Raw genomic sequence first — 55,949 nt, 5'->3', positions numbered from 1 at the left:
TTTTTTTGTAATGGGGGTAATGTGGCTTTTGATTGTTCAAGCAAGGTTTGTTGCGTCAATACATTTGCTTGTGAAACACCCCCCAAACGATATTGTTTATTTAAAAGGTTAAGAACTCCTTGTTCTGCCTTGATGAGATCACGAGTTGCGTCAATTTGTTCTTGGTATGAGGCAACTGCCACTGAAGTAGTAACAATATTAGCAGTCAGGGTCAGATAAGCTGCAATCACTTGGAATTGCTGATAATCAACCTGAGCAGCTAATGCTTCAATTTGACGCCGCGCGCCACCAAAAACATCTAAGGTATAGGATAAATTAAATGAGGTATAATAGATGGTAAACGTGACGCTTTCATTTGGGATACCTATTTGTGCGCCTGAATAACGTTGCGTTGTCATCGAGTTAGTCACATCGATTGAAGGCCACATCGAATTGCCAATTTGTTCCTTTAGGTTTTCCTGTGCTTGACGCAAAGCTGCGGATGCTGAAACTAAATTGGGACTATGGGCTAAACCCGCACGAATGAGCTGATTAATTTCAGGAGACTGATAAAGTTCCCACCACAATAAAGGAATGTCCTCATTCGTAATAAAAGCTTGGGCTTGACCTCCTGGGCCGGAGGTACTTACGGTTTTTGCTGGTAATGGTGTTTCAGTAAATCGTTTGACTTTTGGCGGTGGGGGCGAATGAAAATTTGGTCCTACCTTACAAGAGGTTTGCAGAATTGTGCTCAGCAAGACCAAGCTAAATGCTTTTATATGTTGTCTCAGATCAAACACTAACCACAATCCTTTGCGAATCATTCAATGAATAATGATTAATTTATCATGGATTGAGAAGGGTTGACAGTTCTAATGAGAGGAGTTCTTATTTTGTTAGATACATTCCAATAGAACATGTTTGAATGATAAATAATCACACAGTATAATAGCTATCTATTATTTCCCATACATAGAAACCTCGAGTAAGGCCTTTTTACATTTCGCTCTCTTGAGCCATAATGGCTTGATTTTCGAGCACCGGAGCGTAGCATACATGGAGTATGTGAGCATCGGAGCACAAAAAATCAAGCCATTTTGGACAAGATAGTAGAAATGTAAGCTGGCCTAGTAATCTATTGAAGCAATGAAGGAATTGAGTATGCCGGCTGTAAAAATTACAGGAATGGGTCGTTATTTACCCAGAAAAAAAGTTTTGTCTTCAGAACTGGATATTCAACTTAATTTACCTCAAGGAAGTGTACAAAAAAAATCCGGATTGATTTCGCGCCACTTTGCTTCTCCTGACGAAACAACTTCCTATATGGGCGCACAGGCCGCATTAATTGCCGTACAGCAAGCCCATATTCAATTGACAGAAATTGATGCCATCATCAGTGCTTGTGGCGTGGGTGAGCAAGCAATCCCTTGTACCTCTGCATTAATTCAGAAGCAGTTAGGATTGGGCCAATCAGGAATTGCCTGTTTTGATATAAACAGTACGTGCCTCAGTTTCATTAACGCTTTAGATATTGCTTCATACCTCGTTGCAGGGGGCCGATTTAAACGTGTTCTTATTGTGTCCAGTGACATCGCCTCAGCAGGATTAAATTGGCAAGATATGGAAACGTGTACTATTTTTGGTGATGGGGCTGCAGCATGTATTCTTGAACAAAGCGATGGAACAAATCGAATTTTATCGTCACATCATGAAACGCACAGTATTGGTTCAACTTTTTGCCAAATTGAAGCGGGTGGTACACGTTTGGCCGCGAACGATTCACACTTAGAACAAAGTCTATTTTATATGGACGGTAAAAAAGTATTCAAATTAGCCTCTAAATTAGTAGACAGCCTTATGGAGAATCTTTTACACAAAGCCAATCTTACACTGAATGATATTGATTGGTTTGTCCCTCATCAGGCAAGTCTACTTGCGATGCACCATGTGCAAAAAAGATTGAATATTCCAACCGAAAAATTTGTTTCGATTTACCCCAATCATGGAAATCAAATTGCGGCATCTATCCCTACTGCATTATGCACTTTAATTGACAGCAAACAAGTACACCGTGGACAATTAGTACTATTAATGGGTACAGGTGCAGGTTTAGCGGCTGGTGGCCTAATTATGGAGTACTAAATATGGTGTGCGTTGTTACTGGTGCAACAGGTTGTCTAGGACTGAGTTTGACTCATCGATTAATAGTGGACGGTCATGAAGTCATCGCTTTGGGGCGCAACGAACAACTTGGCAAAATGATTACCCAATCCGGGGCAAAATTTATAGCAGTAGATTTACTCGATAAAGAAAAATTAAAAAAAATAGCACAAAATGCCCAAACCATTTTTCATTGTGCAGCTCTTTCCAGTCCTTGGGGACGATATAAAGATTTTTATAACGCCAATGTCCTCGGTACACAGCATGTCATTGAAGCCACTCCCCCAAATACTCGCTTAGTTCATGTTTCATCGCCAAGTATTTATTTTAATTTCACCGAACAACATAATATTAAGGAAGATGCGGTATTACCCTTAAAACCTGCCAATTATTATGTAAAAACCAAATTGCTTGCTGAATCCCTAATTGATAAGGCACATCAGAATCACGATTTGAATGTGATCACTTTACGTCCACGCGCTATTTTTGGTCCGTATGATCGCGCCATTTTACCTCGCATACTGCAGAATGAAAAAAAAGGTATTCTGCCTGTTATTGGTACCGGGCAAAATCTAATCGACATTACTTATGTCGAAAATGTAGTAGAAAGCTTGCTTCTCGCAGCACAAGTGGATCAACAATTTTGTGGCAGGAAGTACAACATAACCAACGCGGAGCCACAAACTTTAATCACTATTCTTTCTGAGCTTTTTAGAGCATTACAAAAGCCCTTTAGACCCAAATTTATCCCCTACTCGATTGCAAAAATATATGCAGCTTCTCTGGAAAAACTTTATAGGCTTTCATTTACTTGCAAAGAACCTCGTTTGACTCGTTACAGTGCAGCCGTTTTATGTGTGGGACAAACTTTAAATATTGAAGCAGCGCAAAAAGATTTGGGCTATCAACCCAAAATCAGCATTAATCAAGGCATAGAACGTTTTGCTATGTGGTATCAAAAAACATGATAGAGTATCAGTTATTCGAAGCCGGTTATTGCAAACACTGTGAGCGAATGACCCTAAAAAAAGGGCGTTGGAAACAACGCGAATACCCAGCAATTTGTGCTTTAATCAAACATCCAACTCAAGGCTATATTCTCTTTGATACGGGTTATAGCAATCGATTCTATACCTTAACCCAAAAATTTCCCTATTCCATCTACAGACGCTTAACCCCTGTGAAGTTAAAAAAACCGCTTAAAGAACAATTAGCAGAAAAGAATATTCAAGCTTCAGAGATCAAGGGTATTGTGATTTCTCATTTCCATGCAGATCATATTGGTGGTTTAAACGATTTTCCTAATGCACAATTATTTTGTCATGCTGACGCACTAAATGACGTACGTCATAAAACAGGAATCAAAGCATTGATGCAAGGATTTTTACCGGGCCTACTCCCCCAAGATTTTTATGAGCGCGTAGTTCTGTTAAAAAATGAAATAGGATTGGAATCTAACCTATCACCTTTTACCACTGGATTTGATCTTTTTAATGACGGAAAGCTTATTGCTATCCCGTTGCCAGGACATGCTAAGGGACAAATTGGCCTATATTTTAAGGCTTCCAAAGAGACCTTCTTAGTGGCAGATAGTTGTTGGCATCAAGAAGCCTTTAAAGAATTAATCTTCCCGAGTGAGTTCACTTATTTAGTTCATGATAATAAAGAGGATTATCAACAAACCATCAGAAAGTTACAGCAACTTTTTAAAAATAATAAAGAGATTGATATTATTCCTTCCCATTGCCAACACATCCGTGCTCGCCTTTTGGAGAGTCATTGATGATACTTAGACTTCTTTATTATTATTTTAAAACCCATGTTCTTAGAAAACGGTTTAAATCACGTGACCAATTGTCTGCCTATCAGGAAAAAAGATTTAAAAAGTTAGTCAAAACGACTTTGTGCAAATCTCCTTTTTATCAACCTTATTTAGATAAGCCCCTGCATGAATGGCCAATTATCAACAAAAAAATAATGATGCAGCATTTTGATGAAATAAATACGGCAAATATCAAAAAAGACCACGCATTGGAACTGGCATTAAAAGCAGAAAGCACACGCGATTTCTCTGCCTTAATCAATGGCATCGCAGTTGGGCTTTCTTCCGGAACATCAGGAAATCGAGGTTTATTTCTAGTCAATGCAAAAGAACGCGATGCCTGGGCTGGTATTTTACTGGCGAAAGCCTTACCTAAAGGTTTGAAAAGAAAAGAGTGTATTGCTTTTTTCCTCAGAGCAAATAGCAGACTCTATGCAACCCTAAGTAAAAGTAAAAAAATTCAATTCCATTTTTTTGACTTACTTGAAAATTTCGAAACCCATTTAACTCGTTTAAATGAAATCCAACCTACTATTTTATCTGCACCAACCTCTGTGCTGCTGGCCTTAGCTAAGGAAAAACATCGTTTATCGATTATCCCTAAAAAAATATTTGCGGTTGCGGAAGTTTTAGAACAACGTGATGAGGCAATTATAAGCAACACATTTAATTGTCAGGTAGCCCAAGTTTATCAATGCACTGAAGGCTTTTTAGCCATCAGTGATAAAGAAAATAACCATTTATTAATGAATGAAGAGTATTTGATTATTGAAAAAGAATGGCTGGATGAAAAACGATTTGTTCCTATTATCACAGATCTGTTGCGCACAACCCAACCCATAATTCGCTATCGTTTAGATGATGTCTTAATTGAAGAAAAATCCAGTGGTGTTTTTACACAACTAGCAAGAATTGAAGGTCGTGTAGGTGATATTTGTTATGCAACCAAAGGCAATAAAGTATTTCCCATTTTTGCAGATTTGATTCGCCAAAAAATGGCATCATTTCCTTTTGAGTTTGATGACTACACCATTCAGCAACATGCTTTAAATCAATTTACCATTCAGATCACGCCTAGCTTAGTAGAAAAAGAAGCCTTAATTTCCCATTTAAATGAATTATTTCACGCACAAAATTTTGACATCCCTTTATGGGAATGGCAACCATTTATAAAAAAAGAAGTGGGAACAAAAAATCGCAGAATCCAAGCATTACTGGAAATCTCGCCCTAAGAAATCACACACTCATCAATCAATAAATTTGCACAAAATGATCAGTATTTAAAAAATATGCTTTAATTAAAGTCATATATGCATTTTTTTTATGAATGGCTTTGAAACGTTATGAAAATCTCAGTAGGACAAGCTTTATTAATTCTCCTTGCAAAATACCGAGGCATTGATAAAGATAAATATAATGAATTAAAACACTTGTACTTAGCAGGTGCAAAAGATGCAGACACCCAAACTGCAATTGACAAATACCTCAAAGATTCAGCGCTGGTAGGCTATCAAGTCTCTAAAGCCCCCGAAGACATTACCCATGATAACTCCCGCCGGTATTTTGAAACGCATTTGGCTTATGAAACTTTAAGCAGCCAATTGGATAAACTTAGCGCTGCAGAAATCAGCCAACATTTAGATGCCGTTAAAGGAACCGCATATAGCTCTTATGCAGAGCTTTATGAAGATATTTTGCAAGGAATCTATACCCCGTCTGATGATACAGAGCGTGAATATGCAGATTATTTAACTAAACTGCGAAACAAAGAAATATTCAGTCAATTTTCTAATGAGCAAAGACAAAAAATTATTGAAATAGTCTCCGCTGCTTTTGTAGCCATGATCATTGCTTCACAAGGTCCACATTTACTGCCTTTGGATATTTATGGTGAAGACATTTACCTAGAACGAGGAAAGGTAACCAAAGAAGGTCAGCGTACCGCGACGAAGAGTGCACATGGTCCTCTAATAAATATGACGACCACGAGTACGCTTGGCCTTCTACAAAATCGCGATCCAGTGCCTTTAGATGATCCAGCACGCATGACCAAAACCCAAGAATTTTTGAAACCTTCCGATCAATCAACCTATGACCCCAGTGCTCGATGGGTGCAAGATAATTTTTCTCGCCTAGTTCATCCATTTTCAAACTCTATTTCAGGAACCATGCTTTGCCAACTGCGTGCTTTGGCGAAAATAAAAGAGCTTAATAAATTAGCAGATCATATGGATGCACTAGAAAAACCATCTGGTGGCTCTACAGACCCAGCCAAAACAATCGATGATGTCACGAAAAAAACTCAAATCGATTTGGTAATCAGTATCATGGACTCTGGCAAAGTGACAGAGGAAGTCCTAGCCAAGGCCACTGAACTCGTAAAAAATGGTCAGATAGCGGATGAAGTAATAAAACACATCAAAAAAACAACTGATGAGGCCCTTTTAGCCTCTAAAGAAAAATTGGGATCTTTTTTTAAACTCTATGTTTCCGCCTTACTGTTTAATGCTGGAGGACATAGTTTACATGAGTTTGTTGCTCCAATTGGTTTAGCTAAGACGCAACAAGAATTCGCTTATATTGATGGTTTTAATACTTTAGATCTTGAAGAATTATTTTTAAACACGAATCAGGATGCCTTTGATAAAGCATTAGATAAAGCAATCGCTTATAACGAGCAAATTCTTAAAAAGAAAGCGATCAAAGAAGAATTAAAAGGTCTAAAACAAGTTGTTGATCAAAAAGTAATACCTGAGCTTATTCTTGCCTCGCAACTGAGTTCTGAAGTAAAAACAAATCTCTTAGAACTAGCTAAAAGAGATGTACATCATGCTGCAGATTGTTTTAGATTAGTGGAAAAACTGCAACAGCTAATGATCAAAAATGATGTCCGAGTTCAATCAGAATATTTTTCATTCTTTAGACAAGGTGCACAAAGACAGGTAGTACTCAATAAAAATCTCAACAATGCAATAATAGAACTAAGTAAAGGAAATGAGCAACAAGCAAAATCCATTATTGAAGCAACCTTAAAAGAACTCAAAACTTTTAAATCAGAGGATAAACCTGAATTCGTATCTCTTCAGAACATTTATAATTTAATAGGCTCTCAAGTCATTAAAGAACAACAAATGCAAATTGGAAAAAGTTAAGTTGTTTTCCATTGACAGGATTGATAAAATATTAATCAATCCATGTCATTATAAGTATTATGCCTACTCTGAATAAAATCGATGATCAAGGAAATTATCTCGAGTTCCCTGGAGTTACCATTGTTGCTGATGCAGGGCAAACAAACAGTAAACTATGGCAAGAGATTTATTTTTTCCTTAAAAACACGCCCATACTCTGCGATTATTTTTCTCCGTTGCCCTCTCAAAGTTATCACATGACAACGTGTAACTTGTATACAAAAGAAGAAACTCCAGAAGATTGGGTTTCTTTTATATCAAAAAAAATGACTTTTTTTCAAAAAATCAATAAAAGGCTGTCTGAATTGAAATTAGCGCCCGTAGTTTCGATTGAAACTATAGATTATTTTTCTGAATTGCAGCTCATTTTATCCGTACCTCCAGAGCAAAAAACGATTATTCAACAAATTGCCAAAGAATTTGGTCTGGAAAATAAAGTACCTGGTGTATTTCATATTACTTTGGCTTATGGATATAGAGAGATTAATGACGAGCAAATCTTTAAAGAAATTAAAAGTAAAATCGTGGAATTGTTAAAAATTTGTCAGCAGTATGATAAAGACATTACCTTATCTCCACCCAAATTATGTTTCTTCCGCAGCATGGAGCAATTTATTCCTTGGGATGGAACAGCTAATCCATTCATTGCAAAATCTACTCCAGATCTCTTTAGTTTATTTGGCTATAGAAATAAAACTCAAAAGAACGAAGTTCCGAGTCCTTCTGTATGCCCCATTATGTAATTTTTTTCAGGACAAGCTGGTATCTTAATTTGACCAACATATTATTATCTAAAATTTATTTTTAATCATGCCTAAAATACGCACACAAATAAATGTTGAAATGGATGCACTTGGATTCACAAATAATCCCCATATCACATTGATTACTGAGGGGGTTTGTACGTGTATTGCTTTTATCGTTAGGGGTAAATATTGGGATGATGAACGTGATGAAAAAATCAATTTTGGTGGGTTATTTCATTGGTCAGGCTTTGGCATTTCTAATCGGAATAAAGACCTGCTAACACAAGAAGCTTTAGCATATTTTTTAAAAAGTATACGCACTGAGCTCAAATTGTCTTCTACTACACCAGTAGAAATAAACACACTTAAATTTATTGGTGGAGAAGCAAAAGAATTTGACCAAAATAATGAAGTAACATTGGAAGGCACTGAAGCTGAAGTCATCTCATTAATAAAAACAGTTCAGCAATTTGACTTTAAGCATCGTAATTTTATTCTTTATCCTGATGCAATTGAACATAGTCATTTTTTAACCAAGGGTGATCAATCCATTACCATTAAAGTAACACCCTACTATGATAATTTTTATATTGACCCCGGCGTAAACGAAGAATTAGACTCTCAAGTAACGACTCACTACTCCCCATAGTTATCTTGGTCACATCCCAGCGGCTTGTCCGCCGCTGGACGTAGGAGAGTAATAGAAAAAATTATCGTGATGCTCTTTGAATGTCTTTACCCACATGAGAAACGTCTTGTCCAAAACCATGAACAGTTCCACAGGAACTTAGCATTCCAAGTGTTGCGAGACAAATGCCAACTATAATTATTTTTTTCAGCATGTCCATTTTTTTCCCCTTTTTTATTTTTTTAAATTATCCTTCATGAAATTATTCTAGACCATATTTTCATAAAGTTAGAAACTAATACATGAATTTTTAACTAAAACGATCCTTAATGTATTTTCTCAAAAATATTGATACAGTACTTAGTTCCATGCATACAGAAGGGATATATATTTTGCACAGACTCTTTATAACTTGTGCTTTGGTCATGTTAACATTAACAGGATGCTCCCTTTTTGGTCAAATCCACACAGAAACAGAACCAGCTAATGCTACTAATTTAGCGGTAAAACACATTTATAAACTTCCTAAAACGAGCAACGCCGCACATCATCTTAAACGGTTTAACGATCCGCAATTAAGTCAACTTATTTCTGTAGCTCTTGTAGATGCACCGGATATGCATAGCGCCAAAGCACGGATTAAGCGCGCTCAACAACTTGCAAAAATTGCCTATTCATCACTTTGGCCCTTTATAGACTCCAGTGGTTATTTGGAAAAAGCATACTTTCCAATACATGGCACAGTCCCTCCCCCATTCAACTCAATCAAAGTCGATCAAGCGAAGATTGCAGATATTGGTTTAAAATTTAATTATGAGCTGGATTTTTGGGGCAAAAATAGAGAAAACTTAGCAAGCAAAGTGAGTGAAACCTTTGCTGCCCAGATGGACCTGGCAGAAACACAACTCGTTTTGAGTACTGCGGTTGCTACAACTTATTTCGATATTCAAAATAATATAATCCAACAACGTTTGGCCAAAGAAAATGCACACTTACTAAAACAACTTGCTGATATCATCGTGGGCCGAGAACAGCAAGGCATCGAATCCAATATTCCGGTAAAAACAGCATTAGCCAATGCCCAAGCAGCTATATTATCCATAGAAGATTACAAGCGAGCTGAAATGCAATCACGGCATCAATTAGCGGTGTTAATGGGAAAAAACCCCTTGAATACACAAATTGATACAGCAACTTTTGTTTATAACAAAAAACAACTTCTGCTACCTGCAGTAATCCCTGCGAATATACTGGCACAAAGACCTGATATAGCATCAGCTCGTGCCTTAACAGAAGCTGCCGCACATCAAGTGAATGTTGCTAAAACAGCATTTTTCCCGAATATTAACCTAAAAGGTTTATTAAGTTTGCAAAGTTTGTACTTCTCTAAGGCTTTTAATATATGGCTCCAAAACGATAACGCCTCAGCGGCGTTTGATTTACCAATTTTTGATGCTGGTGCGCGTAGAGCAAACCTAGGAGTAAATTACGCACAATACGAACTTTCAGTGAACCAATATAATCAAACTATTTTAAACTCATTACAACAAGTAAGTGATCAGCTATCTGCCTTAAAAACGCTTAATACTCAAATTACCGCACAAAACCAAGCATTAAATAGCACCGAATCCAATTACAAATTATTCCAAGCACGTTATACTCAAGGAATTATCGATTACACCCAACTGATTGAAATAAAACAGTTATTAATCCAACAAAAAGCTGCTTTGTACAATTTACAAACCCGTCAAAAACAAGCTTTTGTAGTCTTATTAGCAGCCTTAGGTGGAGAGCTATAAACTATGACAGAAAAAAATGAATCTGAAGTGAAGTCTGAAGAAAAATCTAAAGAAAATGGTGGTGCATCACCTGAAACTTTGCATAAACGTAAAGTCGCAATGTTCATTCTTGGCGGTTTTTTTCTACTTATTGCCCTATTATGGTTTTTCTATTGGCTTATTTGGGGACGATTTAAGCTCTCCACCGAGAATGCCTATGTGAATGGGAATATGGTTCAACTTATGCCACAAATCCCTGGCACAGTTGTTAAAATTAAGACCGATGAAACCCAACTAGTGGCTGAAGGCCATACCATCATTAAATTGGATCCTACTGATTATGCAGTGGCGCTGCAACGAGCCCGAGCGGATTTGGCACAAACTGTACGTCAAGTGCGCCAATATTTTGAAAATGCCGCAGTGGCACAACAAAATGTGATTATAAATAAAGCAAATCTGGTTAAAGCACAACTGGATTTAAAACGTCGAGAAGGGCTGGTTGGGAATCGAGCGGTATCCCGCGAAGAGATGCAACATTACAAAACAGCAGTGGAGGCAGCTCAGGCAACTTACGATCTTTCCTCACATCAACTTGATGCGGCACTAGCGTTAGTTGAAAATTCTCATCTTTATACTCACCCGCTGGTCGAAACGGCCAAAGCAAATTTAAAAACGGCTTATTTGAATTTTCAAAGGACAACAATTGTTGCACCTGTCACAGGCTTTGTAGCGAAACGTACTGTACAACCTGGACAACAAGTCTCTATGAATTCCGCCATGCTGGCGATTATTCCACTTGAAGATACTTGGGTCGAGGCAAATTACAAAGAATCTGAACTAAATGACATACGCATTGGCCAACCCGTTACGCTATACGCTGATGCTTATCCTGGAATGACTTATCATGGTAAAGTTGTAGGTTTAAATGCGGGAACAGGCTCAGCCTTCGCCTTACTTCCTCCACAAAATGCTACAGGAAACTGGATTAAAATCGTACAAAGACTTCCTGTGCGTATTAGTTTGGATCCAGATGATTTGAAAAAAGTTCCATTACAACTCGGCCTATCCATGCGTGTGACCATTGATATTCATAATTTAAAAGGAAATCGTTTGGCTCAAATGACAGAGCCTAAAGTTAAATTCCAAACAACCGTTTATAACAAACAGCTTGCTGAAGTAAAATCGATTATTAATGAAATTTTACATGCAAATTCACCTGATATGTTCCTGCCAAGGAAACAATCATAATGAGCGAGCGCCCTCCACTAACAGGCAGTAGATTAGCTCTAATGACCATTTCCTTATCATTGGCCATTTTTATGAATGTCCTTGATATCTCTATTGCTAATGTGGCAATTCCCACTATTGCAGGCGATTTGGGCGTGAGTCCTGATGATGGAACTTGGGTTATTACCTCTTTTGCTGTAAGTCAAGCCATTATGCTTCCTCTGACAGGATGGCTTGCTAAACGTTTTGGCGAAGTGCGTTTATTTCTTTTTTCTACCACTTTATTTACGATCGCTTCAGTGATGTGTGGATTATCCGCAAATCTGGGAATGCTGGTTTTTTTTCGCGTGATTCAGGGAGCTGTTTCAGGTCCTATGATTCCATTATCACAAAGTATTCTCCTTGCTAATTATCCGCCCGAAAAAAGAGGATTGGCCACGGGAATTTGGGCAATGACTGCTGTTGTAGGCCCAATATTTGGCCCTATTATGGGTGGTGTTATTACTGACAATTATACCTGGCCCTGGATTTTTTATATTAACGTCCCTGTTGGAATTTTTTCTGTAATCTTCACCATGATCACCCTGAGTGGACGAGAAACACCCATTACTAAATTACCTATTGATTTGATTAGTTTGGCTTTATTATCGATTGGGGTTGGTTGTTTGCAGGTTTTATTAGATAAAGGAAATGATCTTGATTGGTTTAACTCAGAATTTATTCTCACTTTGGCGATCATCTCAACAGTCACTCTGAGTTTTTTAATCATATGGCTTTTGACACAAAAACACCCGCTTATTGATTTATATTTATTCACGAATCGTAACTTTCTTGTTGGAACGACTGGCCTGACTTTGGGTTTTATGGTCTATTTCGCAACTGTAGTTATTTTTCCATTATGGTTGCAAACCCAAATGGGATACACCCCGACCTGGGCAGGGCTTGCAGTTGCACCCGTTGGAGTTTTACCCTTTTTTTTAACCCCAATTGTAGGCAACTATATGGGAAAGTTTGATTTACGCCTGATTATTAGTTTGGGGTTTATTATCTTTATCATTACGTGCTTATGGCAATCTACCTTTTACACTGAGGTAGGTTTTATCCAGCTGATTAAACCCCGATTTATCCAGGGAATTGCCCTTGCTTTTTTCTTTACCCCATTAATCGCCCTAATGTTGGCAGATTTACCCCCTGAACGGTTAGCTAGTGCTTTAGGCCTTGGCAACTTTTTTCGAATTTTGGGAAGTAGTTTCGGAACTTCAATCAGTGTTACTTTATGGAATCACAGGGAGGCATTACATCAAAGCCATCTTGTAGAACAAATCACGGTATACAATCCTTTAGTTCAAAAAACAATAAATCAACTGCATTCATTAGGAATTTCGGGGCTAAAGAGTTTTGGTGTTATCTACACAACCATAATTAACCAGTCATTTATGCTCGCTACGAACGATATTTTCAGACTTTCTGCTTGGATATTTATGATTTTACTTGTAATGATTTGGCTTGCCAAACCAACCTATGCCCGCTCCTCTGAAGGTATTGCAGCAGAGTGATTGTTTTATACTCAATAGTTCCCTATAATCGCATCGGATTTTAATAATAATAATAAAAGGTGTTCTGAAAATGAAAAAATGGATGATTCTGGCAACAACCAGCTTGATGATGATGAATGCTCATGCAGATAATAAATCTTGGTGCGGTTATAAAGATTATTTCCGTTTAAGTGATACCTCTCACCCTGGTATCTATGTAGTGAGCGGATTTAACGATGCGGATGTGCTTCTCCACATCATTGGCCCACGTAGTTTTGAAATCTTAGACTCATTCCAATGCCGCAGCGGTTATGCACATGTTACCGTAGCTTATGACTCAGAGAATTGGTGTGTTCTTGATATTAAAGATGGCCCATTAATGAATCATCCAACAGTTAGCGCTTCTTGCAACGGAATTCGTTATATTGATACTGTGTATGATGGCATGGGTAGCTACTCTTATACCATTAATCTTGATTAATACAATCAGTTAAAGGCAAGCGACTCTCAGATAATCCTGGATTGTTACTTGCCTTTTTCCATTTTTCCTCACATCTAAAGTAACCGTTCAATGAATAGAGGGTGACTGCTTACTATCTAAAGACCAGCTCCCGCCTAAAGCCTTAATTAACTGAATGCTGGCAATTTGACGACGAGTGCGGATATTTACTAATGAAAGTTCGGATTGTAATGCAGTATTTTCAACAACCACGACCTGCAGAAAAGTAACGAGGCCTCCTTTATATCGATACAGTTCTTGCTCCCAAGCTCGTTTTGCTGCGCGAGCCGCAGCCTGTTGGCTCTGATACTCCTTATCAAGCTGTCGAATGGCAACCAAATTATCTTCCACTTCCTGAAATGCAGTTAATACGGTTTGTCGATAAGTAGCTACGGTTTCAAAATACTGAGCTTTGGCCTGATTTAACAGGCCTCGCAATCGACCACCATCAAAAATAGTTACTTCTGCTACGGGTTGAGTTAAGGATAATAAACTCAAAGGTCCGAGCGACCAAAAAAGACTGGGTTTGGAAATGAGGTTCGCTAAGCTCCTGCTTTGAAAACCACCACTTCCAGTTAAATCAATCACGGGGAAAAAAGCAGCGCGCGCTACACCAATATTTGCATTTGCAGCCATAACCCGAGATTCGGCAGCAACGATATCAGGTCTTCTATCTAAAAGAGTTGAAGGTAGATTAGGGGCTATTGCCAAAAAAACCTTAGGTGATTTTGCAGGAGCCAAGGAAAAATTACTTGGTATTTCACCAACTAATACGGCAATCGCATGTTCAAGCTGGGCTCGTTGTAATCGCATGTCAGCCGCCATCGTTTTTGCATTCTCAAGCTGAGTTTCGGCTTCGTCTACATCAGATATAGGCGCCGCGCCGCCTTGGTAACGCTGTTTTGTTAAATAAAGGGCTTTTTGATAAGCAATAACGGTTGTGTCTAAGATTCGTTGCGCCTCATCACTTCCCCTTAAGGCAAAATAATTATCTGCAAGTGCAGCTTGCGCACTCAAGCGAATCGAAGCCATATCCGCAGCACTTGCCTTGGCATTACTTTCACTGGTAATGACCGAGTTGCGGATACTGCCCCAAGCATCAAGCTCATAAGTAAGAAAACCACCTAATAAAAATTGGTTATACACCGCAGTCGTGGGAGGATTTGCAACAGTTCGCGAGTTTTGTTGTCTATCTGCATTGAATAATCCTTGAAGTGTGGGGAAAAAATAGGAGCGGGCAACTTGTACCAATGAAATTGCTTCCTGAAAATGAGCATAAGCTAATCTCACATCTTGGTTTGCAACACTAAGCTGTTGTTCCAAATCATTTAGCACGGGATCGTGAAAAGCCAACCACCAGGCATCAGGAACAACAATTCGTGGCGTTGATTTAATTTCCACCCATTTTCCTGGTTCCTTGAAATGCTCAGGGATTGGCATGGCAGGACGATGATACTGTGGCGCCAAAGAACAACCCACCAATGTAAAAACAAGTACTCCGGCACAGATCAACTTTTTCATGAAACAACCCGCACAGTTTCCCCATTCATAATGGCATCAGGAGGATTAATCACGATTCGATCGCCTGGTAATACCCCTGTGGCAATTTCAACTGTTGAGCCAAAATCACGTCGAAGTGTAATCGACTTCAAGACAATCTTATTGTCTTTATCCAAAGCAGCTACCTGTAACCCTTGAGCCCGAAAAAGCAACGTATTAACAGGTAAAATGACCGTTTTAGGTGGAATAGGTAGTGTAAACCAGACTTCAGTGTAACCACCAGGTAACAACTCCTCATTTTTGTTTGGGGTAGTAAACTGAGCCAGCAAAGTACGCGTGTTAGGATCAATGGCATGCGCCGTATCAAATAGCTTGGCAGGGAATACTTGCTTAGGGTGTTCAGCGAAATGGAGTTGTACGGTCATATTAGGTTTAATACGCGAAGAATAAAATTGAGGAATTTTGACATAAATTCGTAAGGGACTGACTTGCGCAATACGGAATAAAGGTTTTGCTGTTGTGCTGCTTCCCTCATTAATTAAATCACCAATATCTGTAGCACGAGCAGTAATTACCCCATCAAAGGGAGCTATAATACGGTTAAACCCTACTAACTCTTGCAAGTGTTGCAGATTAGCCTTAGCCGCAATCATTGCCGCCTCAAGAGCAGCAGCTGTACTTACCTTTTCGTCCGTTTCCTGTTGCGATACAGATTCTGTTTTTACTAAATTCAGCCAGCGTTTTGCAGTAATCTGCGCCAATTGATTATTCGCGATTGCTGTCCTTAAATCTGCTGCTGCTTGACGCTCCTGTGCATCAAGCTCAGGGGTTTCGATAACAGCAAGTAAATCACCTTTTTTAACGTGGCTACCAATATCTACATACCATTTTTTTACATAACCATTAGTACGTGCAAAAATGGGGGACTCATGCCAGGCTTGAACGTTACCAGGTAAAATAATTTTATCGACGCCCTTCTTTTGCTGTGCCTCCATCACTCTCACTATAGGGACAGCATCTGCAAGAGTCTGATTACGTAAGCTTATCGCTGCATAAACACGCATCAAAATCATCACCAGAAGAATGAATAAAAAAACAGCAATCGCAATAAGACGTCGTTTATGTCGGTGGTTCTGTACATACGACCGAATCGTTTTATGCATGTTCCTTCCCTTGCTTTTTCTTCAATTTGCGTTGATGAATTACGTAAAAAACAGCTGGGACAAAAAAGAGTGTAGCTATCGTTGCAAAAGATAACCCACCAATTACTGCCCGCCCTAATGGAGCATTTTGCTCCCCCCCGTCTCCTAAACCCAGCGCCATAGGAAACATACCAATTATCATAGCTAACGCAGTCATCATTACAGGTCGTAAACGTGTCTTCCCTGCTTCAAGAGCTGCGCTCATTGGATCATTTTCAGTTGCGAGATGATCTCGAGCAAAGCTAATAATAAGGATACTATTGGCCGTTGCGACTCCCATGCACATAATAGCTCCTGTTAAAGCAGGTACACTTAATGCGGTATGGGTAATAAATAACATCCAGGCAATACCAGCAAGAGCAGCAGGTAATGCGGTTATAATAATAAAAGGATCTGTCCACGATTGAAAATTAATAACAATCAACAAATAAACCAATAAAATTGAGAAAGCAAGCCCCCAATATAACCCATTGAATGCATGTTCCTTAGTATCAATCTGTCCACGAATTGCTACAGACGACCCTTTAGGCAAATCTTTTTTAGTATCATGGATAATTTGCTTGATGTCTTTGGACACTGATCCTAAATCCCTATCTTGTATCGAAGCAAAAATATCAATTACTGGCTGAACATTATAATGTGATTCAACAACTGAGGTCCAAGTGCGTTTCAATTTTGCATAAGAACCTAAAATTTGCAATTGACTAGGGACTGTTAAACTTCCACTTGGAATATTAAGCAAGTCATTTAAGGAAGTCATCACATATTGTGGCGCCTGTGTAACGATAGGATAAGAAACTCCATTTTTAGGGTCCAACCAAAATGTGGGTGTCGTTTGGAAACTACCAGATAGTGTTACTAATAAATCTGAAGCGACGTTGAGTTGAGTAAATCCAAGTTCACTTGCCAAACTTCGATTCACCTCAACAAAAAACTCAGGATAGTTATTCGCTTGTCTTATGCGTACATCAGTAAGACCAGGAACCCGTTTCAACTGACTCATCAACTTATTAGCATAATGAGCATTTTCTTCTTTTTTTAGGCCAATAACCTGAAGGTTAATAGGCGACGGCAAACCAAAATTGATAATTTGATTTACGATGTCCGCCGGTAAAAATGCAAAAGTAACTTGTGGAAAACGCTCTCTTAAAATAGATCTCAGTTTGTGCACATAACCAGGACTTGGACGATGCCCATCTTTCAAGGAAATTAAAATATCTGCATCTTCTGGACCATTTGTTGCAGAATTACTGTACGATAAATTAATCCCACTAACAGGCAAACCAATATTATCAACGATACTGCCTAAATCCTTAGGAGGTATCACTTGCCGAATCACTGTATCAATATTATCAACAAGTCGTGCCGTTTCTTCTACTCGCGTCCCTGTCGGAGCACTAATATGTAATTTAATTTGCCCTGCATCCACATTAGGAAAAAAATTCGACCCCAGCCATGGCCAGAGTAATAAGATTGAAGCCCCAACAAAACCTAAAAAACATGGAATAAAAACTCGAGCATTCTCTAATACCCATGATAATGATTCAGAATAACGGGAACGTAATAAACTAAATTTTTCTTCGAACAGTTCATGTAAACGAGCCATTCGACCTTTATTTCTCTCTTCATTCATTAGTTCATGTTTGTGCAACCAATATTTTGCTAAAGTCGCTACAAGTGTACGTGATAACACATAAGACATTAACATCGCAAAAATTACCGCCTCAGCTAAAGGAACGAATAAATATTGCGCAACGCCCCCCAAATAAAACATAGGTACGAAAACAATACAAATACAAAGTGTCGATACGAGCGCAGGTATGGCGATTTGCTTGGCACCATCGAGAATAGCCTGCTCCACTTCTTTGCCTTGCTCTAAATTCCAGTTAATGTTTTCAATCGCAACCGTAGCATCGTCAACTAAAATACCCACAGCAAGAGCCAGACCACCTAGGGTCATAATGTTGATTGTCTCTCCTATAGCAGAAAGGATAGTAATTGAAGCAATGATGGATAAGGGAATAGATAGAGTGATAATAAAAGTGCTACGCAGGCTACCTAAAAAGAGTAAAATCATAAGCCCCGTTAATGCCGCAGCGATTACTCCCTCAACAATAACCCCACGAATCGCCGCAGTGACAAAAATCGATTGATCCGCAAAATAAGATAAATTAAGTCCTTCAGGAAGCATATCCTTAACTTTAGGTATTAAGGCCTTAACACGGTGAACAATATCTAATGTTGATGCATTACCGGTTTTTTGTATCGACATCATTACCGCTCGCTTACCATCTACCCGTACTATGTTCGTTTGGGGTGCGAACCCATCACGCACATGAGCAACATCACGAATATACAAAACTCGACCAGGAGTTGATTTTACAGGTACATCATTTAATTCAACTGCTTTAAGCGGGCTGCCATTTAATTTCACAATATACTCATACTCACCTATTTTTTGTGTACCAGCGGGTATAATCAAGTTTTGTGCAAGAATTGCACTATTAATGTCTTGTGCCGAGACACCATAGGTTTGCATCGCTTGTATATCCAAGTCGATCATGACTTGACGTATTTTACCTCCATAAGGATAAGGAAGTGCGGCTCCTTGTACGGTTGCAAGTTGGGTACGTAGAAAGTTATTGCCCAAATCATTTAACTTTTGTTCCGGAATGGTCGCACTCGACAGCACAAGTTGTAATACAGGAACGGTTGATGCTTTATAGCTTAAAATCAGTGGAGGTAAAGTCCCTGGAGGTAAGTTGCGTAACATGGTTTGTGCGATTGCGGTGACTTGGCTTAGAGCGATATCAACATTCACGCCTTGTTGAAAGAATAATTTGATGACACTGACGCCAATCAGTGACTCCGATTCAATATGTTGGATATCATTTACTGTAGTAGTTACAGCGCGTTCAAACACACTCGTAATGCGGTTGCCCATTTCATCAGGAGGCAAGCCAGTGAAAGTCCATACTACACTCACAACAGGGATATTGATGTCAGGGAAAATATCTGTAGGGGTACGCATTATTGCCAAAGGCCCAATAATAAGGAGCATTAGAGCCATTACAATAAACGTGTAAGGTCGCGAAAGCGCAATCCATACAATCCACATAAATATCCATATCCCGATTCGAAAAGTAGATCATTATATCAATGAAATCCATTAAACTTTAAGAATAAAACTCGAGTTTTTCTAACATTTGTTCGCACACAATCTGCTAAGCACTTTAAAAAGAAATTCCCAATAATTAAATCAGAATCTTCATCTTAAAGGATGATTTTTGCGATACTACGATTTTTGAATCAATGACTCGATGAGTTTTCAATTGATTTACAGCCTGACTGAATTATTTTTACCCAAAATCAAACTCTTGCCCACAACGAACAAAACCAGCAAAGCCATGAGATTTTGCATCAGGTAACTCCCCATCATTGTAATGGTACAACCAAAGCTTTGCTTTTATCTTGGAATCCAATGTATCTAACTGATTAAAATGGGTATGCACTCCGCTGGGCACATCTAATGTTTCGCAATCATGAAAAATTAATGCTGCGTCACGATAATATTGTTTAAACCGATCTGGGGTAAATTGTGCATCAGTTGTGATAAAAAATGTTTTTCCTTTCCAGACAATATTCAAACCATAGCTTGGCATTAATTTCCCATTTGAACAAATGTGCACTGTTTGGACTAAACTAAACTTGAAACCTTCCCAATTAAAAATTTCCCCATCATTGACTGGATGAACCACAAAATAATCACTCAACGTTGCCTCTTTTTCATCAAGTGTTTTCAAGCCCCCACTTAAGCTATGCTCCCATAACGGCTTCACTAAGTGCTTATGAGTAATTAATTGAGGGGATCCATTCTGAGAAACAAATTTGCGTTGAAAAGCAAACCATTCAATGCCTCCTATATGATCAGCATGCAAATGGCTAACATAAACCGCATCTATATCTTGAGGAAGGTAGCCGGCTTTAGTCAATGAAAAACGAATATCAGTGCCACAATCTATCAATAGCTTTTTACCACTATCCGTTAGAAGTAACATATTTGATTGGAAATTTCCAAAATCCGTTCCTAAACCGCTCCCCGCCCCTAAAAATAACAATTTCATTAATTAATCCCTGAACTAAGTTAAGGCTCGTCCTAAAATTCCTTAATAAAACAACTATCTTCTTAATTAAAGAATAGCATTTAAAATTAGTTATTAGAAATAGCTCAACTATTATAAATGAGCTATCCTTCAAAGTAAGCGGACAAAGAACATGGGCCAAATGTGCTAAAAAAGTTCCATCTTAAAAATACACGTCTTTTAAACTATTTTTTCATTTTTTTAGCAATCACACTGGTGAGTCTGATTCTGTGTTTATTTGCATTAAAATACATTGCTGTTCAAGAAGTTATTGATGGAAATGAACGTTATCAATTATATAAGTTAGCAAATGAACTTCGCCAGAGCTCCGATGATTTAACTGAGTTATCTCGTCTTTATGTGATCACAGGCGAGAAAAAATACCGTGATTATTATAATGAAACCTTGGCAATACTTAATGGTACCGCTCCTCGTCCCGTAAATTATGACGAATTATATTGGGATTTGGCTATTGGTAATAATCGACCCCAATCTTATGGTCCTGCAAAATCATTAGCTGCACTTATGCTGGAACATCATTTTACACTTAAAGAATTTGCTTTGCTGACTGAAGCAGAAAATCACAATAAAAAAGTATCCGACATTGAAATTAAAGCAATGAATCTGCTTGAAGGAAAATATCCTGATAAATCTGGAAATTACACTATTAGCGAGCACCCTAATCTCGAATTAGCCAAGCAAATGCTTTTTAACAATGATTATATGAAGGCAAAATTACGCGTAATGGAGCCCTTACAGAAATTTTTTACCCTAGTAAATGATCGAACATTTTTTACCAATGAAAAGATTGATGCCAAGATGTCAAAGATTATTTTATTGGCACTCACACTCTCATTTCTATCAACAATACTCATGCTCTTTTTTATTGTTCATGCATTAAAAACATTATCTAAGGTCAATGAGGAAAATGATTTATTACTCTTGAATATCCTGCCTGAATCAATTGCTTCACGCTTGAAAATGGGAGAGGAGGGCATTGCTGATGAATTCCCCCAAGCCAGTGTTATGTTTGCAGATATTATTAATTTTACGCAGATGACAGAACAGTTAGGTGCAAAAAAAACAGTTGATCTTTTAAATCGATTATTTGCCGAACTCGATAAGCTCACTGAACAATATCATGTAGAAAAAGTGAAAACCATTGGCGACAATTATATGGCTGTATCAGGTGTTCCCGAACAAACAACAAAACATGCCATCAACATTGCGAATTATGCTTTAGCTATTCAGGACAAGATGTTGATTTTTAATCAAGAAAATCAGATGAAGCTTGAATTGCGCATTGGTATTACTTATGGACCGGTAATCGCAGGGATAATCGGCCATAAAAAATTTGTTTATGATATATGGGGTAATGTGGTCAACTTAGCCAGTCGATTGGAAGAAAGTTCTCTCCCTAATAAAATCCATATTTCAGAAAAAATGGCTTTTATGCTTCAAGATGAATTCATTGTTGAACCACGAGGCATGATAGAAATGAAAGGGATCGGTGCGATAAATACCTATTTTCTTCTTGGAAGGAAAGAAAAATAACTAAAAATACCGTTAGGATCTGTTTGCAATTCGCCATTTGGCCAAGATAGTAGAATTGTAAACGGCCCCTATCCGCCTTTATGACAACGCGGACATATCCCATAAATATTTAATGCATGATCGGTCATCTGAAAATTGGCGCGCTCGGCTATTGTTTTTTGTCTCTGTTCGATGATTTCATCAACAAATTCTTCGACACAGCCACATTTGATGCACACGAGGTGATCGTGGTGAGCTCCTTGGCTCAATTCAAATACTGAATGTCCCCCTTCAAAATTATGACGATTAACTAATCCTGCCGCTTCAAATTGCGTTAATACACGATAAACGGTAGCAAGGCCAACATCTTCTCCGGTTTCCAATAAGGCTTTATAAACGCCTTCTGCGCTCAAATGATGATTGGGAGATTGTTCCAATATTTGCAATACTTTTAAACGTGGCAACGTAATTTTTAATCCAGCATTTTTAAGTTGCTTGCTTTCTTCCATCAATGCTCCTCTTCACTGTAATGAACTCTTCTCTTCCAGGTGTCTTTCAGTAAATGACGTGTTATTATGGCGAAATTTTTCACGATAGGCAAAAAAATGAGAATAATAATTTTTCTACTTGGAATCGTATTTACTTTAACCCTGACTCAATGTGCATCCTTTGATCTGTCTCGACGAGTAGTCCAACAGGGAAATTTATTACCCAAATCTAGAATTGATCGACTTAAAATAGGAATGAGTAAGAATGATGTAGCCATATTAATGGGCAACAGTCTATTAAGCCCCACGTTTAATAATGATCGCTGGGACTATGCGTACACATGGCGTAGAGGTCATGGAGAGATGACCATGTCCACATTAAGCTTATATTTCCATAACAATACTCTAACACGTATAGAACGAGACAAATTTAAACCGGGGGCTGGACTCAATCATCCAGATATAAATCAAGAATAACCAGGGATCATTAGGGTAGTGTAGCCTGGGTGAAGGCGCAAGCCGTAACCAGGTTTTTCCCTATCAAAGGTCACCCGGGTTACGCTGCACTTCACCCAAGCTACACTATCTTCGAGTACTCGTTGCTTTTTGACGCCGTTTCTCTTTAGGATCCAAAACCAAAGGCCTGTATATTTCTACCCTATCACCTTCCTGCAAAACATGTTCCAAAGAAACTTGCTTTGCATAAATGCCAACAGGCATATCTCGAGTTTCTGGGTGGGTATTGAATATTCCAGATGCCTTGAGTGCATCAAAAACTGTTGCCCCATCTTGAAGATCAAGAATTATATGAACTGTAGTCTTTTCTATGGTTACGTAAACCAGTTCAACTTTAACCATAAATCGTCTTAGCTCGCTCACAAAATGAATCAACCATCTTATCCGTTACTTGTTCAAATACTGGACCAAGCAACATGGAAAACATCCTTCCTGCAAATTCAAACTCCAAATCAAAAGAAACCTTGCATCCCTCGTCAACCTCATCAAAGCGCCAGAACCCCTCTAAATGACTGAAGGGACCATCAACAAGACGAATTTCTATCATTTTATTAATTTGCAGCCTGTTGCGTGTGGTAAATGATTTACTCATACCTGCCGCACCAATAACTAAAGTTGCCTGTACCTCATCTTCATCTCGATGATGTACTAAACTTTCTGCGCAATAAGGTAGAAATTCCGCATAACGCTCGACTTCATTCACCAGCGTAAACATTTGCTCACAGGTATAATTAACAGTTCGTGACTTTTTCACTATGGGCATTATGCTTCTCCGCGAATTGTATTTCTTAACCAAAGACTCAGATCTTTAATTTCTTCAAAACAAATTGAATGTTCCATTGGATACTTAGAATAAGAAATATGTTCGTATCCTTTATTCAATAACCAATCTTTACTTGACTCAGTCCATTGAGATAAAACAAGAGGGTCAAATTGTCCTGCCCCCATAAAAAAGGGAGTGCTCTTATCCAGCGTTGGTCTGGTATGTGCTGCTAAAGGCAAATAAGCAGACAAAGAAATAACTCCTGCCAGGCGAGCCGTTGTATGGAGCGCAGTATGTAATGCCATAGCGCCGCCTTGCGAAAATCCTGCTAAAAAAATCTGCTCGTACGTAAAACCATCATTTAATTGTTCATCCATGACTTTACGAATCAGTAATTCGGATTGCTCAATGCCTTCTTTATCTTCTCTATCGATTAATTTCATGCCCACAATATCATACCAAGCGGGCATGATCATTCCGCCATTCAGGGTCACTGGACGCTGGGGAGCATTAATAAACACATGACGTAACGCCACATCACTCACCGTTAACTGATCGACTAACCCCATCATATCGGAAGCATCAGCGCCTAATCCATGCATCCAAATAACGCATGCCTGGGCTTGAGCCTGTGACTCATTTATAAATACATTCAAAACAAATCCCCTCACAGACAAAAAAGAGAAATTATCGCTAATGCATTAACACAGTGCAAGCGATACCTTCTTGATATTTTATAGAATCTAAATTACCAAAAAAAACAAATAAAATAGCGCAGATTGAATCATTATGAAACAAAAGCACCATCTAAAGTATTTTATTATTAGCCAACATGCATTATAGTGCGCTACTATGGGTCAATAAGTGTCATGAATATGTTTAATAAAGTAGAATCCAAGTCATTTACTCTTACGATGTTGGGGACAGACACAGTCTATACCCCTACGCTAAAAGCCATAAAAAACAAGGACAAAAAACCACCTTTAAAAATAGAGGATTATCCCAAGGGTGAAACTCTGAGTCTTGTTTCTACATTGATTAAAACAGAAAATCCTGTGATTAATCACAAACAGCCCGTTCCTTATCAATCTTCAGATGTCGCTGTTGTTAATGGCCCCAAAACGGACGGAACCAATGTTGGTGACAAAATTGGGATTGGGTTAGGTATCGCTTTAAATGCAATTGTTCGGGGGCAAACTGAACTTAATGATATTGCACACAGTAGAGGAGGAGTTGAATCCATCCTGATTGCTCATGAACTCAATGCGATAAAAGACTCGATTAATTCTTGTGAAAATTTCGAGCAGTTAATACAAGAACTTACAAAACAACAAACAAATAGAAAAAATAGCAAACCCTTTAACAATACACCTGACATTATTAAACCCCTATTAACCCAATTACCTCAATCAACTCCAGAAAAACAACAATGGTTTGGTGCACTAAAAAGCAATTTGGCCAAGGCGTCAATGAATCTTTTTATCATTGACCCAGTCCCCGGGGATTGTTGGCCAGTAACGTGGTACGACCAAAGATTTTTTACTCTTCCACCTATTGTTAAATATGCTGAATTTACCTATTACGAAAATGAACGTTCGGATTGGGGTTTTACACCAATCTACGTTGAGGCTTCAAATCCAGCAGAACAAAGAGTAGTTCGAAATACCCTTCCAGGGCACCATGGCACGGGCTCTGCTGGAAATAATGCATCACAGAAAAGTGTTGTCGTTTCCCCTGAGAAAACTAAAGCGACCCACGTACAAAAATTAATGATTTTTAAATTACTTAAATTTTTATCGTCACATGGAGTTGCATTTAAAGATGCTAAAGAAATTTTTCATGAACCCACTGGCTTGGGTGGAAAATACATCACCTTTCTGGAGGAAATGAGAGGCGATGGCTTTGATGTAGAACAATTTGATTTTCCAGCCATATTCCGCAAGCTCTATGACAAAATTTATGCAAATAGAGCAGCCTATGAAGCATTCAATGCGACTCATTACCCACTGATGGGGGTAGCGCCTCAAAGAAAAGTGCTACGCACTAATCATAAATATGGTTTTTTAACCGAGAACTTCCCTAAAAGCACGGGCTATGTTAATGAAGAGCACAGCGTATTAATGAAGGAGTATTTCTTCAAAATACTTAAAGTTGATTCACATAAAGAGCGAACTTTAGTAGAACTAATCAAATCAGCACAAGCTGTATTATCTAAAAACATAAAAGTAATTACGAATCTTTCATCTTCTGTTGTAGAACATCCAATTGCTCCAGCAGCAATACTTGATAGTGAAAATGCACGTAAAGATGTCTTGAACTCTTTTGGTACATTAATTCAAAGAGTAAGCCAACAATATCTAATGGATGACTGGAGTGCAGAACACAAACAAAAAGAAAAAGAAGAACTTTTTGCTGCCATCATTGGTCTTTTTACAGAGTTTGAAGAACTAAAAAAAATAGACAATCAAACCATAAAAGAATTTGTGGCATCACTCATCGATATGAGTCTAAAAGGAATTATTCAAACCGTTGATCAACAACATGCAAACATAGAAGAAGAATTTAATCGTCTTCGAACACCAACTGATACAAACCTGAAAGTCTATTTTAATAGCTTATTAACTCAGATTAATAAAGATGAAAGTTACTCAGGTTTAGAAATTAATCCTGAAATTGTTAGGATCTTTGAAAGTCCCGCTTTCGCTGAATTAGCAAATTATCCAATAAGAATAAAAATAGAATACATTTGCCAACAATTGCAGGAAAAACTACCTAAAAGTGTAACTGAAAAAAATTTAGTTGACCAACTCACAGAACGATTTGAGGAACTTTATGGTAGTTCTTTTAATGAATTTGAAAAACTGTATCATCAAATTGAAGTCTTTATTAATGATACTGCAGCATTGGGTCGGCAGTTTATAACTGAAGAAGCGGTGTTCAACAAACATGAGCTGTTCCTTAGGAAAAAAGCTGAGGCATTAATCGATGTTGCAGCACAAAAATTTTATCGAGACAGGCCCAATGCTTTGCCTGCCCTCGCCGAAAAAGGAACCTTCAAAGAGGCGGTCGAACGGCATGCCATTAATAAATACGGTGTAATTGATAGGCTTAAACAAGAAAAAGAGCAATTAAATGCACTTTCCCGAAGGATGGAAGAACAATTAAGGACAAAAGACCGGCAAAATGAAGAAGTCAACGCTTCATTAGAAGAAGAAAAAGCTAAAAAAACCGAATATCATGCGGCAATGAATGATGACAAAGAGGCAGAATATTTATTGCTTATTAATAAAAAACTTATTCCATTAACAGAAGAATATTTGACATCACTTCGTTCACAGTTATCCATTAAAGCTAAAGGATTGGAACAAGATGAAAAGACAAAACAAAAGGATGCTAGAATCCAATCCAAAATCGACAAAGCTACCGAATTGTATAATATTTTACGAAATAGTGAACAAATACCACACCCTAAAATGCGTTTGCGCACCTTTTATACCCAGCTGGATAAGTATGAAGAGAACTTCATTGCACATGATGATCCTGATTTGGTGCGGTATCGCAGAAATGCAGTAATTGCCGCAGGAATTCTTTTATCGTTTATCTTTCCTGGATTAATTGTACTTGCAATTTATACTAACGTAGGCCTTTCTTCTGTAAAATCATGTTATTTTTGGCAATCTTCGGGACAAAATGCGGTATCTTCATTGAACCGACACAGGGCAGCTGCTGGTGTGCCATTTGCTGATGCCGTTAAAGATGAAGTTGTAAATGAGGATGAAGAGGCTAATATCAAATCGCCATCACCTGAGGTAATGTGACCAGGACTAGGAACAATAAAAAAGTTATAGCTACTCCTTCATTATAGGCTACCATCAGAAACATGATCTATTACTTGAATTTTTACATAAATAAATGGATAGTTACCGTTCTAAACTTTTAATTACTATGTCTAATGAAACAAATTTACTTTTTATTTATGGTTTGCATTGCCATACTCTTAGTAAGTTGTGGGCAAAAAGGACCTCTTTATTTGCCGGAATCAACAAAAAATGCCCCAAGTAAGTAACGCAAGTTCGATATAAAAGGCAAATTATGAAAATTAAATTTACCAAAATGCATGGCCTAGGTAATGATTTCATGGTGATTGATGGGGTTAATCAGCAGATCAATCTCAGTCCCCAGCAAATAATTACCATGGCGCAACGCCATACTGGTATTGGTTTTGACCAATGCTTGCTTATTGAGCCCAGCGTGCAAGATGGTATTGACTTTAATTATCGGATTTTTAATGCTGATGGTCAGGAAGTAGGTCAGTGTGGCAATGGAGCCCGTTGCCTTGCCTTATTTGCAAAATACTACGGATTAACTGATAAAAATCACTTAACCGTGGCAACTCGTACCACACAAATGAATTTACACATCAATTCAGACTCCAGTGTTAGTGTCGATATGGGAATTCCCCAATTATCCCCATCCGATATTCCGTTCATAGCGGATCAACAATCTGTCGAATATTCTTTGGAACTTGAACAGAACAAAACGGTTCACTTCCATGCCTTAAGTGTTGGCAATCCGCACGCAGTATTGGTGGTAGAAAATACAGATAAAGCCCCGGTCCATACCTTAGGAAGGGAAATCAGCTCACATCCTCGTTTTCCCGCCCAGGTAAATGTTGGATTTATGCAAATTATGAATCCAAACTTTATCAAGTTACGAGTCTATGAACGCGGTTGCGGCGAAACACAAGCATGTGGAAGCGGTGCTGTTGCAGCTGCTGCTATTGGGCGTTTATATCATCAACTGGCTGAACAAATAAAAGTTACATTACCTGGTGGTGATTTATTTATTGACTGGCCAGCATTGAACGAACCTATAGTCCTAACTGGCCCAGCTGTTTTTGTCTATGAAGGAATCTGGTTTTAAGTTGTAATAGCTCAGATTCCCAATGTTACTGCTTATTCGAACGGTTGGATTTGAGCGCAGGTTGTGAGAAAATTTTTCTAAGCACGCGCAGCATACATCAGTATGTGAGCATTGATTAGGAAATTTTCTCGCAAGATGCGCCTAATACGGCCGTTCCCTGATAGGGACTGACGCACTTACTAAATACTTTCCCTATGCAAAATTAACACAAGTATTGAATTTTCTTTACAAAGAGTTATCCTGAAAGAACGCCTCACATCCGCACCGTTCCAAATTTACATAAGACTTCTTTTGAAATTCGCTAGCAAAGTGCGAGGAGAAGTGGAGCACAGAACCAATGTACACACGGGTACATGAAGATTCGAGCACCAAATCGACGCAGCAATTTGTAGCTACTGTAGTGTTTCGAAAGAAGTCTATTGTGGAAATTGGTGACTGGCAAAAAGGAGAGTGCCATGACAGGAAGCAAAATACAAAGTTTTGATTTATTCAAAGCGGCTATGGGAAACCTAGAGTATTTAACGGAAATCAATAAGGATAGAGTAAGCCAGGCGAAATTTTTAACCGCTCTAGAAGAAGGTGAACTGACTATCCCGGATATTCTTGAGTCCATTCAAATCGTCAAAAATCAGCAAGCAAAATCGCTCTTAATCATTTACTTATTAAGTCAAAAAGAATACTTATCCTGTTTAAAGGGTGATTCATTATTAAACAGATTAACACTTCAAGATCATCATATCCCTTCGCGTCTAAATGCTCTGGTGCATCAATTGGATTTAAAAATCCTCTCAACTCAATTAATTAGCAAACTGGAACCTGAAGCAGCAATAAGTATTCTTTGTTCAGTTCCACATTTCCATCAATTAACCAAAATCCAAGTAGAAGCCCTGCTTGAAAGATATCCTCTTTTTGAAAGGCACAAAGTTCTTACCTACTGGATTAATCATTTTGCCTCCATGCCTAATGCTCATTATATCTTGGCTCATTTCATGAGCATTGCAGGCCCTAATGTTATCGAAGAATTAGGCAAAATGGAACCGAATCAAAAGGAAGCTGTTGTCGTTAATATCATTGAGAATTTAGGATTATTTCATAACATTCCGAATAGATTTCTTGAGCATGCGAATAAAGAATCTCATTTGCTGTTGGCAATACGTCTTTATCTTAATGGTCATTATAATAAAGCTTATGCTTCTTATATAAATCAATTAACTAAACGATTATTGGATAAAAACCATTCTTTTTCATTGGACGCAATAGAACTCCTTTTTTTCTTGAATGATAAACTCGCATTTAAGGAATTAGCAACTAGAACCGCATACTTCACTAATCGTTATTTAAGAAATAATGCATTAAAAGGAAATGTGGCATTATTTTATCAAAATAAGCGAATCAATATCCAAAGAATGCTCCAAAATATTCATTTAAACCCACCCATTCCTGAGATTGTTAAAGAGCAAATGCAATCAGTAAGTTCGGATGAAAGTCCTTTTGTAGGAGAGTTAATTAAACGTGACAAGTCAATTAATTGTTTTGAGTACTTTTTAATACACTATAAAGGCAGCTCTGAACCAATTGTTAAACTGCTTGATGACTATATGGAATTTTATGAGCGTTCAGTAAATATCATCATTCGAAACAAAGCGATACACCACATCGGCTTCATGTTAAGACGTCCTGAAATAGATGAAACGGTAAAAGAAGCAATTTTTTCCGCCTTTTTAAATCATCCTATTCTTTTTGATGAACAAGTCAGTTATCAATTGTTCTTATTTGATGCAAAGAGAGTTATTCGCTATTTTGGTCTCCGGGGTGGGAAAGAAAATTATCAACGCGTTATTGATTTGTGTACCTTGGCTTTAAAAAATCTTAATTCTGAAAAAAATCAGGAGATCATTCAAATTGCCCAAAAAGCACTTTCAGAAGCACAATTAGAATTAAATTTTTCTAATGAATATGGCTTTTTTTCTGATTTCATTAAATGGATTAAACGATGTTGGATTTATGGATGGACCGGTTTTTTTAAACCAAACGCACCCAATTACGTTGCCCCAGAATCAGTAGATTTGGAAGAAAACAATGCATCACCATCTTCAAAACGCGCAAAAAGTTCCATATCAGCTCAAGAATTAGAAACCGACCTTTTGGCGTTGTTAAATGTAATTACGCTTCCTTTAACGCAAGATAAATTTGAGGAGATTATAAAAGCATTAGATAGTTACTCTCTACAGACAATGCCTAAAAATGAACTCATCACAAGACAAAAACTTCATAGGTTGTATCATTATGCAATGACGCATAAGGAAGAAAATGAAATAATTTATCATTGGTTAAAAGACAACCAAAATCCATTTATCGTGAATCAATTCCGTCTCTTAGAGTTGATGTTAAGAGAAAAATCACGTGATGAGATTGATTCCTTGCTGACACAGTTCAACGAAGATTCCGATCAACTGCAATATGTTTCTGACGAGCTGGATAGTCTCTTGCCGGAACTGGTAGTCACACCCACTCCAAAACATTCAAAAAGCGCGGAAACAAGCGATTTTGTAGCAAGCGCAACTAAAATTCTTTCCAAGTATACATGTGAGGCAACCGTATATGCACAAAGTGCATTGAATTGGGCTGAAGGTTTTTTTACCAAAATGAAAAAATCTGCACAAGAGGAGGAGGAAGCCTTTGAAGTAGAACATATTGAATCGTTTCAAAAGATAATAAACAGCAAAGGAACGCTTACAACTTGAGCTTCCAACGTTTATGCATCCAATTCCATTGTTCAGGATGAGCCAAAATAATACGTTCTAATGCTTGATTATAAGCCAAGGTATTATAATAAAGAGATTCTTGTGCATTACCATAATCTTTCCATGGAATAGGATCATAAAACTCTAAAACATGTTTTCCATTTGGCAATCGATAACCTGCAGCTGGAATGACAGGAACTCCCGTATAGCGAGATAAAGTTGCAAGACTACGGTAAGTTCCTGCTTTTACTCCAAAAAATTCTACTGCGATACCATCCCGGTTAGCCAATGAGGCATGTTGATCAAGGACAAAAATAACAGCATGATTTTTCTCCAAAGCAGTACAGACCTTATCCAAGGAATTTTTTTTAGGAATTACATTTAAACCAACTTGGTAATACTGCTTAAATAAACTTCGCTCAATAAATTTAATTGACAGGGTCCGACGAATAAAATGAAACTGTCCTTGAAATTCCTTAAAATTTAAAACACCGCCAATTGGAGCAACCTCCCAATTACCAAAATGTCCTGTTAGAACCAAAACCCCTTTTTGTTGCGCTACAACTGCCAACATGTTTTCATGACCACGCACCTCGACCAGATGACGTAAACTCTCTTCCGACATAAAACGCAATTGGACTGCTTCTTTAAAGGATTTCAGTAAATGTGAGTAGTACGACTCAGCAAGTCGTTTTTTTTGAGTATTATTCAATTGCTCGCCAAAAACTCGATCAATATTTGCCATAACTACTTGCCGCTTATATGGCAAAAATTTATATATGAAGCGTCCAAACACGCTTACAGGCAATTCATTAATTTTTCGTTCTAATTCAGTCACAAGCTTTGATCACCAAACACGCATTCATACTGGCAAATCCTCGATTAATCGTCAATGCATAAGGACCTCTTTTTAAAGGTTGATGCTCCGCACTTACGGATAAACCTTTGCAACTGGGTGCAATATTTTGCAAATTCGCTATACCAGGTACACACTTAGATGAGAGTGCATAAGTTGTCATTACCGTGTCAATCAAACCAGAAGCACAAATAGTATGCCCCATAGACCATTTGAATGCTGTTACAGGAATTTCCTGTTCAGCAAAAACATTTTGTATTGCCTCAGATTCACTATAATCCGATTTACTATTACCATTACCATGAGTCACAACAAAACCTAAATCATTAGGGTTTAGTTTTACATGATCCAAAGTACGTTGCATCAATTCAGCAAGTTGTTGTCCGCTTGTGTCCAGAGAAAATAATCCTTCGGCTTCAGTGGTTGATAATCCACCAATAATTTCACCATAACACGTTGCTGAGCGCGCACGCATGCTGGCTTCGCTTTCCAGCACTAAAGCAGCAGCGCCCTCAGCTAAAATTGTGCCATTGTGCGCTTCATCAAAAGGTTTTAAATGTTGATTACTTAATACCCCTAATTGCTCATAGTAAAATAAGGCTTGCGGTTCAGTGGCTATGTCATAGGCAACAACCACAGCTCGTTCTGCCTGGCCACTGCTAATTGCATGATATGCTTCCAATAAAGCTTGTGTTCCACCAACTGCATGGTTCGTTACATTATGATTGGGGCCCTTAAATTCATAGGTGATCCCCGTGTATGCAAGAACATTATTCGGCAATATGCGTAATAACCACATCGGATGAACTGTTTCAAATAGATGTTGTGCAAATTGCTGCATATTACCTTGAGTTTTTGCCAGTAAAGGCAAAAAATCATATTGTTGAAAATATTTATTCCCAGGTGAGCCTACATAAACAGCGGTTTGTTCATTGAATGAATTAGGGTCTTCAAGAGTATCGCGATAAGCAATCATTTGACTGTGTTCGACTGCTTGTACTGCAGCATGAATTCCCATCACGTCCTGTCGTGAAATGACTTTCATCAACTTGCGATCGGGTAGCATTTTTGCTGGATTAAATTCTTTTAACTCCCCACCTAAGCGATGAGACCATTGCGATAAATCCCATTGAGCGATTTCAGCAATTCCACTTTTACCAGAAAGAATTGAATCCCAGGTTGCATCCGCCGTGGCACCTGATGCAGTTAATGCGCTTCGTCCAGTAATAAATACTCTGTTGCCTTGACTCATAAACCTGCTCCTTCAAACTCAGGATGCTTAAATAACAAGCAACTATTGGAGCCACCAAATCCAAAAGAATTGGAGAGAACCACACCCAAAGAACGTTCACGTGGTCCATCAACCACATAATCCAAATCACATTCCGGATCTGGGGAAGTTAAATTGGCAGTCTTGGGTATTTGCGCCTGCTCTATAGATTTAACTGATAATACAGCCTCAAGTGCTCCTGCCGCAGCAATCAAATGTCCGGTTTGGCTTTTAGTCGAACTTACAGGCAAGTTTGCAACAGACGCTCCAAAAACTGCTTTAATTGCATTCGTTTCACTTAAGTCATTCATTTTGGTTGAGGTACCATGTGCATTAATATAATCCACATCTGAAGCTTGGACTCCTGCATCCTGAAGAGCACGTTCTATTGCTTGTATTGCACCATCACCATTTGGATGTGAATCAGTAATTCGATAAGAACTTAATGAATTTCCCTCACCAGCTAATTCGGCATAAATACGAGCGCCTCGAGCTTTTGCCTTATCCCACTCTTCCAAAATTAAAAAAGCAGCGCCTTCTCCTAAGACAAAACCGTTACGTGTTGCATCAAAAGGTCTACTCGCTGTTTCTGGTGTGCTGTTATAAGTAGATAAGGCTCCTAATAAACAAAAGCTGGATAATCCCAAAGGATTAATCATTGAATCAAATCCTCCAGCTAACATAAAATCAGCTTCGCCTCGACGAATTACTTGCATTGCTAGCCCTAAAGCTTGTCCACCTGACGCACAGGCTGTATGTACCGATGAAGCATAACCTCTGATGCCAAATTGTTGAATCAATAAAGACAGACCTGAGTTTGTAGTTGTTTTACCAAAATCAGATAATTTATAAAATTCTTGTGTATTCGCTAGCAAACGTCCCCAATCTACTTCACCATCTTGGGCACAATTTTTTTGAAATCGAGATAGATAGTCAAATTCAGCAGTCATCATACCACTACCGGTAACGACGCCCCACTGTGTAGCAGTTTGCTCTGTAGGTAGGATACCTGCATCATCGAAAGCTTGCTGGGCCGCTTCAAGCGCATATTGGGTAAAAGGTACAGAAAAGCGACTATACTTTTTGGTTAATTTAGGAGCAAGCGAAAAATTTTTCACCTCAGCCGCAATATACGTTGGAAAAGCGCTGGCATCAAATTGCTTTATTTCAGCAATTCCTGAACGTCCCTCCAATAAATTGGACCATGAAGACTGAACATCAAGTCCCAAAGGAGAAACAGCTCCTAAACCTGTAATCGCAACTCGTCTTTTTTTCACTTTTATTTACCCCTGGGAATAAGCACTACATCCACAACACAAACACGTTTACCTGCAACCTCAGTACGATAAGCAAGGATCAGTTCGTCTTCAGTGTGTTTTTTGACTGTTACAAAACACTCAAGCACATCACCTGGATAGACAAACTCATTCATTTTTATTTTGCGAAATTCGCTCACCTTATAGTCTACTGGGTACCCCGCGCGCCGAATAAATTCATGCGCCAAATTTAATTTACATTCCAATAATACGGTCAGAGGTAATACAGGTTTTCTGGGAAAATGATCTGCAAAATAAAGCGCTGAACGTGATATTCTTTTTTCAGCAGTTAAACTAACTCCTGGTTGACTGGAACGAATTCTGTCAAAGGTCATGGGCACTACAGGTAAGTCCAAACTCATAATCAGATCGTCATTCAATATTGGTGTGCTCTCCTTACTAATAGCCAACCAATCACCAGGACGATCAATTTCGGAAAATTGCCGTTTCACTTCATCTAAATCGATAAAATTATCCATAGGTAACAAAGGGCCTAAGGCGCCTTCAAGACTGAAGACAAGCTCATTACCCACTCTAGCCTCACTATGGTATTGCATTACTGAATGATCTATGTGCTCAATAGACGACTCAAGCAATAAAGTTTCACCTACATAAGCAGGCCGATGCATGGAGGCACAGGCTACAATACCGGCTACAGGTCTGTAGGTAAATTCTTGAAGTGCCATCACATTCCATGCAGCCAATTGACCTAGTGTTTCTCCGATTAATGAAGGGATAAAACAGGGCCGTCCCTGTTCATCAACTGTGAGGTATGTATCATTTGGGGTAATATGCTTGATTCCCCGGATCAACTGGCCAGGAGATGACTCCACTATACGATCAACGAATAAGAATCTCATCAGTATTTATTAAGCCCTATTAACCTTTATTTTAGAAATAACACCTGAATTAAGCTTCAGATCCAGCAGTTTGTTGTTCTTTGACCGCAGCAACAACTAACTTACAAAATGTTTCAATGGTAAATAGCATAGGTATTTCATTGACTTTCATATTCGGTTTGAATTGCTCTGCAGGAACTTCGCTTAAATAATTTTGCAATACCTTCAAACCTTTTTCAGTAATAATACCACCTTTCTCGAATTCATCTTCTGCCAAATCACCACGCGCATTTTTCTCTAATTGACCACGAGGAATTTTAATTTTGAATTCTTTCTCTAATTGGAATACCAAATCAAGAAAGTCAATAGATTCTGCGCCCAGATCTGCTATCAATCGACTGTTCAGAGATATTTCTTCTACATCAATCACTAGCACATCAGCAACAATTTCCCTAACTTTAGGATAAACGTCTGCTACATTCATATTTTTTCCTCAGAGATAGCTAATTTACAAAGCCCGAAATTATACCATACATTTTTTTAAAGGCATAAAATTAAGAACAACAAGGTATCAACCAACCTGACTATACCCTGCATCAACAAATAAAGTATGCGCATTAATCATGGATGCTTCCGGCAAACACAAGAGATAAATGGCATTCGCCACATCTTGCGTTGTCAATGGTCTATCAGTCAGAGAATGAGCCTGATATTCATCAAGTAACTGTTCTCTATTGGGAAAATGTTTCAATGCGTCGGTATCAACTACTCCAGCAGAAACAGTATTCACTGTAATACCATCAACAGCCAACTCAAGACTCAAAGAACGAACCAATGCTTCAAGAGCAGCTTTAGATGCACCAATAAATGCATAATTAGGAATAGCTCGAGACGCACCAAGACTCGATAAGGCAATAATTCGGCTCCCTCTAGGCATCAATGAGCGCGCTTCGGTAGTCAAATGATTTAGGGCCAAAGCATTAGTTTCCAAGCACCAGCGCCAATGTTTTGTTGACATCTTAAGTGCTGATTTTAAAACACCACTCGCCGCATTACTAATTAAAAAATCAAGTCGATTAAAATGTTCACGGAATTGAGCAAACATTTCCTTTACAGACTGATGATCTGCTACATTTGCTTGTAAAGCAATTGCTTTGCGTCCCATCGCTTGGATTTCTTCAACCAAAGACTGGGCTTCATCAGAACTGTTGTAATAAACTATAGCAACATCACTTCCTGCCTGAGCTAACTTTAATGCAGTCGCCTTACCGATGCCTCGTGCACCGCCAGTAATTAATCCAACTTTACCTGCAAAAACCAAACTCATGGGATATTCCTCATTAACTTCAATTTATAAAATAAAAAATGTACTGTTGATGCAATACGGTAGTAATAACTCATAGTCACGTAATGTAGCGTGCAGCTTCGCTTCCCAAGGCTACTATTTCTCAGGGTAGCTTGACACTTATTGACCAACAATTACAAAAAACTACATTTTCATTTTTATTGGGCAATAAAGCAATGTTTAGAACATTAAATTTTTAAATATCTTGTTTCTAGAAGGCTAACTTTGTACTATCGGCACACGATAACAATAAACATATATTAATGAATGAAGCATTCTTGGTTTAAAACTGTCTTTCCTATAGCAGCGATTTTTTCTTTCCGCATGTTGGGTTTGTTCTTACTCATCCCTGTATTTAGCATTTATGCAGAAAATTTACGAAGCGCAACTCCTGCGTTAGTTGGTCTTGCTCTAGGAGTTTACGGTCTTGCTCAAGGTATTCTTCAAATGCCTTTTGGTATGCTTTCCGATAAGGTTGGAAGAAAACCCATGATTGCTGTGGGTTTGTGCCTTTTTGCCTTAGGTAGCTTACTTGGCGCATTAACCGATTCTATCTATGGGATGATCATTGCTAGAGCCTTACAAGGCACAGGGGCAATTGGCAGTGTTTTAATCGCTTTACTTGCAGATTTAACGCCTGATGAACAACGTACTAAAGCCATGGCAGTCATTGGCATGACTATAGGAACATCATTTAGCTTGGCCATGGTCATAAGCCCCGCCATTAGCCATCATTTTGGATTAGCGGGTATTTTTTACCTGACTACTCTATTAGCAATAGCAGGGATCATACTACTTTATTTGGTAATCCCAAAACCGGTAAATCAACATTTTCATGTTGATAGTGAAACAAATCCTGTTTTATTGAAGCAAGTTGTTTCTAACCCACAGCTACAACGCCTTAACGTCGGCATTTTTTGCCAGCATTTTATTCTCACCGCAACATTTTTTGCTATCCCCTTCATCTTAAAAAAACAGGCTGAACAAGGTCATTTATCACAACAATGGCATTTTTATCTGCCACTTATGATTATTTCATTTATACTCATGATCCCGTTTATTATTCTTGCGGAAAAGAAAAAACGCATGAAAAGCGTCTTTCTTTCATCCGTATTTGTAATGGCCATGGCACAATTTTTATTGGCCTATGCTTTTCAAAATTGGATTGCTCTGTGCTTCCTCATGTTAATTTATTTTGTTGTCTTTAATATCCTTGAAGCCGCATTACCATCCCTGGTATCCAAACAGGCAAATCCCAATTCTAAAGGGACGGCTATGGGCGTTTATTCAACCAGTCAATTTTTAGGGCTTTTTATCGGCGGAGCACTGTCAGGTGTTTTGTATCAATGGAGTAGTAGCCAGGGAATCTTTATTACGAATGCTGTCTTAGGGATTATATGGTTGCTTATTTCCCTTTCGATGAAACCGAACATCTCTTTTTCAACACTTATTTTACCTTCCCCCTGGCCCGAAAAAAATGAACAGATCATCACACAATTATTGAAAATCAAAGGAGTGATTGAGGTGGCATTCGCAGAGGATGAGCAGGTTATTTATCTACGTGTTGATAGAGAGCGCTATCTTTGGGGAAGCGCTGAAAAAGTCATTGATCATGGATAATCGTTAATTAATAGAGGATATTAAATGAAAATTTCTTTGAAGCATCAGACCACTGAACACAGTAATGCTACATCCTGCAAAGTGACCGAGCATCATCTTAATGATCCAATGCTTGATTGTGCCATAGCAAAAATATCAGGCCGATATCCTGAAGCACGACGAGTAGTCAATTTAGGCTGTAATGAATTAGTTTATGTGTTCCAAGGTGAAGGTAAAGTCGTTGTCAATCATACGGAATATAAATTAGCGGCCGGTGATGCAGTAGTAATCGAAGCTGGTGAAAAATACTACTGGGAAGGAAATATGCAGCTGTTTATTTCTTGTCGTCCGGCATGGAATAAAGAACAACATCAATTAGTTGATTAAAGACTCCTCGTCGCCTGGGTGAAACGAAGTGGAACCCGGGTTTCGGACCAACGGCCCTTCACCCAGGCTACTCAAGTAAAGTTACTGACGCACCAAACGTAAATTTTTATCTGTAAATGAGGTTTTCTCTGTAGAACGGTATGGATTAATATCCAAACCTCCTCGTCTTGTATACCGACCATATACAGTCAGTTTTTCTGGTTTGCAGTAGTTCATAATATCGACAAAAATTCGTTCGATGCATTGCTCATGAAACTCATTATGATTTCGATATGAAACGAGATATCTCAATAAACCCTCTCGATTAATTCTTTTTCCTTTATAAGTAATTTGTACGCTTCCCCAATCAGGCTGGTTAGTAACCAAACAATTAGATTTCAGCAAATTGGAGTATAACGTTTCTTCTACCATCTCATCGCCAACAGAAAGAAATGAAGGTTCAACAAGATAAACAGAGCATTCTATATCAAGAAGATCAAGTGAATCGCCTGCAAATGACTGTTGTAGCTCAAACTGATTGGACGAGTTTAAAGGATGAATGTTGATCCACACTTCTGCTCCAACACGTTCTTGCAAATCATTTTTAATTATGCGTTCCAATTCATTAACACTTTGAATTCGTGTGTTGTTAAATGAATTAAAATAGAGTTTTAAAGATTTTGATTCAATCAAGTTAGGAGAGTTGCACTCATAAAACAATTCAGCTATCGCCACCATGGGTTTACCTTTAGCATTAAGCCAGGAAACTTCGTAGTGATTCCAGCAATCAAAGCCATGAAAAGGCAATTGAGTCGGATCCACTCCGATTTCCTGTCGCTTTCCAGCCCTTGGAATTGGATATAACCGATTTGGATTATACGTTTCATCATAAGAAGATTTTTTACCTAATTCCGATTTTTCAGCTTCAGATTGATATTGTTGCAACACTTGATCATTCATTGTATTTAACTCCAAGATTTCAATTATTTTTGCGGTACTTTTCCAATTCACAGGTTGATTCATCTCCATTTGACTGGAAATATAATTAAGAAGAGATGCTGCCTCATTAATTCGAGCGGCTTTTTCAGTCAGTTCACGTGCCTGTATGCCTATAGAAGTCATCACATCAAAACTCGGATTTTCCATAATCTTTTTTATGGTCGACAAAGAAAATCCCAAAAATTTCAGCGTGGTAATCTGCTGCAATCGGATTAAATCCATTTCAGAATAAAGACGATATCCGCCCTCTGAACGTTTTGCGGGTTTCAACAAGTCAATTTCATCATAATATTGTAATGACCTAATTGTTAATGAGGTCATTTGGCTAATCTCTTTAATTTGGTAATATTTCATCTACCTTCTCCTTAATGTTGATTTTAAACTATCACGTAACGTGAGAGTCAAGAGAAAAAGCAATAAAATGCACCCAGGGATAATAAATCATGTCTAAAAAAGATATTAGTTGGCTAAAATATATTACTGAAATTCAAGCAATCGCTCAAAATGGACTGACCTATTCAAATAATGAATTTGATAAAGAGCGTTATTTAAGACTTCGCGAAATTGCTTCTGAATTTATTGCGAATTATTCAGACACTTCGCTCGCTGAGATAAAACAGATATTTGCATTAGAAAAAGGGTATGCAACTCCTAAAGTTGATGTCCGTGCTTTTATTCTACAACATAACAAACTCTTATTAGTTAAAGAGCGTTCCGATGAATTGTGGACTTTGCCTGGTGGTTGGGCAGAAACAAATGAATCAGCAGCAGAATCCGTGATTAGAGAAGCTAAGGAAGAAACTGGATTTGATGTTTCAGTAATTAGACTACTCGCCCTATGGGATAAACAAAAACATGATCATCCATTACAATGGCCTCATACTTATAAATGCTTCTTTCACTGTGAAATTAGGTCTGGTACAGCAAAGGAAAATTTAGAAATTTCTGAAATTGATTTTTTTGATTTAGCTCATTTACCTCCGCTCTCTACACCCAGAGTGACACAAAAACAAATTACACGTCTGTATGAACTTGTTTCCAGTTCCAATAAAACTCTATTTGATTGAGCATACATTTGCTCCTGCTCTTACGTCATACCTAGCCTTGCCAACAAAGAGGAAAATCGGTGGAACATCAGTGCAAGGGCAATATAAATTAGGTATACTCTTTTCCTAACTTTCGCATACAGGAGATCAAAAAAATGGCACGTGGTATAAATAAAGTCATACTAATTGGCAATGTCGGTGTTGACCCTGACGTACGCTATTTACCAAATGGCAACGCTGTAACAACCCTCTCAATTGCTACCAGTGAATCGTGGAAAGATAAAGTAACCGGTGAAAAGCAAGATCGTACCGAATGGCATCGCGTAGTGTGCTTTAACCGTTTAGGTGAAATTGCTGGTGAATATGTGCGCAAAGGCTCTAAACTTTATGTAGAAGGCAGTTTAAGAACAAGAAAATGGCAAGATCAGCAAGGTCAAGATAGATATACTACTGAGATTGTAGCGAATGACATTCAAATGTTAGATAGCAAAGGTAACAGCACGGGTGGCTATGAAGACATACCACAAGCACAATATGCACCTTCTAATCCAGCTAGCGCTAACAAGGCACAAGCAAATCCAGTACCCCATGATGCTTTTGATCAATTAGATGATGACGTACCGTTCTAATATCGCCTTCAAAATTAGCCACTAGATATAGCCTGGGTGAAGCGCGGCGGAGCCCGGGAACCTAGTGCCGCTCATTTTGGATAATCCACACAAAAAATTCGTTTATGATCTTAAATAGTTTTTAACAAAATCAAATAAGTGTCAAGAAAATGAACGATATCTTATGACCTGATCTTACTTGACTAAGTTTCAGAGTACTATTCCATATTTTTATCAGCTAGGAATTGTGAACTTTTATTTTTTATATTATATACAAAATTATTTACCAATATCTTCACTCATTAATTCAATCGGGGTACCTATGGATAAAATTAATTTAGTTGAGAAATTCAAACTTTTTAGCGAATATTGGTCACCACGTATTGTTGGAGAACTTAATGGCCAATACGTCAAACTTGCAAAATTCAAAGGTCAGTTTATATGGCATAGCCATGCTACAGAAGATGAATTATTTTTTGTTGTAAAAGGAGTTCTAGACATTGAGTTCAGAGATAAAAAAATTACTTTAAATGAAGGTGAATTTTATATTGTCCCCAAAGGGGTAGAACATAAACCGGTAGCAAATGAAGAGGTACATGTCCTCTTGTTAGAACCAAAATCAACAGAACAGACAGGAGGTATTAAGAGCGATTTACTTGTCGATAAACAACCGTGGATCTAAGCTTTAGAATATTTTTTGCAGCATTAAATAAAATTCTGGACTGGGCGAAGCAAAAAACTAGAATTTCATTCTGTTCAAGACAAGGATTTCGCTGTGCTTCTCTAAAGCGCCAACTAATTTCTTTTATAAATAAAAAAACCCGCATAAATGCGGGTTTCATTAATGAAACTAAATTTACTCTTCAGTGTCATCGCTAGCAACTGGTCTATCTAAGAGCTCTACAATTGCCATAGGTGCATTATCACCATCTCTATAACCGCACTTGATGATACGTAGATAGCCACCAGGACGTTCTACAAAACGTGGTCCTAAATCTTTAAATAATTTACCAACAGCAGACTTAGATCTCAAAATATCAAATGCATGTCGACGTGAAGCTACTGAATCAACTTTTGATACAGTAATTAAAGGTTCAATATAACGTCGTAGATCTTTAGCCTTGGGCAAGGTTGTTTTTATCAACTCATGCTCGATTAAAGAACAACACATGTTTGCAAACATAGCCTTTCTATGGCTGCTTGTACGGCCAAAACTACGGCCAGAATTACGGTGACGCATAACCAAAACTCCTAAACTTTATTCGCCAAGATTAGCTGGCGGCCAATTCTCAAGTTTCATACCTAGCGATAATGAACGTGAAGCTAAAACATCCTTAATTTCAGTTAAAGATTTCTTACCTAGATTAGGAGTTTTTAAGAGTTCATTTTCAGTTCTTTGTACTAAATCGCCTATATAATGAATATTTTCTGCTTTCAAACAATTTGCAGATCGAACAGTTAACTCTAAATCATCGACAGAACGTAATAAGATAGGATCAAAATCGTTGCGTTCTTTATTATCAGACCGAGACTCTTCAAATTTCATGTCAACAAAAGCATGAAGTTGTCTTTGAAGAATACTAGCAGAGATCCGTATTGATTCTTCAGCATCTATCGTTCCATTAGTTTCTAACTCTATAGTTAACTTATCAAGATCGGTTCGATTTTCAACTCGAGCACTATCAACATAATAAGCTACTTTTTTCACTGGAGAGAAACTATTATCAATTTTAAGTTTTCCAACTGATTTTCTTTCTACTTCATCATCAAAATGTCTAACAAATGAATCAGTGCTGTGAAAACCAATTCCTCGTTCAACTTTCAATGTCATGTTTAATTTGCCTTTTTCATTCAAATTAGCAATGACTAGCTCTGGATTAATAATTTCCAATCCATGAGTCAGTTGAATGTCTCCAGCTGTAACTTGACAAGGGCCTTGCTTGCTTAAAGTTACAATAGCTTCTTCACCGACTGATATTTTTGTCGCAACTAACTTCAGGTTCAGCAATATGTCAACAACATCTTCCTGTACTCCTTCAATTGTACTGTATTCATGTAGAACACCATCAATTGAAACTTCAGTAATCGCACTTCCAGGCATTGATGACAATAAGATACGTCTCAAAGCATTGCCGAGAGTATGACCAAAGCCACGCTCCAAAGGCTCTAAAACTATTTTAGCTTTATAGGGCGATTCTGCCTGGACCTTAAGAACATTAGGTGTCAACATTTCATTGATTTCAGTATACATTCAGCTATTTCTCCGAGCTTACTTAGAGTAAAGTTCTACAACTAAGTTTACGTTGTAGTCTGAAGATAAGTCAGTTAACGTTGGTGCTGTAGAAAATGTTCCTTTGAACGAAGAAGTATCTACAGTAATCCAATCGCATGCAGCTCTTTGTTCTGATAAAGCTAAAGCAGCCTGAATACGACCTTGAGCTCTTGCTTTTTGACGAACAGATATAACATCACCTGGTTTTACTAGGAATGATGGAACGTTAACTACTTTATCATTAACAAGTATTGCTTTATGCGTAACTAACTGACGTGCTTCAGCACGTGTACTTGCAAAACCCATACGATAGACAACATTATCTAAACGTCGTTCAAGTAATGACATTAGATTTTCACCTGTTGCACCTTTCATACGAGCTGCCATTTTGTAATAGCCACGGAATTGCTTTTCAAGAACACCATACAACCTTCTAATTTTTTGTTTCTCTCTAAGCTGTATTCCATAACCATTTAGACGTGGTTTTTTATCGCCATGTTGTCCAGGTAATTTTTCAGATTTACATTTGGACTTGTGATCACGGACACCACTTTTAAGTAATAAATCACAACCTTCACGACGTGATAACTTACACTTTGGACCAAGATATCTAGCCATTAATTACTCCTGAGTCTTATACACGACGTTTTTTAGGTGGCTTACACCCGTTATGCGGGATACCAGTAACATCGGTTATTTCAACAATTTTAAAATCCTGTGATATTAATTCACGAATGGTGGATTCTCTTCCAGGACCAGGACCATGAACAAATACAGCCACAGATTTCATACCGTATTCTTTTGCAACAGCAGCAGCACGCTCAGTAGCAACCTGCGCAGCATAAGGTGTACTTTTTCTTGATCCTCTAAAACCAGAACCACCAGATGTCGCCCAACACAACGCATTACCTTGTCTATCAGTAAAGGTTACTATAGTGTTATTAAAAGATGCATGAACGTGTACGATACCATCAGATACTACACGTTTCGCCTTCTTGCGTACTTTTTGTTGTTTTGACTTAGTTATTGCCATCTTACTTTCCTACATGAAAAATCAAACGGTAGTGCCTTTTCTGCGACCTTTTCTTGTACGAGCATTAGTTTTCGTACGTTGTCCTCGCAATGGCAACCCTCTTCTGTGTCTTAGACCACGATAACATCCTAGATCCATAAGGCGCTTAATGTTCATTGTCACAACACGACGCAAATCACCTTCCACTGTTATTTTTGCAATTTCTGTTCTCAAAGACTCAAGTTGAGCATCAGTCAGTTCAGATACCTTTTTTGAAGGATCAATTCCAACTGTTGAACATAATTTCAAGGATGTAGTTTTACCAATACCATATATAGCTGTTAAAGCGATCACTACATGCTTGTGATCAGGTATATTAACTCCTGCAATACGAGCCATTAACTTCTCCGAACGTTATTTGTTCTGTCGAAAGGGACAGAAGAATACTATTTTTAAAAAATTAAATCAAGCAGATATTAACCTTGCTTTTGCTTATGTCTGGCATCTTTACAAATAACTCGTATAATGCCACTTCTTTTAATAATCTTGCAATTGCGACAAATTCGCTTTACAGATGCTCTTACTTTCATTCTTAACTCCAATAAAAATCATAAAAGACCAGGTAATTTGGTACCTTTAAAATTAGCTTTTTTCATTAAAGAATCATATTGCTGAGTCATTAAATGAGCTTGTACCTGAGCTACAAAATCCATAATAACAACAACGATAATCAGCAATGACGTTCCTCCGAAATAAAAAGGGACATGCCATGTATACATCAAAATCTGAGGCAAAAGACAGACTAGAACAAGATATATTGCACCAACTAATGTCAAGCGAGTCATTACACCATCAATATATTTAGTTGTTTGCTCACCTGGTCTAATTCCGGGTATATATGCACCAGATTTTTTTAAATTATCAGCAGTATCTTTAGGATTAAACACCAAAGCTGCATAAAAGAACGCAAAAAATATAATAGCTACTGCATAAACTATTAGATATAAAGGTTGTCCAGGAGATAAAGCCATTCCTACATCAGCAAGCCAACCTAAACCTTTAGTATGCGAGAAAAACTGAGCTAAAGTCGCAGGCAGCAATATAATACTGGATGCAAAAATAGGAGGAATTACACCAGACATATTGATCTTTAAAGGCAAATGGCTAGTTTGAGCTGCATAAACCTTTCGACCTTGTGTTCTTTGCGCATAATTAACCCTTATACGTCGTTGCGCACGCTCCATAAAAACAACAAATCCTGTTACTACTACCACCACCACTGCAATAATAATCAACGTTAACGCTTGCATTTGTCCTTCTTTAACTTGTTGAAGAACCGAGGCAATTGCGTTAGGCATACTTGAAACAATTCCTGAGAAGATAATTAGGGATATTCCATTACCAACACCTTTTTCAGTAATTTGTTCACCTAACCACATTAAAAACATAGTTCCAGTAACCAACGTTACGACTGCAGTAAAGTAAAATGAAAAGTCAGCTTGAAGTGCAATTTGTTGTCCAGCTAACCAGCGTGCCATTCCTAGAGATTGAAACACAGAAAGCACAAGTGTTAAGTATCGTGTGTACTGATTTATTTTTCTACGACCAGACTCTCCTTCTTTTTTTAGTTGTTCCAGTTTAGGTGAAACAACTGTAAATAATTGGAGAATAATAGACGCTGAAATGTATGGCATAATCCCTATTGCAAATACCGTAACACGCGATAATGCGCCACCAGAAAACATATTGAATAAGCCAAAAATTGTATTCTGCTGCTCATTGAAAAAATTAGCCAATCGTGCAGGGTCAAGTCCTGGAACAGGTATATGAGCTCCTAAGCGATAAACTAAAATACCGAGAACAACAAACAATAATCTTGATTTCAGTTCAGCCAATCCACCACGTGATTGGCTTGCATTATGTTTTTGGTTTTTCATAGTCACTCTTCTATGCTGCCGCCTAAACCTTCAATGGCTAAACGAGCTCCTTTAGTGACCCTTAAACCTTTAAGTTTGATGGCAATAGTTAATTCACCTGATAAAATAACTTTTACATCTTTAATGGAGCTATTGATTAGGCCTGCTTCACGCAAAACATTTAAATCAATTACATCAGCAGATAGCTTTGCAAGCTCACTAAGACATATTTGATCTACTGTTTTACCAACTCGTGACTTAAAGCCCATTTTAGGTAATCTTCTTTGAATAGGCATTTGACCGCCTTCAAAGTTAATTTTATGGAAACCACCAGCTCTTGCTTTTTGACCTTTATGTCCCTTACCACTTGTTTTACCTAGTCCGGATCCTATACCACGTCCTAAGCGTCTTTTAGGACGTCTTGAACCAGGATCTGGTGATAGTGAATTTAAATTCATTATACACTCTCCTCAACCAGCAATAAGTAATCAATTTTATTAATAAGACCACGGATTGCTGGAGTATCATTATGTGATACGCTTGAATTAGTTTTACCTAGACCTAATTGTTTTACTATAGAAATATGCTTTGGTTTTCTACCGATAGTACTTTTTACCAAAGTAATTTTGATTTTCTTTTCCATAATTAGCCCGCCATAACTTCTTCAACAGTTTTACCACGCTTGGCTGCAACATAATCTGGGGTACCGATATTAGTTAAAGCACCAATTGTTGCTCTCACAATATTACTTGGATTGGTAGAACCAATACTCTTAGCTAATATATTTTGTACGCCTAAGACTTCTAATACAGCTCTCATCGCGCCACCAGCAATAATTCCAGTACCTTCACTCGCAGGTTTCATAAATACTTTGGAAGCACCATAGTTCCAAGAGATTTCATGAAAAATAGTTGAGCCAGAAAGTGGAATATAAACCATATTTTTCTTAGCTTGCTCCATTGCTTTTTGTATCGCTATTGGAACTTCTCTTGCTTTACCTCTACCAAAGCCTACCTTACCCTTGCCGTCACCTACAACAACAAGTACTGCAAAGCCAAATACACGGCCGCCTTTTACAACTTTAGCTGTACGATTAACCGATACTAGCTTTTCTTGGTAGCCATCTGATTTAGGTGATGATTCATCGAATGCCATAATCGTTCCTTAAAAATCTAATCCAGCTTCGCGTGCACCTTCTGCAAGGGCTTTCACTCTGCCATGATATTTATAACCAGCACGATCAAATGCAACTTGAGTAATGCCTTGCTCGCTTGCACGCTTACCAAGTAGTTTACCAACCAAGCTAGCTTGTTCTACTTTGCATTTACCTGTCAGACTGGATCTTAATTCTTTATCGTTAGTTGAGCATGTTACCAATACTTTGTCACCAAGCTTATCAGCTTGAATGATTTGAGAGTAAATATGTAACCCACTTCTATAAACGACTAATCTTGCTCTACCCGATTTACGAATCAGTGCTTTTGCTTTTAATCCACGTCGAGTACGTGAGTTGTGTTTATTCATGACTTAAACCTTATTTCTTTTTCGCTTCTTTACGAGCAATATACTCGCCAGCAAGTTTAACACCCTTACCTTTATATGGCTCTGGCGGTCTAAACGCCCTTATTTCGGAAGCTACTTGACCCAAAATTTGCTTATCTACACCTTTCAACAATATGACAGTATTGCTAGGGGTTTCGACTAAAACACCTTTAGGTAAATGGTATTCAATAGGATGAGAAAAACCTAGAGATAATGTAATTGATTTATCTTTAGATTGTGCTCTATAACCTACACCGACCAGTTCCAAGGTAACAACAAAACCTTCAGTTACACCCTTAACCATATTATTTACCAATGCTCGTGCTGTTCCAGCTTGAGCCCAAGCTTTAGGATCATTTGCAGCAGGTGCAAACTCAACATGGTTAGAATCTTTATTTTTAGTTACTTTCACTAACCTATTAATTTTTTGGGTTAGCGTTCCTTTAGGCCCTTTTACAGTAACTTCACCATCACCTATTGTTATTTCAACATTAGCTGGTTGAACTACTGGGGCTTTTGCTACTCTAGACATATTATTCCTCGCAAGTATTAAGCCACTTCACAGATGACTTCGCCACCAACGCCTTTCATCTTTGCAGATATATGGGTCATTATACCTTGTGATGTAGACAATATAGCTACACCAAAACCAGGAACAGAAGTCAAATCTTTATAAGACTTATATACTCGCAATCCGGGTCTACTAATTCTCTTAATGAGCTCAATAACAGGTCTGCCATGATAATACTTCAGCTTTATCGTCATTAATTTAAGATTATTATCTAGTGGTTCTATAAAGAAGTTTTCAATATATCCTTCTTCTTTTAAAACACGAGCAATTTCTTCTTTCAACTTAGAAGAAGTCAAACTTATTTGCTGATGTTTTGCTTGTTGACCATTTCTAATTCGGGTCAGCATATCAGCAACTGGATCATGCATACTCACAATCGTTCTCCAATTAAAAAATTACCAGCTGGATTTTCTTCCGCCAGGTATATTACCAACCATTAGTTGTTGTCTTAAGCAAATTCTGCAAAGAGCAAATTTACGATACACACCATGTGGGCGACCACATTGCTGACATCGTGTTTTAAAACGAACAGGATTCGAATTAACAGGCAATTTAGCTAACTTTAACTGACTATCCATAATTACCTGAAAATCATCAGATGATTTAATCAATTGTTTCAATTCGTTTCTGCGTTTACTGTATTTATTTACCAGCTTGCTACGCTTTAACTCTCTTATAAGCATTGATTTTTTAGCCACAATTTCACCCTTATTTTTTATCTCTATCTTTCAATGGAAGGTTAAAAGCTTCTAACAAAGCTTTAGCTTCTTCATTTGTTTTAGCACTTGTAGTAATACAAATGTCTAAACCACGGATACCATCTGTTTTATCGTAATCAATTTCAGGAAATACGATTTGTTCGTGTATTCCCATACTGTAATTACCAGTTCCATCAAAAGATTTAGGATTTAAACCACGAAAATCTCTTACGCGCGGTAAAGTTACGGAAATCAATCTGTCTAAAAACTCATACATACGTTGACGTCTAAGAGTTACTTTACAGCCGATTGGCCAACCTTCCCTAATTTTAAAACCAGCAATAGATTTTCTTGCTTTAGTAACAACAGGTTTTTGTCCAGCAATTAAAGTCATATCTTCAACAGCGTGATTCATCACCTTTTTATCACCAACAGCTTCACCAACACCCATATTTAAGGTGACTTTAAGCAGTTTTGGAACTTCCATAACGCTGGAATAGTTGAACCGTTTCATCATCATAGGGATGATTTCTTTCTTATAAAATTCATTAAGTCTTGCCATTTCAATCACCTAATTAAACACGGTCAATTATTTCATTGTCAGATTTAAAATATCTAACTTTTGTACTTACACCGTTACTCTCTATAAATTTAAATCCTACCTTATCTGCTTTGTTTGTGTTGGGATTAAAATGAGCAACGTTTGAAACATGTACAGGTGCTTCAAGAGTAACAATTCCACCCTTATTTTCTGGCTTCTGAGGGTTAGGCTTAATATGTTTTTTTATTAAGTTTCCACCTTCAACAACAATGCCATTTTCAGTGACACGTAGGACTTTACCTCTATGACCTTTACTTTTACCGGCAGTAATTATTACATCATCGCCTTTTTGAATACGTTTCATATCTAAATCCTTCTCACAAAACTTCTGCAGCCAGAGATATTATTTTCATAAATCTCTCTCGTAGCTCGCGAGTAACCGGGCCAAATATGCGAGTACCTATTGGCTCGTTTTGGTTATTTAAAAGTACTGCTGCGTTACCATCGAAACGAATTAAAGACCCATCATCTCTACGTACGCCTTGAGCTGTACGAACAACTACAGCTTTCATCACAGCACCTTTCTTTACTTTACTTCTTGGTATAGCATCTTTAATACTTACTTTAATTACATCACCTACACGGGCATATCTACGGTGCGACCCGCCAAGCACTTTAATACACATAACCTTACGTGCTCCGCTGTTATCAGCCACTTCGAGCACTGTCTGCATTTGGATCATTTTTTACTCCAGCTCTGATTTCGACCAGAAAAAGGTTGCTGATTATATCAGGCCTTTTAGGGTTTTAAAAGTAAATCAACAGGGTTGATTAAGAAATTACTTCGACTAATACCCAGCTTTTTGTTTTAGAGAGTGGTCTTGACTCACGGATCTTTACAATATTACCAATTTTACATACTTGATTTTCATCATGAGCATGCAATTTAGTTCTACGTTTCATGATTTTTCCATATTTTGGATGCTTAACAGAACGTTCAATCATCACAACTATGGTCTTATCCATTTTGTCACTAACTACTTTTCCAACCATTGTTCTGGCATTTGATTCACTATTAGACATGTTACTTACCTGCCTTTTCAGTCAACATTGTTTTTACTCTTGCCACCGACTTACGCACCATGGTGATGAGATGTGTTTTATCTAGTGAGCCATTTGCTTTCTTCATTCGCAAATTTAATTGTTCTTTACGCAATGAAAGCAATTCATTTTGCAGTTCTTCTACAGATAAACCGCGCAATTCTTCGATTTCAATCTTTTTCATTACATCACCTTCCTTTCTTCAAATATAACTTTGAAAGGAAGTTTCGCTTTAGCCAGATCAAAAGCTTCCATCGCAAGCTCTCTGGATACACCTTCCATTTCAAATAAAACCTTACCTGGTTGTATTTGAGCAACCCAATATTCAACGCTTCCTTTACCTTTACCTTGTCTTACTTCTAAAGGCTTTTGTGTAATAGGCTTATCTGGGAATACTCTAATCCAAATTTTACCACCACGTTTGATATGTCGTGTCATTGCTCTTCGAGCTGCTTCGATTTGTCTTGCTGTTAAACGACCACGCTCAAGAGCTTTTAAACCAAATTCACCAAAACTGATGTTACTACCGCGTAAGGCTAAACCTCTATTGCGGCCCTTCATCTGTTTTCGGTATTTTGTACGTTTAGGTTGTAACATGATTCTTAATCCTCACTCACTGGGCAACGTCAGATGATCTTTTCTTTTGTGGGAGAATTTCGCCCTTGAAGATCCAGACTTTTACACCAATAATACCGTAGGTAGTTTTAGACTCTGCTGTACCATAATCAATATCTGCTCTAAAAGTATGTAATGGTACACGACCTTCTCTATACCACTCACTACGAGCAATTTCAGCACCACCAAGTCTTCCACTAACGCAAATTTTAATTCCTTTAGCGCCTGCTTTAAGAGCAGCAGTTACAGCACGTTTCATAGCACGTCTAAACATAACACGTTGTTCTAACTGTTGCGCAATACCTTCAGCAACTAATGTTGAATCAAGTTCAGGCTTTTTAATTTCTTCAATATTAAGATGAACTGGTACACCTAATTTGTTAGAAATTTCACTACGTAAGGTTTCAATACCACCACCTTTTTTGCCAATAATAACGCCTGGTCTTGCTGTTAGTATTGTTACTACAGCATTATTAGCGGGGCGTTCAATAAGAATTTTACTCACAGCAGCCGCCATAAGTTTCTTTTTTAATTCAGTGCGTAGTTTTATATCTTGAATTAGAAATTCAGCATATTTTTTACCAGCGAACCACTTAGAATTCCAGTCTTTAATAATACCAAGGCGTATGCCTATAGGGTTAACTTTTTGTCCCATTGCTATTCCTCGTCAGACACTTTAATCGTGATATGGCAGGTACGCTTGCAAATTCTATTTGCACGTCCTTTAGCTCTGGGACTAATGCGTTTTAAAGTCATTGCTTCATCAACACAAACCATACCTACTTTTAAATCATCAATATCTGCCCCATTATTATTTTCAGCATTAGCAATAGCTGACTCTAATAATTTAAGCATCAATTGAGCACCTTTTTTTGGTGTAAACTTGAGGACATCAAGTGCACCAGATACATTCATATTTCGTATCATATCTGCTACCAATCTGCCCTTTTGAGCGGATAAGGGAGCACCTTTTAACTTTGCTGTAACTTCCATCATATCCTCTTATTTACCTTTAGCCTTTCTGTCACCAGAGTGGCCTTTGAAAGTTCGAGTCATGGCAAACTCACCTAATTTATGACCGACCATATTATCTGTTATATAAACAGGGATATGATCTTTGCCGTTATGAACAGCAATTGTAAGGTCAATCATTTCAGGAACGATTGTTGATCGTCTTGACCACGTTTTAATTGGTTTTTTAGATTTCGATTCAATTGCAGCTTCTACTTTGGCAATCAAATGATGGTCAACAAAAGGACCTTTTCTTATAGAACGAGCCACTTGATATCCTCTCAATAATTATTTCTTTTTACGTCTTCTGACAATAAAATTATCGGTACGCTTATTACTTCTAGTTTTATAACCTTTAGTAGGTAAGCCCCATGGTGACACTGGATGACGTCCACCAGAAGTACGGCCTTCACCACCACCATGTGGGTGATCAACAGGGTTCATAGCAACCCCACGTACTGTTGGGCGAATACCTCTCCAACGTTTTGCTCCTGCTTTACCTAATGCGCGCAAACTATGCTCACTATTACTTACTTCACCAATTACTGCTCTGCAAAGAACATGAATTTTACGCATTTCGCCTGAACGAAGTCTTAATGTTGCATAAATACCTTCTTTAGCAACTATTTGTCCACTTGCTCCAGCACTTCTTAAAACCTGGGCACCTTTTCCTGGCTTCATTTCAACACAATGAATTGTGGTACCAACAGGAATATTTTTCAGTGGAAGACAATTACCTACACTAATAGGTGAATCAGCACCACTTACTACAGTATCACCAACGTTCAAATTAGAAGGTGCAATAATATATCTTCTTTCACCATCTTTATAAACGATTAGTGCGATAAGCGCAGTACGATTTGGATCGTATTCAATACGCTCAACACGAGCTTCGATCCCATCTTTATTACGTTTAAAATCAATAATGCGATATTGATTACGTTGACCACCACCGATATGTCTTACAGTAATTCTACCCTGGTTGTTACGTCCACCGGTTTTCTTCAGCTTTTCAACCAAAGCAGCATGTGGTCTGCCTTTATGTATATGGTGGTGAACCACGCGTAATTCGCCACGTTTTCCTGGCGATGTAGGTTTAGATTTTAATAGTGCCATCTTAATCTGCCTTATTCGGTAGCTGTAAAGTCAATATCTTGATCAGCATGAAGAGTTACAAATGCTTTTTTCCAATCACTACGCTTTCCGCTCATTTGTTTAAAACGTTTTGTTTTTCCCTTCACATTGATAACAGATACATTTTTAACTTTAACGTTAAATATATTCTCTACCGCCATTTTAATTTCAGTTTTAGTTGCAGTTTTCAATACTTTGAAAGTGAACTGTTTCAGCTTATCAGCTATGACAGTAGCTTTTTCAGAAGTATGTGGTTCACGTAGAACCATCAACAATCTTTCAGCGTTCATTGTAACTGTTCCTCAATTTTTTTAATTGCAGCTTCTGTAACAACAACTTTCTCAAATCTGAGTAAAGAAACAGGATCTATAGTTGTAACGTCGCAGATATCATAATCAATTAAGTTTCTTGAACCAAAATACTCATTCTCACCAACTTCACTCATTACGATTAAAGCGTTGCTTATATTTAGTTGGTTCATTTTATTAACAAAATCTTTGGTTTTTTTGCTTTCGCATTGGAAATCACTAACAACTATAAGGTTACCAGTGCGACAAAGTTCGGAGATTATACTACGTAATGCACGTTTGTACATTTTTTTATTAATTTTTTGTGAATAATCTCTCTTTTTAGAAGCAAATGTAACACCACCGCTTCTCCATAATGGACTTCTAATGGTTCCTGCACGAGCACGGCCGGTACCTTTTTGATTCCATGGTTTTTTACCCCCACCTCTTACTTCAGAGCGAGTTTTTTGTGCACTGTTACCACTACGTGCGTTATTCATATAAGTTACTACAGCTTGATGGATTAAGCCTTCATTATAACCATATGCAAATACTTCTTGGTTCAGTGTTAATTTTGAATTTGTATCTATCGTAGTAATTTCCATCACTCACCTCGTACTTGCTTTTTAACTGCAGGCTTAATCTCAACTCGTGAGCCAGGAGCACCAGGTATAGCACCTTTGATAAGAAGTAAATTTCTTTCAGCATCTACACGCACTAATTCCAGGCTCTGAACAGTACATCGAACATTACCCATGTGACCAGCCATTTTCTTACCTTTAAACACACGTCCTGGGGTTTGGTTTTGTCCAATTGAACCAGGAACACGATGCGATCTTGAGTTACCATGTGTGGCATCTTGTGTTCTGAAATTATATCGCTTTACTGTACCAGCAAAACCTTTACCTTTAGTGATTCCAGCAACATCGACAAATTGCCCAGCAGTAAATACATCAGCTACTGATATTACTTGCCCTGCTTTGAATGCATCTTCAGATTCAACTAAAAACTCAACCAGCATATCACCTGCTTCAATTTCAGCTTTTGCAAAGTGGCCTGTTAAAGCTTTGTTAACTTTGCTTGCCTTTTTAGTACCACCAGTTAATTGTACAGCAGTGTAACCATCCGTTTCTTTAGTTTTAACTTGTGAAACTCTATTAGGGTGAACTTCAACAACAGAAACAGGAATAGAAACTCCATCTGCCATGAAGACCCGCGTCATACCGATTTTACGGCCTAATAAACCGATCATCATTCTAACACCTCTTTAATATCCTTCACCCTAATTTAGTCATCAAGGCTTATCTGAACATCAACCCCAGCAGCCAGATCCAATTTCATCAGTGCATCTACTGTTTTTTCAGTTGGATGAACGATTACGACCAGGCGTTTATGAGTACGTAATTCATATTGATCTCGAGCATCTTTATTAACATGCGGTGAAGTCAATACAGTAAATTTTTCCTTACGAACAGGAAGTGGTATTGGCCCACGAACTTGTGCACCAGTACGTTTTGCTGTCTCTACAATTTCTCGAGTTGACAAGTCAATCAACCGATGATCGAAGGATTTTAATCTTATTTTAATATTTTGATTGCTACTCATTCTAATTACTCGATAATTTTAGCG

General features: G+C 37.9%; 67 protein-coding genes and 1 pseudogene (1 of these 68 cut by a window edge). 22 read left to right on the top strand and 46 right to left on the bottom strand.

What is annotated here, in order from left to right:
* On the bottom strand, positions 1-779 hold the 5' portion of the coding sequence (locus tag Lstg_RS13375; RefSeq protein ID WP_058478170.1) for an efflux transporter outer membrane subunit. Its footprint begins 709 nt before the window's first position; 779 of the gene's 1,488 nt are visible here — the first part of the coding sequence; its start codon is at positions 777-779; the stop codon falls past the left edge of the window.
* Positions 780-1,140: 361 nt separating this feature from the next.
* Between Lstg_RS13375 and Lstg_RS13370 the strand changes: the two genes are divergently transcribed.
* The 7 genes from Lstg_RS13370 (at position 1,141) to Lstg_RS13340 (ending at position 8,547) form a co-directional block, all read left to right on the top strand.
* The gene (locus tag Lstg_RS13370) at positions 1,141-2,121 is read left to right on the top strand and encodes a beta-ketoacyl-ACP synthase III (protein ID WP_058478169.1); all 981 of its coding nucleotides are present in this window, start codon (positions 1,141-1,143) and stop codon (positions 2,119-2,121) included.
* Between the two features lie 2 nt (positions 2,122-2,123).
* Entirely contained in the window at positions 2,124-3,107 is a 984-nt protein-coding gene (locus Lstg_RS13365) for an NAD-dependent epimerase/dehydratase family protein (RefSeq protein ID WP_058478168.1), read from the top strand.
* On the top strand, positions 3,104-3,922 hold the full coding sequence (locus Lstg_RS13360; RefSeq protein ID WP_058478167.1) for an MBL fold metallo-hydrolase: 819 nt from the start codon (positions 3,104-3,106) through the stop codon (positions 3,920-3,922). The genes Lstg_RS13365 and Lstg_RS13360 overlap by 4 nt, the downstream gene beginning before the upstream one ends.
* Complete coding sequence (locus tag Lstg_RS13355) at positions 3,922-5,193, top strand: F390 synthetase-related protein (RefSeq protein ID WP_058478166.1); 1,272 nt, start codon at positions 3,922-3,924, stop codon at positions 5,191-5,193. Before Lstg_RS13360 ends, Lstg_RS13355 begins: the two co-directional genes overlap by 1 nt.
* A gap of 111 nt (positions 5,194-5,304) precedes the next feature.
* On the top strand, positions 5,305-7,113 hold the full coding sequence (locus Lstg_RS13350) for a hypothetical protein (RefSeq protein WP_058478165.1): 1,809 nt from the start codon (positions 5,305-5,307) through the stop codon (positions 7,111-7,113).
* A 59-nt stretch (positions 7,114-7,172) separates the two neighbouring features.
* A complete protein-coding gene (locus Lstg_RS13345) occupies positions 7,173-7,895 on the top strand; it encodes a DUF1868 domain-containing protein (RefSeq protein WP_058478164.1) in 723 nt (240 codons plus the stop codon).
* Positions 7,896-7,962: 67 nt separating this feature from the next.
* The gene (locus Lstg_RS13340; protein WP_058478163.1) at positions 7,963-8,547 is read left to right on the top strand and encodes a hypothetical protein; all 585 of its coding nucleotides are present in this window, start codon (positions 7,963-7,965) and stop codon (positions 8,545-8,547) included.
* A 61-nt stretch (positions 8,548-8,608) separates the two neighbouring features.
* Here Lstg_RS13340 and Lstg_RS13335 read toward each other — a convergent pair whose 3' ends face one another.
* Complete coding sequence (locus Lstg_RS13335; RefSeq protein ID WP_058478162.1) at positions 8,609-8,746, bottom strand: entericidin A/B family lipoprotein; 138 nt, start codon at positions 8,744-8,746, stop codon at positions 8,609-8,611.
* A 109-nt stretch (positions 8,747-8,855) separates the two neighbouring features.
* Here Lstg_RS13335 and Lstg_RS13330 point away from each other — a divergent pair, with 109 nt between their 5' ends.
* The 4 genes from Lstg_RS13330 (at position 8,856) to Lstg_RS13315 (ending at position 13,547) form a co-directional block, all read left to right on the top strand.
* Positions 8,856-10,325, top strand: a complete 1,470-nt coding sequence (locus tag Lstg_RS13330; RefSeq protein WP_238585432.1) for an efflux transporter outer membrane subunit — start codon at positions 8,856-8,858, stop codon at positions 10,323-10,325.
* A gap of 3 nt (positions 10,326-10,328) precedes the next feature.
* Complete coding sequence (locus Lstg_RS13325) at positions 10,329-11,552, top strand: HlyD/EmrA/EmrK family protein (RefSeq protein ID WP_058478161.1); 1,224 nt, start codon at positions 10,329-10,331, stop codon at positions 11,550-11,552.
* Complete coding sequence (locus tag Lstg_RS13320) at positions 11,552-13,087, top strand: DHA2 family efflux MFS transporter permease subunit (protein WP_058478160.1); 1,536 nt, start codon at positions 11,552-11,554, stop codon at positions 13,085-13,087. Before Lstg_RS13325 ends, Lstg_RS13320 begins: the two co-directional genes overlap by 1 nt.
* Positions 13,088-13,157: 70 nt before the next feature.
* A complete protein-coding gene (locus Lstg_RS13315) occupies positions 13,158-13,547 on the top strand; it encodes a hypothetical protein (protein WP_058478159.1) in 390 nt (129 codons plus the stop codon).
* Between the two features lie 87 nt (positions 13,548-13,634).
* Here Lstg_RS13315 and Lstg_RS13310 read toward each other — a convergent pair whose 3' ends face one another.
* The 4 genes from Lstg_RS13310 to Lstg_RS13295 all read right to left on the bottom strand — a co-directional run bounded on the left by Lstg_RS13310 (position 13,635) and on the right by Lstg_RS13295 (position 20,391).
* Positions 13,635-15,086 (bottom strand): efflux transporter outer membrane subunit, encoded by a 1,452-nt coding sequence (locus tag Lstg_RS13310; RefSeq protein WP_058478158.1) that lies wholly within the window; start codon positions 15,084-15,086, stop codon positions 13,635-13,637.
* Positions 15,083-16,228 carry an efflux RND transporter periplasmic adaptor subunit gene (locus Lstg_RS13305; protein WP_058478157.1) on the bottom strand — a complete coding sequence of 382 codons (1,146 nt, stop codon included), beginning with the start codon at positions 16,226-16,228 and terminating at the stop codon, positions 15,083-15,085. Before Lstg_RS13305 ends, Lstg_RS13310 begins: the two co-directional genes overlap by 4 nt.
* Positions 16,221-19,385 carry an efflux RND transporter permease subunit gene (locus tag Lstg_RS13300; RefSeq protein WP_058478156.1) on the bottom strand — a complete coding sequence of 1,055 codons (3,165 nt, stop codon included), beginning with the start codon at positions 19,383-19,385 and terminating at the stop codon, positions 16,221-16,223. The genes Lstg_RS13305 and Lstg_RS13300 overlap by 8 nt, the downstream gene beginning before the upstream one ends.
* Before the next feature lie 241 nt (positions 19,386-19,626).
* Positions 19,627-20,391, bottom strand: a complete 765-nt coding sequence (locus Lstg_RS13295) for an MBL fold metallo-hydrolase (RefSeq protein ID WP_058478155.1) — start codon at positions 20,389-20,391, stop codon at positions 19,627-19,629.
* A gap of 162 nt (positions 20,392-20,553) precedes the next feature.
* On the opposite strand from Lstg_RS13295, the gene Lstg_RS13290 reads away from it, so the two are divergent.
* A complete protein-coding gene (locus Lstg_RS13290) occupies positions 20,554-21,963 on the top strand; it encodes an adenylate/guanylate cyclase domain-containing protein (RefSeq protein WP_058478154.1) in 1,410 nt (469 codons plus the stop codon).
* A gap of 68 nt (positions 21,964-22,031) precedes the next feature.
* Here the strand turns inward: Lstg_RS13290 and fur are convergent, their stop codons facing one another.
* Positions 22,032-22,451: a ferric iron uptake transcriptional regulator gene (gene fur / locus Lstg_RS13285; protein WP_058478153.1), complete on the bottom strand. Its 420-nt coding sequence runs from the start codon at positions 22,449-22,451 to the stop codon at positions 22,032-22,034.
* 66 nt (positions 22,452-22,517) lie between these two features.
* On the opposite strand from fur, the gene Lstg_RS13280 reads away from it, so the two are divergent.
* Entirely contained in the window at positions 22,518-22,907 is a 390-nt protein-coding gene (locus Lstg_RS13280) for an outer membrane protein assembly factor BamE (protein ID WP_058478152.1), read from the top strand.
* A 105-nt stretch (positions 22,908-23,012) separates the two neighbouring features.
* Here Lstg_RS13280 and Lstg_RS13275 read toward each other — a convergent pair whose 3' ends face one another.
* Genes Lstg_RS13275 through Lstg_RS13265 form a run of 3 tightly spaced genes read right to left on the bottom strand, consistent with a single transcriptional unit; the run spans position 23,013 to position 24,365 of the window.
* A complete protein-coding gene (locus tag Lstg_RS13275) occupies positions 23,013-23,288 on the bottom strand; it encodes an RnfH family protein (protein ID WP_058478151.1) in 276 nt (91 codons plus the stop codon).
* Entirely contained in the window at positions 23,281-23,709 is a 429-nt protein-coding gene (locus Lstg_RS13270) for a type II toxin-antitoxin system RatA family toxin (RefSeq protein WP_058478150.1), read from the bottom strand. The genes Lstg_RS13275 and Lstg_RS13270 overlap by 8 nt, the downstream gene beginning before the upstream one ends.
* Positions 23,709-24,365 (bottom strand): alpha/beta hydrolase, encoded by a 657-nt coding sequence (locus Lstg_RS13265; RefSeq protein ID WP_082650856.1) that lies wholly within the window; start codon positions 24,363-24,365, stop codon positions 23,709-23,711. Before Lstg_RS13265 ends, Lstg_RS13270 begins: the two co-directional genes overlap by 1 nt.
* Positions 24,366-24,584: 219 nt before the next feature.
* Between Lstg_RS13265 and Lstg_RS13260 the strand changes: the two genes are divergently transcribed.
* From Lstg_RS13260 to Lstg_RS13250, 4 genes are all read left to right on the top strand, one after another.
* Complete coding sequence (locus Lstg_RS13260) at positions 24,585-27,527, top strand: hypothetical protein (protein WP_058478189.1); 2,943 nt, start codon at positions 24,585-24,587, stop codon at positions 27,525-27,527.
* 134 nt (positions 27,528-27,661) lie between these two features.
* Positions 27,662-27,775, top strand: coding sequence for an LPS translocon maturation chaperone LptM (gene lptM, locus Lstg_RS17555; RefSeq protein ID WP_082650855.1), 114 nt, complete (start codon positions 27,662-27,664; stop codon positions 27,773-27,775).
* A gap of 26 nt (positions 27,776-27,801) precedes the next feature.
* Positions 27,802-28,632, top strand: a complete 831-nt coding sequence (gene dapF, locus Lstg_RS13255) for a diaminopimelate epimerase (RefSeq protein WP_058478149.1) — start codon at positions 27,802-27,804, stop codon at positions 28,630-28,632.
* Positions 28,633-29,087: 455 nt separating this feature from the next.
* On the top strand, positions 29,088-31,376 hold the full coding sequence (locus Lstg_RS13250) for a hypothetical protein (RefSeq protein WP_058478148.1): 2,289 nt from the start codon (positions 29,088-29,090) through the stop codon (positions 31,374-31,376).
* Here the strand turns inward: Lstg_RS13250 and Lstg_RS13245 are convergent.
* The 6 genes from Lstg_RS13245 to fabL form a co-directional block, all read right to left on the bottom strand.
* Positions 31,366-32,214 (bottom strand): lysophospholipid acyltransferase family protein, encoded by an 849-nt coding sequence (locus tag Lstg_RS13245; protein ID WP_058478147.1) that lies wholly within the window; start codon positions 32,212-32,214, stop codon positions 31,366-31,368. The two genes, Lstg_RS13250 and Lstg_RS13245, sit on opposite strands and share 11 nt — an antisense overlap.
* On the bottom strand, positions 32,207-33,484 hold the full coding sequence (locus Lstg_RS13240) for a beta-ketoacyl-[acyl-carrier-protein] synthase family protein (protein WP_058478146.1): 1,278 nt from the start codon (positions 33,482-33,484) through the stop codon (positions 32,207-32,209). The genes Lstg_RS13245 and Lstg_RS13240 overlap by 8 nt, the downstream gene beginning before the upstream one ends.
* The gene (locus tag Lstg_RS13235; RefSeq protein WP_058478145.1) at positions 33,481-34,779 is read right to left on the bottom strand and encodes a beta-ketoacyl-[acyl-carrier-protein] synthase family protein; all 1,299 of its coding nucleotides are present in this window, start codon (positions 34,777-34,779) and stop codon (positions 33,481-33,483) included. The genes Lstg_RS13240 and Lstg_RS13235 overlap by 4 nt, the downstream gene beginning before the upstream one ends.
* Positions 34,780-34,781: 2 nt before the next feature.
* Complete coding sequence (locus tag Lstg_RS13230) at positions 34,782-35,678, bottom strand: 3-hydroxyacyl-ACP dehydratase FabZ family protein (protein ID WP_058478144.1); 897 nt, start codon at positions 35,676-35,678, stop codon at positions 34,782-34,784.
* 49 nt (positions 35,679-35,727) lie between these two features.
* Positions 35,728-36,141 carry an acyl carrier protein gene (locus tag Lstg_RS13225; RefSeq protein ID WP_058478143.1) on the bottom strand — a complete coding sequence of 138 codons (414 nt, stop codon included), beginning with the start codon at positions 36,139-36,141 and terminating at the stop codon, positions 35,728-35,730.
* Positions 36,142-36,228: 87 nt separating this feature from the next.
* Positions 36,229-36,984, bottom strand: a complete 756-nt coding sequence (gene fabL / locus Lstg_RS13220) for an enoyl-[acyl-carrier-protein] reductase FabL (protein ID WP_058478142.1) — start codon at positions 36,982-36,984, stop codon at positions 36,229-36,231.
* Between the two features lie 285 nt (positions 36,985-37,269).
* On the opposite strand from fabL, the gene Lstg_RS13215 reads away from it, so the two are divergent.
* Both Lstg_RS13215 and Lstg_RS13210 read left to right on the top strand, forming a co-directional pair.
* Positions 37,270-38,622 (top strand): MFS transporter, encoded by a 1,353-nt coding sequence (locus tag Lstg_RS13215; RefSeq protein WP_058478141.1) that lies wholly within the window; start codon positions 37,270-37,272, stop codon positions 38,620-38,622.
* A 24-nt stretch (positions 38,623-38,646) separates the two neighbouring features.
* Positions 38,647-38,988: a cupin domain-containing protein gene (locus Lstg_RS13210; RefSeq protein ID WP_058478140.1), complete on the top strand. Its 342-nt coding sequence runs from the start codon at positions 38,647-38,649 to the stop codon at positions 38,986-38,988.
* A gap of 81 nt (positions 38,989-39,069) precedes the next feature.
* Here the strand turns inward: Lstg_RS13210 and queF are convergent, their stop codons facing one another.
* Together queF and Lstg_RS18205 are read right to left on the bottom strand one after the other, a co-directional pair.
* Positions 39,070-39,927 (bottom strand): NADPH-dependent 7-cyano-7-deazaguanine reductase QueF, encoded by an 858-nt coding sequence (gene queF / locus Lstg_RS13205; RefSeq protein ID WP_058478188.1) that lies wholly within the window; start codon positions 39,925-39,927, stop codon positions 39,070-39,072.
* 240 nt (positions 39,928-40,167) lie between these two features.
* Positions 40,168-40,287 (bottom strand): annotated as a pseudogene (locus Lstg_RS18205) (MerR family DNA-binding transcriptional regulator); the annotation flags it as partial.
* A 122-nt stretch (positions 40,288-40,409) separates the two neighbouring features.
* On the opposite strand from Lstg_RS18205, the gene Lstg_RS13200 reads away from it, so the two are divergent.
* From Lstg_RS13200 to Lstg_RS13190, 3 genes are all read left to right on the top strand, one after another.
* Positions 40,410-41,033, top strand: a complete 624-nt coding sequence (locus Lstg_RS13200; protein WP_058478139.1) for an NUDIX hydrolase — start codon at positions 40,410-40,412, stop codon at positions 41,031-41,033.
* Positions 41,034-41,167: 134 nt separating this feature from the next.
* The gene (ssb, locus tag Lstg_RS13195; RefSeq protein ID WP_058478138.1) at positions 41,168-41,641 is read left to right on the top strand and encodes a single-stranded DNA-binding protein; all 474 of its coding nucleotides are present in this window, start codon (positions 41,168-41,170) and stop codon (positions 41,639-41,641) included.
* Positions 41,642-41,942: 301 nt separating this feature from the next.
* The gene (locus tag Lstg_RS13190) at positions 41,943-42,302 is read left to right on the top strand and encodes a cupin domain-containing protein (protein ID WP_058478137.1); all 360 of its coding nucleotides are present in this window, start codon (positions 41,943-41,945) and stop codon (positions 42,300-42,302) included.
* Between the two features lie 174 nt (positions 42,303-42,476).
* Here the strand turns inward: Lstg_RS13190 and rplQ are convergent, their stop codons facing one another.
* From rplQ to rpsJ, 28 genes are all read right to left on the bottom strand, one after another.
* Complete coding sequence (gene rplQ, locus Lstg_RS13185; protein ID WP_058478136.1) at positions 42,477-42,860, bottom strand: 50S ribosomal protein L17; 384 nt, start codon at positions 42,858-42,860, stop codon at positions 42,477-42,479.
* 18 nt (positions 42,861-42,878) lie between these two features.
* The gene (locus Lstg_RS13180) at positions 42,879-43,871 is read right to left on the bottom strand and encodes a DNA-directed RNA polymerase subunit alpha (RefSeq protein WP_058478135.1); all 993 of its coding nucleotides are present in this window, start codon (positions 43,869-43,871) and stop codon (positions 42,879-42,881) included.
* Positions 43,872-43,889: 18 nt separating this feature from the next.
* Positions 43,890-44,510 (bottom strand): 30S ribosomal protein S4, encoded by a 621-nt coding sequence (rpsD, locus tag Lstg_RS13175; RefSeq protein ID WP_058478134.1) that lies wholly within the window; start codon positions 44,508-44,510, stop codon positions 43,890-43,892.
* 16 nt (positions 44,511-44,526) lie between these two features.
* On the bottom strand, positions 44,527-44,925 hold the full coding sequence (rpsK, locus tag Lstg_RS13170; RefSeq protein WP_003633055.1) for a 30S ribosomal protein S11: 399 nt from the start codon (positions 44,923-44,925) through the stop codon (positions 44,527-44,529).
* 21 nt (positions 44,926-44,946) lie between these two features.
* Positions 44,947-45,303 carry a 30S ribosomal protein S13 gene (gene rpsM / locus Lstg_RS13165; RefSeq protein ID WP_058478133.1) on the bottom strand — a complete coding sequence of 119 codons (357 nt, stop codon included), beginning with the start codon at positions 45,301-45,303 and terminating at the stop codon, positions 44,947-44,949.
* Positions 45,304-45,380: 77 nt separating this feature from the next.
* On the bottom strand, positions 45,381-45,494 hold the full coding sequence (gene rpmJ / locus Lstg_RS17550) for a 50S ribosomal protein L36 (RefSeq protein WP_078061441.1): 114 nt from the start codon (positions 45,492-45,494) through the stop codon (positions 45,381-45,383).
* Positions 45,495-45,512: 18 nt separating this feature from the next.
* Positions 45,513-46,841 carry a preprotein translocase subunit SecY gene (gene secY, locus Lstg_RS13160; RefSeq protein ID WP_058478132.1) on the bottom strand — a complete coding sequence of 443 codons (1,329 nt, stop codon included), beginning with the start codon at positions 46,839-46,841 and terminating at the stop codon, positions 45,513-45,515.
* A gap of 2 nt (positions 46,842-46,843) precedes the next feature.
* On the bottom strand, positions 46,844-47,278 hold the full coding sequence (rplO, locus tag Lstg_RS13155) for a 50S ribosomal protein L15 (protein ID WP_058478131.1): 435 nt from the start codon (positions 47,276-47,278) through the stop codon (positions 46,844-46,846).
* On the bottom strand, positions 47,278-47,463 hold the full coding sequence (rpmD, locus tag Lstg_RS13150; RefSeq protein WP_058478130.1) for a 50S ribosomal protein L30: 186 nt from the start codon (positions 47,461-47,463) through the stop codon (positions 47,278-47,280). The genes rplO and rpmD overlap by 1 nt, the downstream gene beginning before the upstream one ends.
* 2 nt (positions 47,464-47,465) lie before the next feature.
* The gene (gene rpsE / locus Lstg_RS13145; protein WP_058478129.1) at positions 47,466-47,975 is read right to left on the bottom strand and encodes a 30S ribosomal protein S5; all 510 of its coding nucleotides are present in this window, start codon (positions 47,973-47,975) and stop codon (positions 47,466-47,468) included.
* A 9-nt stretch (positions 47,976-47,984) separates the two neighbouring features.
* A complete protein-coding gene (gene rplR, locus Lstg_RS13140; protein ID WP_058478128.1) occupies positions 47,985-48,344 on the bottom strand; it encodes a 50S ribosomal protein L18 in 360 nt (119 codons plus the stop codon).
* Positions 48,345-48,354: 10 nt separating this feature from the next.
* Complete coding sequence (gene rplF / locus Lstg_RS13135) at positions 48,355-48,894, bottom strand: 50S ribosomal protein L6 (protein WP_058478127.1); 540 nt, start codon at positions 48,892-48,894, stop codon at positions 48,355-48,357.
* Between the two features lie 17 nt (positions 48,895-48,911).
* Positions 48,912-49,301 (bottom strand): 30S ribosomal protein S8, encoded by a 390-nt coding sequence (rpsH, locus tag Lstg_RS13130; protein ID WP_202972792.1) that lies wholly within the window; start codon positions 49,299-49,301, stop codon positions 48,912-48,914.
* Between the two features lie 27 nt (positions 49,302-49,328).
* Positions 49,329-49,631: a 30S ribosomal protein S14 gene (gene rpsN, locus Lstg_RS13125; protein WP_058478125.1), complete on the bottom strand. Its 303-nt coding sequence runs from the start codon at positions 49,629-49,631 to the stop codon at positions 49,329-49,331.
* A gap of 10 nt (positions 49,632-49,641) precedes the next feature.
* Positions 49,642-50,193 (bottom strand): 50S ribosomal protein L5, encoded by a 552-nt coding sequence (gene rplE / locus Lstg_RS13120; RefSeq protein ID WP_028381385.1) that lies wholly within the window; start codon positions 50,191-50,193, stop codon positions 49,642-49,644.
* Between the two features lie 13 nt (positions 50,194-50,206).
* Positions 50,207-50,536 carry a 50S ribosomal protein L24 gene (gene rplX, locus Lstg_RS13115; protein ID WP_058478124.1) on the bottom strand — a complete coding sequence of 110 codons (330 nt, stop codon included), beginning with the start codon at positions 50,534-50,536 and terminating at the stop codon, positions 50,207-50,209.
* A 13-nt stretch (positions 50,537-50,549) separates the two neighbouring features.
* Positions 50,550-50,915 carry a 50S ribosomal protein L14 gene (rplN, locus tag Lstg_RS13110; RefSeq protein WP_006872243.1) on the bottom strand — a complete coding sequence of 122 codons (366 nt, stop codon included), beginning with the start codon at positions 50,913-50,915 and terminating at the stop codon, positions 50,550-50,552.
* 88 nt (positions 50,916-51,003) lie between these two features.
* Positions 51,004-51,255, bottom strand: a complete 252-nt coding sequence (gene rpsQ, locus Lstg_RS13105) for a 30S ribosomal protein S17 (RefSeq protein ID WP_010654824.1) — start codon at positions 51,253-51,255, stop codon at positions 51,004-51,006.
* 1 nt (position 51,256) lies between these two features.
* Positions 51,257-51,457 carry a 50S ribosomal protein L29 gene (gene rpmC, locus Lstg_RS13100; protein ID WP_082650853.1) on the bottom strand — a complete coding sequence of 67 codons (201 nt, stop codon included), beginning with the start codon at positions 51,455-51,457 and terminating at the stop codon, positions 51,257-51,259.
* Entirely contained in the window at positions 51,457-51,870 is a 414-nt protein-coding gene (rplP, locus tag Lstg_RS13095) for a 50S ribosomal protein L16 (protein WP_003633085.1), read from the bottom strand. Before rplP ends, rpmC begins: the two co-directional genes overlap by 1 nt.
* Positions 51,871-51,886: 16 nt before the next feature.
* Complete coding sequence (rpsC, locus tag Lstg_RS13090) at positions 51,887-52,543, bottom strand: 30S ribosomal protein S3 (protein WP_058478123.1); 657 nt, start codon at positions 52,541-52,543, stop codon at positions 51,887-51,889.
* A gap of 2 nt (positions 52,544-52,545) precedes the next feature.
* The gene (rplV, locus tag Lstg_RS13085) at positions 52,546-52,881 is read right to left on the bottom strand and encodes a 50S ribosomal protein L22 (protein WP_010654827.1); all 336 of its coding nucleotides are present in this window, start codon (positions 52,879-52,881) and stop codon (positions 52,546-52,548) included.
* 9 nt (positions 52,882-52,890) lie between these two features.
* Complete coding sequence (gene rpsS / locus Lstg_RS13080) at positions 52,891-53,169, bottom strand: 30S ribosomal protein S19 (protein WP_010654828.1); 279 nt, start codon at positions 53,167-53,169, stop codon at positions 52,891-52,893.
* 18 nt (positions 53,170-53,187) lie between these two features.
* Positions 53,188-54,015 (bottom strand): 50S ribosomal protein L2, encoded by an 828-nt coding sequence (rplB, locus tag Lstg_RS13075; protein WP_058478122.1) that lies wholly within the window; start codon positions 54,013-54,015, stop codon positions 53,188-53,190.
* 11 nt (positions 54,016-54,026) lie between these two features.
* A complete protein-coding gene (gene rplW / locus Lstg_RS13070) occupies positions 54,027-54,323 on the bottom strand; it encodes a 50S ribosomal protein L23 (protein WP_058478121.1) in 297 nt (98 codons plus the stop codon).
* Positions 54,320-54,925 (bottom strand): 50S ribosomal protein L4, encoded by a 606-nt coding sequence (gene rplD / locus Lstg_RS13065; RefSeq protein ID WP_058478120.1) that lies wholly within the window; start codon positions 54,923-54,925, stop codon positions 54,320-54,322. Before rplD ends, rplW begins: the two co-directional genes overlap by 4 nt.
* A complete protein-coding gene (gene rplC / locus Lstg_RS13060) occupies positions 54,925-55,575 on the bottom strand; it encodes a 50S ribosomal protein L3 (protein ID WP_058478119.1) in 651 nt (216 codons plus the stop codon). The genes rplD and rplC overlap by 1 nt, the downstream gene beginning before the upstream one ends.
* 32 nt (positions 55,576-55,607) lie before the next feature.
* Positions 55,608-55,925, bottom strand: a complete 318-nt coding sequence (gene rpsJ, locus Lstg_RS13055) for a 30S ribosomal protein S10 (protein ID WP_010654833.1) — start codon at positions 55,923-55,925, stop codon at positions 55,608-55,610.
* Positions 55,926-55,949: the final 24 nt, after the last annotated feature.

It is taken from the genome of Legionella steigerwaltii (genome assembly GCF_001468065.1).
GTDB lineage: Bacteria > Pseudomonadota > Gammaproteobacteria > Legionellales > Legionellaceae > Legionella > Legionella steigerwaltii.
This window is presented reverse-complemented; position numbering and strand designations above follow the sequence as displayed.

Excerpts from the sequence above, each read along its gene's own strand:
- Lstg_RS13370 (WP_058478169.1), top strand. The coding sequence starts at position 1,141 with ATGCCGGCTGTAAAAATTACAGGAATGGGTCGTTATTTACCCAGAAAA.
- Lstg_RS13365 (WP_058478168.1), top strand. The coding sequence starts at position 2,124 with ATGGTGTGCGTTGTTACTGGTGCAACAGGTTGTCTAGGACTGAGTTTG.
- Lstg_RS13360 (WP_058478167.1), top strand. The coding sequence starts at position 3,104 with ATGATAGAGTATCAGTTATTCGAAGCCGGTTATTGCAAACACTGTGAG.
- Lstg_RS13355 (WP_058478166.1), top strand. The coding sequence starts at position 3,922 with ATGATACTTAGACTTCTTTATTATTATTTTAAAACCCATGTTCTTAGA.
- Lstg_RS13350 (WP_058478165.1), top strand. The coding sequence starts at position 5,305 with ATGAAAATCTCAGTAGGACAAGCTTTATTAATTCTCCTTGCAAAATAC.
- Lstg_RS13345 (WP_058478164.1), top strand. The coding sequence starts at position 7,173 with ATGCCTACTCTGAATAAAATCGATGATCAAGGAAATTATCTCGAGTTC.
- Lstg_RS13340 (WP_058478163.1), top strand. The coding sequence starts at position 7,963 with ATGCCTAAAATACGCACACAAATAAATGTTGAAATGGATGCACTTGGA.
- Lstg_RS13335 (WP_058478162.1), bottom strand. The coding sequence starts at position 8,746 with ATGGACATGCTGAAAAAAATAATTATAGTTGGCATTTGTCTCGCAACA.
- Lstg_RS13330 (WP_238585432.1), top strand. The coding sequence starts at position 8,856 with ATGTATTTTCTCAAAAATATTGATACAGTACTTAGTTCCATGCATACA.
- Lstg_RS13325 (WP_058478161.1), top strand. The coding sequence starts at position 10,329 with ATGACAGAAAAAAATGAATCTGAAGTGAAGTCTGAAGAAAAATCTAAA.
- Lstg_RS13320 (WP_058478160.1), top strand. The coding sequence starts at position 11,552 with ATGAGCGAGCGCCCTCCACTAACAGGCAGTAGATTAGCTCTAATGACC.
- Lstg_RS13315 (WP_058478159.1), top strand. The coding sequence starts at position 13,158 with ATGAAAAAATGGATGATTCTGGCAACAACCAGCTTGATGATGATGAAT.
- Lstg_RS13310 (WP_058478158.1), bottom strand. The coding sequence starts at position 15,086 with ATGAAAAAGTTGATCTGTGCCGGAGTACTTGTTTTTACATTGGTGGGT.
- Lstg_RS13305 (WP_058478157.1), bottom strand. The coding sequence starts at position 16,228 with ATGCATAAAACGATTCGGTCGTATGTACAGAACCACCGACATAAACGA.
- Lstg_RS13300 (WP_058478156.1), bottom strand. The coding sequence starts at position 19,385 with ATGTGGATTGTATGGATTGCGCTTTCGCGACCTTACACGTTTATTGTA.
- Lstg_RS13295 (WP_058478155.1), bottom strand. The coding sequence starts at position 20,391 with ATGAAATTGTTATTTTTAGGGGCGGGGAGCGGTTTAGGAACGGATTTT.
- fur (WP_058478153.1), bottom strand. The coding sequence starts at position 22,451 with ATGGAAGAAAGCAAGCAACTTAAAAATGCTGGATTAAAAATTACGTTG.
- Lstg_RS13280 (WP_058478152.1), top strand. The coding sequence starts at position 22,518 with ATGGCGAAATTTTTCACGATAGGCAAAAAAATGAGAATAATAATTTTT.
- Lstg_RS13275 (WP_058478151.1), bottom strand. The coding sequence starts at position 23,288 with ATGGTTAAAGTTGAACTGGTTTACGTAACCATAGAAAAGACTACAGTT.
- Lstg_RS13270 (WP_058478150.1), bottom strand. The coding sequence starts at position 23,709 with ATGCCCATAGTGAAAAAGTCACGAACTGTTAATTATACCTGTGAGCAA.
- Lstg_RS13260 (WP_058478189.1), top strand. The coding sequence starts at position 24,585 with ATGTTTAATAAAGTAGAATCCAAGTCATTTACTCTTACGATGTTGGGG.
- lptM (WP_082650855.1), top strand. The coding sequence starts at position 27,662 with ATGAAACAAATTTACTTTTTATTTATGGTTTGCATTGCCATACTCTTA.
- dapF (WP_058478149.1), top strand. The coding sequence starts at position 27,802 with ATGAAAATTAAATTTACCAAAATGCATGGCCTAGGTAATGATTTCATG.
- Lstg_RS13250 (WP_058478148.1), top strand. The coding sequence starts at position 29,088 with ATGACAGGAAGCAAAATACAAAGTTTTGATTTATTCAAAGCGGCTATG.
- Lstg_RS13240 (WP_058478146.1), bottom strand. The coding sequence starts at position 33,484 with ATGAGTCAAGGCAACAGAGTATTTATTACTGGACGAAGCGCATTAACT.
- Lstg_RS13230 (WP_058478144.1), bottom strand. The coding sequence starts at position 35,678 with ATGAGATTCTTATTCGTTGATCGTATAGTGGAGTCATCTCCTGGCCAG.
- Lstg_RS13225 (WP_058478143.1), bottom strand. The coding sequence starts at position 36,141 with ATGAATGTAGCAGACGTTTATCCTAAAGTTAGGGAAATTGTTGCTGAT.
- fabL (WP_058478142.1), bottom strand. The coding sequence starts at position 36,984 with ATGAGTTTGGTTTTTGCAGGTAAAGTTGGATTAATTACTGGCGGTGCA.
- Lstg_RS13215 (WP_058478141.1), top strand. The coding sequence starts at position 37,270 with ATGAAGCATTCTTGGTTTAAAACTGTCTTTCCTATAGCAGCGATTTTT.
- Lstg_RS13210 (WP_058478140.1), top strand. The coding sequence starts at position 38,647 with ATGAAAATTTCTTTGAAGCATCAGACCACTGAACACAGTAATGCTACA.
- queF (WP_058478188.1), bottom strand. The coding sequence starts at position 39,927 with ATGAATGATCAAGTGTTGCAACAATATCAATCTGAAGCTGAAAAATCG.
- Lstg_RS13200 (WP_058478139.1), top strand. The coding sequence starts at position 40,410 with ATGTCTAAAAAAGATATTAGTTGGCTAAAATATATTACTGAAATTCAA.
- ssb (WP_058478138.1), top strand. The coding sequence starts at position 41,168 with ATGGCACGTGGTATAAATAAAGTCATACTAATTGGCAATGTCGGTGTT.
- Lstg_RS13190 (WP_058478137.1), top strand. The coding sequence starts at position 41,943 with ATGGATAAAATTAATTTAGTTGAGAAATTCAAACTTTTTAGCGAATAT.
- rplQ (WP_058478136.1), bottom strand. The coding sequence starts at position 42,860 with ATGCGTCACCGTAATTCTGGCCGTAGTTTTGGCCGTACAAGCAGCCAT.
- Lstg_RS13180 (WP_058478135.1), bottom strand. The coding sequence starts at position 43,871 with ATGTATACTGAAATCAATGAAATGTTGACACCTAATGTTCTTAAGGTC.
- rpsD (WP_058478134.1), bottom strand. The coding sequence starts at position 44,510 with ATGGCTAGATATCTTGGTCCAAAGTGTAAGTTATCACGTCGTGAAGGT.
- rpsK (WP_003633055.1), bottom strand. The coding sequence starts at position 44,925 with ATGGCAATAACTAAGTCAAAACAACAAAAAGTACGCAAGAAGGCGAAA.
- rpsM (WP_058478133.1), bottom strand. The coding sequence starts at position 45,303 with ATGGCTCGTATTGCAGGAGTTAATATACCTGATCACAAGCATGTAGTG.
- rpmJ (WP_078061441.1), bottom strand. The coding sequence starts at position 45,494 with ATGAAAGTAAGAGCATCTGTAAAGCGAATTTGTCGCAATTGCAAGATT.
- secY (WP_058478132.1), bottom strand. The coding sequence starts at position 46,841 with ATGAAAAACCAAAAACATAATGCAAGCCAATCACGTGGTGGATTGGCT.
- rplO (WP_058478131.1), bottom strand. The coding sequence starts at position 47,278 with ATGAATTTAAATTCACTATCACCAGATCCTGGTTCAAGACGTCCTAAA.
- rpmD (WP_058478130.1), bottom strand. The coding sequence starts at position 47,463 with ATGGAAAAGAAAATCAAAATTACTTTGGTAAAAAGTACTATCGGTAGA.
- rpsE (WP_058478129.1), bottom strand. The coding sequence starts at position 47,975 with ATGGCATTCGATGAATCATCACCTAAATCAGATGGCTACCAAGAAAAG.
- rplR (WP_058478128.1), bottom strand. The coding sequence starts at position 48,344 with ATGAATAAACACAACTCACGTACTCGACGTGGATTAAAAGCAAAAGCA.
- rplF (WP_058478127.1), bottom strand. The coding sequence starts at position 48,894 with ATGTCTAGAGTAGCAAAAGCCCCAGTAGTTCAACCAGCTAATGTTGAA.
- rpsH (WP_202972792.1), bottom strand. The coding sequence starts at position 49,301 with ATGCATGATCCAGTTGCTGATATGCTGACCCGAATTAGAAATGGTCAA.
- rplE (WP_028381385.1), bottom strand. The coding sequence starts at position 50,193 with ATGGCAAGACTTAATGAATTTTATAAGAAAGAAATCATCCCTATGATG.
- rplX (WP_058478124.1), bottom strand. The coding sequence starts at position 50,536 with ATGAAACGTATTCAAAAAGGCGATGATGTAATAATTACTGCCGGTAAA.
- rplN (WP_006872243.1), bottom strand. The coding sequence starts at position 50,915 with ATGATCCAAATGCAGACAGTGCTCGAAGTGGCTGATAACAGCGGAGCA.
- rpsQ (WP_010654824.1), bottom strand. The coding sequence starts at position 51,255 with ATGTCTAATAGTGAATCAAATGCCAGAACAATGGTTGGAAAAGTAGTT.
- rpmC (WP_082650853.1), bottom strand. The coding sequence starts at position 51,457 with ATGAAAAAGATTGAAATCGAAGAATTGCGCGGTTTATCTGTAGAAGAA.
- rplP (WP_003633085.1), bottom strand. The coding sequence starts at position 51,870 with ATGTTACAACCTAAACGTACAAAATACCGAAAACAGATGAAGGGCCGC.
- rpsC (WP_058478123.1), bottom strand. The coding sequence starts at position 52,543 with ATGGGACAAAAAGTTAACCCTATAGGCATACGCCTTGGTATTATTAAA.
- rplV (WP_010654827.1), bottom strand. The coding sequence starts at position 52,881 with ATGGAAGTTACAGCAAAGTTAAAAGGTGCTCCCTTATCCGCTCAAAAG.
- rplB (WP_058478122.1), bottom strand. The coding sequence starts at position 54,015 with ATGGCACTATTAAAATCTAAACCTACATCGCCAGGAAAACGTGGCGAA.
- rplW (WP_058478121.1), bottom strand. The coding sequence starts at position 54,323 with ATGAACGCTGAAAGATTGTTGATGGTTCTACGTGAACCACATACTTCT.
- rplD (WP_058478120.1), bottom strand. The coding sequence starts at position 54,925 with ATGGAAATTACTACGATAGATACAAATTCAAAATTAACACTGAACCAA.
- rplC (WP_058478119.1), bottom strand. The coding sequence starts at position 55,575 with ATGATGATCGGTTTATTAGGCCGTAAAATCGGTATGACGCGGGTCTTC.
- rpsJ (WP_010654833.1), bottom strand. The coding sequence starts at position 55,925 with ATGAGTAGCAATCAAAATATTAAAATAAGATTAAAATCCTTCGATCAT.